This is a genomic window from Streptomyces sp. NPDC034670 (genome assembly GCF_055574875.1).
In genome coordinates this window covers 1-55,821 of record NZ_JBVITR010000004.1, presented here as the reverse complement: position 1 = coordinate 55,821, position 55,821 = coordinate 1, and the positions used below count along the sequence as shown (strand labels likewise).

The window sequence follows — 55,821 nt, the reverse complement described above, 5'->3', positions numbered from 1 at the left end:
TGGACCGGAACCCGCTGGGGGAGCCCCCCCCAACCTGTCTCCGCGACCCCCTTCGGGGGGGGGGGGGGGGGGGGGGGGGGGGGGGGGGTGCCCTCCCCCCCCCCCCCCCCGCCGGAGCGTCCCGGACGGGTCAGCCCAGCAGCTCCACCTCCGCCAGCGCGGCCTCACCGGTCAGCACCAGCCGGTAGTGGCGGTACGTCCCGGGTGCGCCGACGGAGAAGGCCCGGGTCTGCCGGTCCCAGCGGAAGGACTCGCCCGCCCGCTCGTCCAGGTCCTGCCACGCCGTCCCGTCGGCCGACCCCTGCAGCACCCAGCCCGTGGGCGCCTCGGCGCGGTCCGAGGACGTCAGCGTGTACTGCACCGCCTTCGTCTCCCCGGTGACGGGCAGTTCCACGGTGGACACCGTGGCGCCGGTCGCCGAGGTGTCGTCGAACAGGGCGCCCCCGCCCTCGGTCACGTCCCTGCGGGGCGCGGGCACCTCGTCGTCCCGGGTGATCGACACGGGCGCGGCGTCCTCGCCCGTGCCCCACGCCGACGGCCGCGGGCCCATGTCGAACTCCAGGACGCCGCCCTTCGCGATCAGCGCGTGGGGGAGCGCGGTGGAGTTCCAGCGCTTGCCGTTGACCTTCAGCCCCTGCACGTAGACGTTCCGCGCGCTGTTCTCCGGCGCCCTGACGACCAGGTCGCGGCCGTTCTCCAGGTGCACGGTCGCCTTCTTGAACAGCGGGGAGCCGATGGCGTACTCGCCGCTGCCCATCACCAGCGGGTAGAAGCCGAGCGCGGAGAACAGGTACCAGGCGGACTGCTCGCCGTTGTCCTCGTCGCCGTGGTAGCCCTGCCCGATCTCGCTGCCGGTGTACAGGCGGGACAGCACCTCGCGCACGTTCGCCTGCGTCTTCCAGGGCTGTCCGGCCGCGTCGTACATGTACAGAGCGTGGTGGGCGACCTGGTTGGAGTGCCCGTACATGCCCATCCGGACGTCCCGCGCCTCGGTCATCTCGTGGATGACGCCGCCGTAGGAGCCCTTGAACTCGGGGGAGGCCGTCTCGGGGGTGGACAGGTACGCGTCGAGCTTGTCCGCGAGCCCGCCCCGGCCGCCGTAGAGGTTGGCCAGGCCGCGGCTGTCCTGCGGGGCGGTGAAGGCGTAGCCCCACCCGTTGGTCTCGGTGTAGTCGTGGCCCCACACCCGCGGGTCGTACTTCGAGGACTCCACGCGCCAGTTCCCCCGGGCGTCCTTGCCCTGGAAGAACCCGGCCTTCGCGTCGAAGAGGTTGACGTAGTCCCGGGCGCGGTCCATGAAGTACGCGGACTCCTCCCGGTAGCGCTCCTCGCCGGTCCTCTCGTGGAGGGCCTCGCCCATCTTCGCGATGCCGTAGTCGTTGAGGTAGCCCTCCAGCGCCCACGACAGGCCCTCGTGGGTCTCGGTGGAGGTGTAGCCGAGGAACGGCGAGGTCGCCATGCCCTTGCGGCCCACGCCCGAGGACGGGGGCACCACGGTGGCGTTCTTCACCGCCGCGTCGTACGCCGCCTTGGCGTCGAAGCGGACCCCCTTGACGTACGCGTCCGCGAACGCGACGTCCGAGGAGGTGCCGGTCATCAGGTCGGCGTAGCCGGGGGAGGACCAGCGCGAGGTCCAGCCGCCGTCCTTGTAGTGCTGCACGAACCCGTCGACCAGCTCACCGGCCTTGGACGGGGTCAGGAGGGAGTACGCCGGCCAGGTGGTCCGGTAGGTGTCCCAGAAGCCGTTGTTGACGTACACCTTGCCGTCCACGATCTTCGCGCCGGCGTGCGTCGGGGTGTCGGCCCCCACCGGCTTCGAGAACGGGGAGGCGTACCTGTGCTTCCCGCCGACCTTCTCGAAGCCCGAGTTCGGGTACAGGTACAGCCGGTAGAGGTTGGAGTAGAGCGTGGTCAGCTGGTCCGGCGTGGCGCCCTCGACCTCGACCTTGCCGAGGATCCGGTCCCACTGGCGCCGGGCGTCGCGCTTGACCTGCTCGAACGAGGTGCGCCGGCCGATCTCCTGGCGCAGGTTGTCCTTCGCCTGGTCGACGCTGATCAGCGAGGTCGCCAGGCGCAGGGTGACCGTGCGGTCCCGGCCCGCGTCGAAGCGCAGGTGGCCCCTGGCGCCGCTGGAGCCGCCGCCGATGACCTCGGCGTCGAACTCGCCGTGGACGAACAGCCGGGTCGCGCCGACGGAGAGCGGCGACCTGACGTCCGAGTAGCCGGTGAAGGTGCCGTTCTCCTCGTCCAGGGTCAGGCCGGCCTGGTCGTTGACGTTGTCGAAGATCACGCTCGCGTCGTCGCCGGGGAAGGTGAAGCGCATCATCGCCGCGTGGTCGGTCGGTGCCATCTCGGCCTTCAGGCCGTTCTCGAACCGCACGCCGTAGTAGTACGGCCGGGCGGTCTCGTTCTCGTGCCGGAAGGCCAGCTCGCGCGCCTCACGTCCGGTGTCCGGGGTGCCGGCGGCGGCCGACGGCATCACCTGGAAGGTCTGCCGGTCGCCCATCCAGGGGCTCGGCTCGTGGCTCGCGCTGAACGCCTGGATCGTCGGCAGGTTGTCGTCGTTGTTGCCGCTCGCGTACTCGTACAGCCAGCTCAGCGACCCGGCGTTGGTCACCGGGGTCCAGAAGTTGAAGCCGTGCGGCACGGCGGTCGCGGGGAAGTTGTTGCCGCGGGAGAAGGCGCCGCTGGAATGGGTGCCCCGGGTCGTCACGGCGTAGTCGGAGAGGTGGGCCCTGGGCCGTTCGGGTGGGACCCGCTTCAGCGCCACGTCGTCCACCCAGCCCCGGAACTTCGCCGGGCCCTTGGGCGAGTCGTACGCCACCAGGATCCGGTCGACGGTCCTGCCGGCGGCCACCGAGCCGATCGCCGACCGCACGCTGTTCCACTGGTTGACGTACAGCACCTCGGCCGCGCCCTGGCCGCGCGGTGTCAGCGGGAAACCGTGCTGGTCCGTCGCCCCGAGGTCGCTCAGGTGGGTGCCGTCGGTGAAGGCCAGGTCGACGGAGACGTTCGTGGCGTCGTAGTCGAGGTCCCGGTCCGCCATCGAGGGGAAGATCTTGTACGACAGCTCCGTGTCGCGCTCGACCCTCACGTCGACGTCGAAGACCTTGTTGTACGAGTACGCCCGGCCCGGCGCGGTGTGCCGGCCCGCGTACCTGAGGGCCCGTCTGCCGGTGAAGCCGGCGTTCGCCTTCGCCGTCGGCGAGCCGCTCGGGCCGCGGTCGACGAGCGAGCGCATGTCCTCGGGGACGGGGCCGGCGATGCCGGTGGACAGCTGGACGTCGGCGAGCTGGAGGGCGTCGCGCGCCCCGTTGTTCCTGGTGAACTCCAGCCGCCAGTGCCGGAACTCGGCCGCCTCGGCGAGGTCGTACGTCTTCGTCTGGAACCGCTCGGCGAAGGACTCCCCGGAGCGGGTGTCCACCGTCCGCCAGTCCTCGCCGTCCGCCGAGCCCTTCAGCGTCCAGTCCACGGGGTCGCGCTCGGCGTGGTCGTTGGCCGAGGTGAGGGCGTACTCGACGATCCTCTCCGGCTCGTCCAGGGCGAACTCGATCCAGCCGGTCGGCGCGAAGGTCAGCCACTTGGTGCCGGGCTCGCCGTCGAAGAGGTTGTCCTTCACCTCCCGGCCGCCGGTGTTCTCCCCACTGGCCCGGACGTCGGTGACCCGTTCGGTGACGTTGCCCGGGATGCCGGAGGTGAAGCCGCCGTCGACCCCCGAGGCGCGCTTGTCGCCGCCCGGCGTGGTGTCGACGGTGTTCGACCAGTCCGGGGCGGGGTCCCCGGACTCGAACGACGAGGCGAACTCCCGGTCCGCCTTCGGCGGCGCCTGGGGCAGTGCCACCGCGGCTCCCGGTGAGCCCGCGGCCAAAGCGAAGGCGGTCGCCGCGACGACCGCCGTCCCCCATCTGTGCCGAACCCTGTGTGGCATGCGCGAGCACCCTCCCTGCGCTGGACAACGTTGTCAACCTCGATGCGCAAGCACCAGTAGTGGGCCAAGTGACCTCTGGTGTCAAGGGTGTTGAATGTGCCCTTCCCATCCGGTGGCGAGGTTTTCTCCGGGCGGGAAAGCGTCGGCCGTTCGCATTTCCGTGAGGTCTCAACTCGGAAAAGACCCACGGGGAACCTTGTGTTCGATCTTGCTCCATTGGCGGGAAGTGGACTATACCTGTCGGCACTTCGGGGCATTCATCACAGCACCCGATCATCAGCGACGCGCACGACGAAGAACGTCCCGCGCCCGCGGCGCTCCGGGCACCACCGGTGCACCCCGCACCGGCCGCACTTCCTGCACGACCCAGCTTGACCCGAACGCGGTGCCGGGAAGGATCCGGTTCACCGCCTGAGTCCTGGAGAAGGCGAGGACTTGAGCATGGGATCCACTTCCGCCCAGAACACCGGCACCGGCGACGGGAGCACCACCGGCGTCGGCCGCCGCGATCTGATCAAGCGGTACGCCGCGCTCGGCCTGATGTCCGCACCGGTGACGGGTTTCCTGTCCGCGTGTGCCAGCGGGGGCGGGGACGGCCAGGAGAAGGCCGAGGCGGGAAAGAAGACCGCGAAGAACCCCCTGGGCGTCAATGGCGGCGCGCGGATGGAATTCGTGCTGTTCGACGGCGGTTTCGGCAAGGAGTACGCCGAGGACGCGGTCAAGGTCTACGAGAAGGACTTCCCGGGGGCGAAGGTCGATTTCTCCGCCACCCAAAAGATCCAGTCCACCCTGCAGCCGCGGTTCAACCAGGGCACTCCGCCCGACCTCATCGACAACTCCGGTGCCGAGCAGATGGACATGGGCGTGCTGGCCGGCAAGAACCAGCTCGCCGACCTCACCCCGTTGCTGGACGCCCCCTCGTACGACGACCCGGGCAGGAAGGTCCGGGACACGCTGCGCCCCGGCATCGTGGAGATGGGCCGGTTCGACGGTGAGAAGGTGTGGGTCCTCTACTACGCCTACACGGTGTACGGCGTCTGGTACTCGCAGAAGGCCCTGGACGCGCTCGACGAGCGGTACCCCGAGACCTGGGACCAGATGCTCGCGGTCTGCGAGAAGGCCAGGAAGAAGGGCATGGCGGGCTGGACGTACGCGGGCAAGTACCCGTACTACCTGCCCTTCTCGCTCTACCCGATGATCGCCAAGGTCGGCGGCCGCGAGGTGCTCGACGCCATCGACAACCTCGAGCCCAACGCCTGGAGGCACCCGGCGGTCAAGGCGTGCTTCGAGGCCTACTACGAGCTCCACCGCAAGGGGTACGTCCTCAGGGGCACCCCGGGCCTGGACCACATCCAGTCCCAGAGCGCCTGGGCCCGGGGCAAGGCGCTGTTCCTCCCGAACGGCTCCTGGGTGGAGAACGAGTCCGCGAACGTCATCCCCGCCGACTTCGGCCTCGCCGTCTCCGCCCCCACCGGTCTCGACTCCTCCGACAGGATGCCCTTCGGCACCCTCTGGGCCTCCGGCGGCGAGCCCTTCATCGTCCCGGCCAGGGCGAGGAACGCGGCCGGCGGCATGGAGCAGCTGCGCATCCTGCTCAGCGAGGCGTCCTCGAGGAACTTCACCGGCAAGGTGAAGTCCCTGACGGCGTACGACGGCGGCACCGACGGCGTCGACCTCACGCCCGGACTGAAGTCCGGCGTCGCCGCGCTGGACAAGGCGGGTGACAACGTGGTGAACCCGCGCCTGCCGGACTGGTACGTGCAGCTGCAGAAGGAGAAGATCGGCGTGTCCGGACTCGGCGAGATGATGGCGGGCCGCATCACCCCGGCCGAGGCGATCAAGAAGATCCAGGGCTTCGCCGACGAGACCGCCAAGGACCCGTCGATCAAGCACTACAAGCACCGGTGAGGATCCGTCACCGGGGTCCCTCCGGCGCACCCGTGCCGGACGGACCCCGGCGGCACCCGCGCGCGGAACGGGGTCGGTAGCGATGCAGCACGGCAAGTACCGGTTCGTCGTGGGGTTCCTGACGGTCCCCCTGGGGCTGTACGGGCTCTTCGTCGTCTGGCCGTTCGTCCAGTCGATCTACTACTCGTTCACCGACTGGACCGGGCTGAGCCCCGACTTCTCGACGGTGGGGTTCGCCAACTACGAGCGGATGCTGGACGACGCCATCTTCTGGAAGTCGTTGCGGCACAGCCTGCTGTTCGCCCTGCTGCTGCCGGTGGTGACGATCGGCCTGGCCCTCTTCCTCGCCTTCATGATCAATGCGGGCGGCCGGCGGCGGCGCGGCGGTCCGGTGGTCTCCGGGGTCCGCGGCTCCGCCTTCTACAAGATCGTCTACTTCTTCCCGCAGGTGCTCTCGATCGCGATCGTCGCCCTGCTGTTCGCGTTCGCGTACAACCCGGACAGCGGTGCGATCAACTCGGTCCTGCGGGCGGTCGGGCTCGACGGCGTCCAGCCGCTCTGGCTGGGCGACCCGGACCTCGCCCTGTGGGCCGTCATGGCGGTGCTCGTCTGGTCCACGGTCGGCTTCTTCGTGGTCCTCTTCTCCGCGGGCATGGCGTCCATCCCGGTGGAGCTGTACGAGGCCGCGCTGCTGGACGGGGCCAACCGGGTCACCACCTTCTTCCGCCTCACCCTGCCGCTGCTGTGGGACACCGTGCAGTCGGGCTGGGTCTACATGGGCATCCTCGCCCTGGGCGCCGAGTCGTTCGCAGTCGTACAGATCATGACGACCGGTCCGGGCGGTCCCGACTACTCGACCACGGTCCTGGTCCTGTACGTGTACCAGAAGGCCTTCCGCGACGGCCAGGCCGCCTACGCCACCACCATCGGGGTCGCCCTGCTCGTCGTCACGCTGGCCTTCGCCGCCGCCGTGATGCGGCTGGGGCGGCGCGAGCGGCTGGAGTACTGAACGATGAAGACGACCGAGACGCCTCCCCCCGTCCCCGCCGAGCCGGGCGCCGCCCCCACCGGGACCGGCGTCCCGGCGGACGCGCCGCCCCGGGAGAGGAGAGAGGGCACCGTCCTCGACGCCTTCTCGCACGGGATCCTCGCCGTCTGGGCGGTCATGGTGGTCATGCCGCTGGTGTGGGCGGTGATGACGTCCTTCAAGGACGACGCCGCCATCTTCGGCTCGCCCTGGTCGCTGCCGGACAGGCTGCACTTCGACAACTGGTCGCGGGCCTGGACCCAGGCCCGCATGAGCGACTACTTCCTCAACACCGTCCTGGTGGTCGGCGGCTCCCTCGTCGGCACGCTGGTGCTGGGCTCGATGGCGGCCTACGTGCTCGCCCGCTTCGACTTCCCGGGAAACCGGTTCGTCTACTACCTGTTCATCGGCGGCATGAGCTTCCCGGTCATGCTCGCCCTGGTCCCGCTGTTCTACGTCGTCAACAACATGGGACTGCTGAACACCATCCACGGGCTGATCCTGGTCTACATCGCCTACTCGCTCCCGTTCACGGTGTTCTTCCTCACCGCGTTCTTCCGGAGCCTGCCCGGCTCGGTGGCGGAGGCCGCGTGCGTGGACGGGGCCTCGCACACCAGGACGTTCTTCCAGATCATGCTTCCGATGGCCAGGCCGGGCCTGATCAGCGTGGGCATCTTCAACTTCCTGGGGCAGTGGAACCAGTACATGCTGCCCACCGTGCTGAACACGGACGAGGACAAGCACGTCCTCACCCAGGGCCTGGTGCAGCTGGCCGTCAGCCAGGGCTACAAGGGGGACTGGTCCGGCCTCTTCGCGGGCCTGGTGATGGCCATGCTCCCGGTGCTCGCCGCGTACGTCGTCTTCCAGCGCCAGGTGGTGCAGGGCCTCACCGCGGGGGCGCTGAAGTAACCCTCCGAAGCCGCCCCCGCACGCGCCGCTCCCGCTCCCGGGAGCGGCGTTCGTGTATGTGTCCGCGCACCCGGATGTGCCCGGAAACGGTTCAACCTCTTGACGGGAGGCAACCCGAACAGCTCAGCTTAGAGTTCACTAGTTGGACATGAACGGGGTCTCGTCGAAGCGACCCCGCGCGCAGGAGGTCGTCGTGGAGACTCCGGGGTCGCAGTCATCACTGCACCGAGCCAACCTGGAGCGGGTCGTCCGGGCAGTACGTCTTGCGGGTTCCCTCACCCAGGCCGAGATCGCGAGGACGACGGGCCTGTCCGCGGCGACGGTCTCCAACATCGTCCGGGAACTGAAGGGCAGCGGGACGGTCGAGGTCACGCCCACGTCGGCGGGCGGACGCCGGGCGCGCAGCGTCTCGCTGAGCGGGGACGCCGGCATCGTCATCGGCATCGACTTCGGGCACACGCACCTGCGGGTCGCGGTCGGGAACCTCGCCCACCAGGTGCTGGCCGAGGAGTCCGAGCCCCTGGACGTGGACGCCTCCTCGACGCAGGGCTTCGACCGGGCGGAGCGGCTCGTCAACCGGCTGATCGAGGCCACCGGGGTGGACCGGTCCAAGGTCGCCGGGATCGGCCTCGGCGTGCCCGGGCCGATCGACGTGGAGTCCGGGAGCCTGGGCTCGACCGCGATCCTGCCGGGCTGGACCGGCGCCAAGCCCGCCGAGGAGCTGCGGGGGCGGCTCGGCGTGCCGGTGCACGTGGACAACGACGCCAACCTCGGCGCCCTCGGCGAGATGGTCTGGGGCAGCGGCCGGGGCGTGCGCGACCTGGCGTACATCAAGGTGGCCAGCGGCGTCGGCGCGGGCCTGGTGATCAGCGGGAAGATCTACCGCGGTCCCGGCGGCACCGCGGGGGAGATCGGGCACATCACGCTCGACGAGTCCGGCCCCGTCTGCCGCTGCGGCAACCGCGGCTGCCTGGAGACCTTCACGGCCGCGCGCTACGTGCTGCCGCTGCTCCAGCCCAGCCACGGCACCGATCTGACGATGGAGGACGTCGTGCGGCTGGCGCGGGACGGCGACCCGGGGTGCCGCCGGGTGATCGCCGACGTCGGCCGCCACATCGGCAGCGGGGTCGCCAACCTCTGCAACCTGCTGAACCCGAGCCGGGTGGTCCTGGGCGGCGACCTCGCGGAGGCCGGTGAGCTGGTGCTCGGGCCGATAAGGGAGTCGGTCGGCCGCTACGCGATCCCCAGCGCCGCGCGCCAACTGTCCGTCCTGCCCGGGGCGCTGGGCGGCCGTGCGGAGGTGCTCGGGGCGCTCGCCCTCGCACTGAGCGAGATGGGCGATTCGACCCTTCTGGACGGAACCGCCGTCGGGTCGCCGGCGATGGCCGCTCCTGCCTTCACTTAGAGAACGGATGGCACCGTTGCCATCTCGTTAAGGATTTACTTCTTGACGTCGCACAAGCGGCCGAGTTGACTTCCATCCACCTCGGCCGCAACGACGCGGCCTCGTCAGGGAGGTTTGAAGAAGTGAACAAGCGTATGCGTCGTGCCGCCGTCGCCGTCGCCGCGGGTGCGATGGCCGTCTCGCTGGCCGCCTGCGGCAGCGCCGCCGAGTCGGGCGACAAGAAGGAGTCCGGCGGTTCCGCCGCCGCCAAGGGCGACGACATCAAGGTCGGCCTGCTCCTGCCGGAGAACCAGAACGCGCGGTACGAGAAGTTCGACAAGCCCTTGATCGAGAAGAAGGTCAAGGAGCTCACGAACAACAAGGGCGAGGTCGTCTACGCCAACGCCAAGCAGGACGCCACCCTGCAGAACCAGCAGGTCGACACGATGATCACCAACAAGGTCGACGTGCTGATCCTGGACGCGGTGGACTCCAAGGCCATCGCGGGCTCGGTGAAGAAGGCCAAGGACGCCGGCATCCCGGTCGTGGCCTACGACCGCCTGGCCGAGGGCCCGATCGACGCCTACACCTCGTTCGACAACGAGACCGTCGGCAAGACCCAGGGCGAGGCCCTGCTCAAGGCGCTGGGCGACAAGGCCAAGGACGGCCAGATCGTCATGATGAACGGGTCCTCCACCGACCCGAACGCCGCCCAGTTCAAGAAGGGCGCCCACTCCGTCCTCGACGGCAAGGTGAAGATCGGCCGCGAGTACGACACCAAGGAGTGGAAGCCGGAGAACGCCAACGCCAACATGGAGGGCGCCATCTCCGCCCTCGGCAAGGACAAGATCGTCGGCGTCTACTCCGCCAACGACGGCATGGCGGGCGGCATCATCACCGCCCTGAAGGCCGCCGGCATCGACGACATCCCGGTCACCGGCCAGGACGCCGAACTCGCGGGCGTGCAGCGCATCGTGACCGGTGAGCAGTACATGAGCGTCTACAAGCCGTACCCGCAGGAGGCCGACGTGGCCGCGGAGATGGCCGTCGCGCTCGCCCAGGGCAAGTCGCTGGACTCCATCGCCAAGGACAAGGTCGACAGCCCGACCACCAAGGGCGTCCCCTCCGTTCTCGTCCCGGTCATCTCGCTGACCCAGGAGAACATCAACGACACCCTGATCAAGGACGGCATCTACACCGTCCAGGAGATCTGCACGGACAAGTACAAGGCCGCCTGCGAAAAGATCGGCCTGAAGTAAACAGCCCCGAAGTCCCGTGACACACACGGGAGTCCGTGACCCGGACTCCCCGCACGGGACCGGCTGCCACGCGCTCCGCCGGCGCCCCGCACACACCAGCCCCGCAAGCTACGCGGGGCGCCGGACGGAACACACCCCCCAAATTCTCTGCACAACCTTCCGCCGGGTCAGGCGGCGAAGGAGATGGTTCACGTGTCCGCTACGCCCGTGCTGGCGTTGCGCGGGGTCTCCAAGCGGTTCGGTGCCGTCCAGGCGCTCACCGACGTAGAGCTTGAGGTCCACGCCGGTGAAGTGGTCGCCCTGGTGGGCGACAACGGCGCCGGAAAGTCCACGCTGGTCAAGACGATCGCCGGCGTGCATCCCATCGATGAGGGCGTCATCGAGTGGGAGGGCAAGGCCGTACAGATCAACAAGCCGCACGACGCCCAGAACCTGGGCATCGCGACGGTCTACCAGGACCTCGCGCTGTGCGACAACATCGATGTCGTCGGCAACCTCTACCTGGGCCGGGAGCTGCGCAAGCGCGGCGTCCTGGACGAGGTGGAGATGGAGCGCCGCTCCCGCGAGCTCCTCGACACCCTCTCGATCCGCATCCCCAGCGTCCGGATCCCGATCGCCTCGCTCTCCGGCGGTCAGCGCCAGGTCGTGGCCATCGCCCGGTCCATGCTCGGCGAGCCCAAGCTGGTGATCCTCGACGAGCCCACCGCCGCCCTCGGCGTCGAGCAGACCGCGCAGGTCCTCGACCTGGTCGAGCGGCTGCGCGAGCGCGGCCACGCGGTCATCCTCATCAGCCACAACATGGCCGACGTGAAGGCCGTGGCGGACAAGGTCGCCGTGCTGCGCCTCGGGCGCAACAACGGCGTGTTCGAGGTCAAGTCGACCTCGCAGGAAGAGATCATCTCCGCCATCACGGGCGCCACGGACAACGCCGTGACCCGTCGTGCGGCGCGCACCAATGGGGAGGTCAAGAAGTGAGCGACGAAACGACCTCGGCGAACGACGGCGGCTCCACGACGACGAGCACCGTGGACACCAAGAAGGACCAGGCGACCGGGACGGTCAAGAACCCCGAGGCGGCCGCCTCGGCGGTCACCGCCGTCGACCCCCGGCTGCTCGTGCGCGAGCAGGGTCTCGCCGGCTACGTCAACGAGTTCAAGCGGAAGATGAAGGCGGGCGACCTCGGCTCCCTTCCCGTGGTGGTCGGCCTGCTGATCATCTGGGGCATCTTCACCAGCCTGAACTCCAACTTCCTCACCGCGGGCAACTTCTCCGACATGTCGGTCGCCATGGTCGGCACGGGCATGATCGCGGTCGGTATCGTCTTCGTCCTGCTGCTCGGCGAGATCGACCTGTCGGTCGGCTCGGTCAGCGGTGTCGCGGGCGCCACCTTCGCGGTGCTGAGCGTCACGCACGGCATGAACGAGGTGCTGGCCCTGGTGCTGGCCGTCCTCACCGGCACGGCGGCCGGAGCCATCCACGGCTTCGTCTTCGCCCGCATCGGTGTCCCGGCCTTCGCCGTGACGCTGGCCGGCCTGCTGTTCTGGCAGGGCTTCATGCTGCAGATCCTGGGCGACAACGGCACCATCAACCTCGACTCCGAGGGCCTGGTCGCCCAGCTGACCAGCTACTACTTCTCCGACGTGGCCGCCGCGTACGGCCTGGCGATCGTCGTGACCGCGGGGTACTTCCTCATCGCGTTCTCCGACAACCGCCGCCGCGAGGCCGCCGGGGTGCCGTCCAGGCCGCTCAACGAGATCATCGTGCGGACCGCGCTGCTGGCCGTCCTGGCGTTCGCCGTGGCGATCGTCTTCAACCAGTACAAGGGCCTGCCCCTGGCCGTGGTGATCTTCCTCGCGGTCCTGGTGCTCACGGACTTCGTGCTGCGCCGCACCGCCTACGGCCGCAAGGTCTTCGCGCTCGGCGGCAGCGTCGAGGCGTCCCGCCGCGCCGGCATCAACGTGGAGCTGGTCCGGATCTCGGTCTTCGCGATCGCCGGCACCTTCGCCGCGATCGGCGGCCTCTTCGTCGCCTCGAAGATCGCCTCCGCCAACCAGGGCGCGGGCACCGGTGAGTTCCTGATGAACGTCATCGCCGCGGCCGTGATCGGCGGTACGTCCCTCTTCGGCGGCCGCGGCCGCACCTGGGACGCGCTGCTCGGTGTGATGGTCATCGTCTCGATCCAGTACGGCCTCGCCCTGGAGGGCATCGCCTCCCCGGTGCAGTACATGATCACCGGTGGCGTGCTGCTGGCGACCGTCGTCATCGACGCGGTCACCCGCAAGACGCAGAAGACCGCGGGACGCGCGTAACCGCGCCCGTCCCCCGGAGGTCCCGGGGGCCGGGACCCCAAAAGGGGCGGGGGGGGGGGCCTTGTGGGGGGGGGGGGGCCCCCCGCGGGGCGCCCCGCAGCCCGTCGTCCGTCCCGGACTGCAGCAGCACGTCCCAGGACCGGTCGGCCAGCATGCTCAACCCGGTGGCCCGGCTGAGCGCGTGCTTGCCCCGGGCGCGCTGGGCCACCGCGAGCCGGTGCCGCGCCAGGGTCCGCCGGGTGTCCCCGAGGGTGTCGCCGAGCCGGGCGAGGGCCCGCTCGAGGACCTCCTCGGCGCGGCGGAGGTCGTCGGGGTCGGCCCGGACCGCGTGGCGCTGGAGGAGCACGGCTCCCTGCAGTTCGAGCGTCATCGCGCGGTCGGGTGCCGTGCGGCCCGCGACGGCGAGGGCGGTCTCCAGGTCGGCCAAGGCCCGGTCCAGCAGGGCGGTGTCCCCGGACGCCTCCCGCGCCCCGGCGAGGTGCGCCTGCAACAGCACCTGGGCCCGGTTCTGGGCGAGCGCCGCCCTGGCCGTCTCGCCCCCCGCGAGCGAGCCGAGGGCCTCGTCGAGCACGGCTGCGGCGCGGGTGAGCTCGGCGGTGTCCCCGGTGTGCGCGTACCGGGTGGTGAGCAACGTGGCCCGGTTGTTGAGGCAGCCGACCCGGTCCGCGGAGCCGGCGGGCAGCAGGGCCAGGGCCGCTTCGGTGTGCCGGAGCGCCGCGTCCAGGTCGGGCCCCTGTCCCAGGTGGACGAAGCGGGTGTGCAGCGCGGTCGCGAGGTTGGCGTGGTACTGACCGCGTACGAGTCCGCTGGGAGGCAGGTCGCCCAGCGCCTCGGACATCAGGCGGACGCCCGTGTCCAGATCCGCGAACGCGCCGTGGACCTCGAAGCGCAGCACCATGACGAGCCCGAGGTGCGCCCTGCGGACCGCCGTGTCACGGTGCCCGTCGGCGGCGGCCCCGACGGCCCGCCGGTGGCCGTCGACGGCCGCGTCCAGGTCCGCGGGGTCACCGGTCAGCCCGAAACGCTGTTCCAGGGCGGAGGCCAGGTTGCCGGTCCACAGGTCCCGGTGCGGGTCGCCCGGCGGGCCGAGGTCGGTGGCCCGGCGCAGGTGCTCCACCGCCTCCTCGAGGTCGTGCGCCCGGCCCTGTCGCTGGAACCGCAGCAGCAGGTTGTTGCCGAGGCTCCCGTTGAGCGTCGCGGCCTCCGGGTGATCGGGGGCGGCCGCGACGAGGGCGTGGCGCAGGATGCCGATCGCCCGGTCGAGGAGGTCCGGCTCCCCGTCGAGCCAGAAGGCCTCCGCGTACGCCACTCCGAGGTGGCGCAGCCTCATGGCCAGGTCCGGGTGGTCGTCCGGAGTGCGCTCCACCGCCTCCGCGAGGATTCTCACCCCCTCCCGCAGGTCCTCCGGGCGGCCGCGCTCCCCGAACCGCATCACCAGGACGTTGCCGAGGACGGTGGCCCACAGCGGGCCGGCCGGATGGTCCGGCCCGGTCAACCGGTGCGCCTCCGCGACGGCGTCGTACGCCCGGTCCAGGTCCGCCGGGTCGCCGTACCGCCCGAAACGCGTGCACAGCGCGTTGGCGTAGTTGCCGGTCACGGCGTGGCGTGCGGGGGCGTCGGCCGGTGTCCGTTCAGCGGCTTCCGCCAGGCGGCGCACCGCCTCCTCGAGGGTGTCCTCCTCACCGTCGTGCTCGTACGCGAACAGCAGGGCGTTGCCCAGGCCGCTGAGGTACCGGGCCTGTTCCGGGCCGGCCTCCGCCAGATCGGCCGCCCGGCGGTAGTGCCGCAACGCTTCCGCGAGGTCGCGCGCGTCCCGCACGTCCCGGGCCCCCGCCGAGCCCGGTTCCCCCGGGTCGGACGTGCGGAGGTACGCGATCAGGTCCGCCGTGCGGGACCCGGCGAGCAGCCCTTCGGGCCGTCGCTCGGCCGGTTCGCCGTCCCCCGGTCCGTGCGCGAACTCGAACCGTGCGAGCAGGACGTGTCCGGCCAGCTCGTGGAGGGGCTCCCGCCCGCTGTCCGCCACGGCCAGGGCGCCGCGCACCGCCGCCAGGGCGAGGTGCCCGTGCTTCGGCTCGGCGAACCGCTCGTACGCCTCGAGGGCGTCCCGCGCGAGGTCCTCCAGTCGGCGGCCGCGGTCCGGGTGGTCGTGCGGCGTCAGGTCCAGCGCCCGCAGGCGGGCGACCACCGCCGCCTCGGCGAGTCCCCTCTCCTGGTGCCGCCCGAACTGCGCCCCGTAGGCGTCGGCGAGTTCGTCCCACACCCGCTCGGGCGGGCCGCCGTGCCGGCGCGAGCGGACGGCGAACTCCCGGGCCACATCCGGAACCGTCCCCTCCCCCGGCGGCGCGTCCCCGTCCCCGCCCGCGGTCCCGCTGCCCGTCCCCATCGGGCAAGCGTCGCCTGCGTCCGCCGCGTGCGGCAAGTGGACGTTCGGATCCGGCCGTTGCGGTGCCGGGTCTGTTCGGAAACGGCTGGACCTGTCGCCGCGGTGGATCGGGCGGCCGGCTCCGGTGCGCGGGGGGCCGTGTGCCGTCGTCGGCCGCACACCGCGGCGGGCAGGCCCCGTAGGTACTGAGGTGCTCGCTCGCGCGGCTCCGACCTGCGGAGGTACTGACCGACCCGGCCGCCCGGCGTATCCGTCCCGGCCGCCCGGCGGTGCCCCTCGTCAGCCGTGACATCCCCACCCGTGGCCGGTCCGACGGCCGGCCGGACCGCCCGGTCACGGCGACTGCGGCCGCGGTGCCGAGCGACCCGGCTCCCGAGCCGGGTCGCTGTGCTCTCCGTGTCCCACCGGAAGGGCGGCAAGGATGCGGGGCGCGTACTCGGCGGCCCGGTCACCGGGGTGCGGCGGTCTTCCGGTCCACCGCACCCCAGTCGAAGCCGAGTTCGCCCTTCTCCTCCAGGATCCGCTCCCACCAGGCGCGGTGTTCCACGTACCAGTCGACCGTCTCGGCCAGGCCGGTGTCGAAGTCCCGTGTCGGCTGCCAGCCGAGCCGTGTCTCGATCTTCTCCGGGTCGATCAGGTACCGGCGGTCGTGGTTCGGCCGGTCGGGGATGTGCTCGATCCACTCCGCAGGGTCCAGGCCCAGTGCCGTGACGACCCGGGTGGCGATCTCCAGGTTGGTGATCTCGCAGCGGGCGGACACGTCGAAGACCGGCAGCAGGTGCGGTTCCGTGGCCGCCTCGGGCGGGACGGGCCCCAGGTCGGCGTGGAGCACCCGGTGGACGGCGGCGCAGTGGTCGGCCACGTGCAGCCAGTCGCGGCTCTGCAGGCCGTCGCCGTAGACCGGCACCTTCCGGCCCCGCAGGAGGTTCGTCACCGCCAGCGGGATCAGCTTCTCCGGCATCTGGTACGGGCCGTAGTTGTTGGCGCAGTGCGTCATCCGGATGTTCAGCTCCGGGTACGTCTGCATGTAGGCGCGCACGATCTGGTCCCCGGCCGCCTTGGCCGCGCTGTACGGCGTCTTCGCGTTCAGCGGGGACCGCTCGGTGAACCAGGTTTCCCCGGCGGGCAGTTCGCCGTACACCTCGATGGTCGACACATGGACGTGCGAGCGGACCGGGACGAGGCGGCTGCACTCGGCCATGACCTGCGCGCCGAGCGCGTTGGACCGCATGAACGCGGTCGGCTCGAGAATGGCGCGGTCGTTGTGCGACTCCGCCGCGAAGTTCACCACGAAGTCCGGCCGGTGGCGCCGGTAGATCTCCTCCATGGTGGCGAGGTCGGCGATGTCGGCCTTCTCGAACGTGATGCGGTCGGAGACGGGCTCCAGGTTGGCGTGGTTGCCGGCGAACCCGAGGTAGTCCACCGCGATCACCTCGGCATCCGCCGGCTCCCACTCCAGCAGGTGGTGCACGTAGTTCGCGCCGATGAAACCCGCGGCGCCGGTCACGAGATAGACAGGCATGGCTGCTCCGTAGGTCGGACGACGCCGGGACTAGGCGCCCGGGTGTGGGCCGTAACGCTCGGTCAGGTGGTCCGCCAGGGCGGTCGGCGTCGGATGCTCGTAGATGTCCGACACGCGCAGCCGCCGGTCGATGCGGACCATGCTTCTGATCGCCTTCATGGAGTCCCCGCCCCGGTCGAAGAAGTTGTCGTGGCCGTCGAGGTGGTCGAGGCCCAGGACGTCCTTCCACGCGCCGACCACCGCGCGGTACCAGCTGTCGGCCGGTTCGGACGTCCGCCGCGGCGCGGGCGCGGCGGGCACGCCCGGTGGTGTCGGCGAACTCAGCGCGCGCCGGTCCACCTTGCCGTTCTTGTTCAGCGGCAGCGACTCCACCATCTCGATCGAGGAGGGGACCATGTGCTTCGGCAGCCGTGCGTGCAGGACGTCGAACAGTGACGCGTAGTCCAGCGTCACGCCGCGCTGCGCGGTCACGTATCCGGCCAGCGTCACATGACCGTCCGCGGCCGTCCGGGCGACCACCGCCACCCGTTTGACCCCGGGGTGTGCGGCCAGCACGGCCTCGATCTCCCCCAGTTCCACCCTGATCCCGTTGACCTTCACCTGGAAATCCTTGCGCCCGAGGATCTCGATCACACCGTCGGGCCGAAATCTCGCCAGGTCGCCGGTGCGGTACAGGCGCTCCACGAGACGGTCGCCGAAGGACCAGCGGACGAATCGCTCGCTCGTCTCGTCAGGACGGTCGAGATAGCCGCGGGCCAGTCCGGTCCCCGCGAGGTGGAGCTCCCCGACGACACCGACCGGTACCGGCATCATCCGCTCGTCGAGGATGAACGTGCGCTGGTTGGCCAGGGGCCGGCCGTACGGGAGGTGCCCGCCGCTCCACTCCGCGTCGGCGTCCCACTCGTAGGCGGTCGAGTGGATGGATGCCTCCGTCGCACCGCCCAGGGCCACGAACCTGAGGCGGGGAGCGACCTTTCGGAAGCGTTTCGGCATCGTCGCCGGCACCCAGTCCCCGCCGGTCATGCACAGTCTCAGCGGCAGCGGACGGGGGGCGCCTCCGGTCTCGGCGAAGTCCAGGAACAGTTCGATCAGCGCGGGCGCCGTGTTCCAGACCGTGACGTGGTGCCGGACCACCAGGTCCCACCACGAAGCCGGGTGGTGTCCGGCCTCCGCGTCCGGGATGACGACCGTGCCACCGGCGAGGGTGATGCCGAGGAACTCGTACACCGACATGTCGAAACTCGGTGAGGACAGGGCGAGAACCGCGTCGCCGGGCCCCACACCGAAGCGCGTGTTGAGATCCGCGAGGTTGTTGAGCACCCCGCGGTGGCGCAGGGCGATCGGCTTGGGCGTTCCGGTGGAGCCCGACGTGTGGATCACGTAGCAGAGGTGGTCCGGGCGGACCTCGGTGACGGGATTCCCGGCGGGATCGTCGGACCGGCCCGCCGGATCGTCGACGAGCAGACGATGGCGCATCTGGACGGGAAGGGTCCGGTCGAGTCCCCGGCTGGTGATCAGGACGTCGCAGTCGGCGCCGCGGATCATCCTCTCCAGGCGGTCCTCGGGATAGGCCGGGTCCAACGGGACGTACGCCCCTCCGGCCTTCAGGACGCCGAGGAACGCGATCAGGAGATGGGGGGTCTTGTGGAGGTGGACACCCACTCGGTCGTCCGGTCCGACTCCGAGTGCGATCAGGCGGTGGGCCAGCTCGTTGGCCCGCCGGTTCACCTCGCCGAACGTCCACGACTCGGCTCCGTGGACGGCGGCCACCGCTCCGGGTGCCGCCGCGGCCCGTGCCTCGAACGCCTGGTGGAGGCAGATGTCCTCGGTGAGACGCGTCCCGGTGTCGTTCCACGCGTGGAGCATGGTCTCGGTTTCCGGGGCCGTCAGGATGTTCAGCCGGGTGACGGGGGTGTCCGGGGTGCGCGCCATGTGGTCCAGCAGGACCTGGTAATGGCCCGTGATCCGGTCGGCGTGGGCGTCGTCGAACCCGGCGGCGTCGAAGCTGAGCGTCACCCGTGACGACGCCGGGTCCGCGTAGAGGACCATCTCCCGCCCGTCCGGCGTGTCCGCGTCGCCGGGACGGTCGGTGAACGAGAGCGCGAAGGGGCTGTGTCCGGACTCCGGGCGCGGGGCGACGCTCAGACCTTTCACGAGGTCGACGGTGCTCGAATCGGCGGTCACGGTGACGCAAACGGCGTCCTGGCCGTCGAGCCGGTCGATGGGGATCCGGTCGAGGGCGGTGTACCGGTGGACGAGCGCGGCCATCGCCACGGTCAGAACCGACGCGCGGGGCAATTCCGCGCCGTCCGGGAGGACGGCGGCGTCGAGAGACCGTTCCAGCCGCTCGCCCGGCCGTCCCCGATTCGGTGTCGTGCGGAACCCCAGCCCCGAGGGTAAGGAGGAGAAGTCCGGCTGGGCCGTGGAATCGACGAACGTCATGCCCTCTGGCACCTTCCGATCGTTTCGGGCCGTCTACTCATCATCGAATCGCAGGGGAAAACGCGCGCAGAGAGCGTTCACCCGGTCCCGCACCGCGTCCCGGAGCGCGCCGTCCAAGGCGTAGTGCGTGGCGTCCGGGACCGTGACGGCGGACAGCACGTGATGCACGAGCTGTGCGCATTCGCGGATTTCGAAGGGACCCATTCCGCGCTGCGCGAGAGTGTTGGTCCCGAAGCGCAGGCCGCCGCCGACCGCGGGCGGCAGCGAATCTCCGGGAATCTTGTTCCTGTTGACCAGGATTCCGCATTCCTCGAGCGCGCGCTCGGCGACGATCCCGGTCAGCCCTGCTGCCCGGACGTCGACCAGGACCATGTGGTTGTCGGTGCCGCCGGTCAGGACGTCGTACCCCAGCCTCACGAGTTCGTCCGACAGCGCCTTCGCGTTGTCCACGACGCGTTTCATCGTGGCCCGGAAGCCGCCGGTGGACGCGATCGCCAGGGCCCGCGCCTTGGCCGCGATCGAGGACGGGTCCGGGGTGCCCTGGAAGCCGGGGAACACGGCGCGCTGCATCAGCCGCCACAGTTCGGTCCGCCATTCCGGCACGGTCCGGCGATGGTCCTCGCCGAGCAGGATCAGACCCCCTCTGGGGCCAGCGAGTTGCTTGTAGGTGCTGGTCGTCGTGATGTGGGCGTAGTCGATCGGACTGGGGTGCAGCCCCGCGGCGACCAGCCCGGCTATGTGGGAGATGTCGGCGAGGAGAAGGGCGCCCACTCGGTCCGCGATGGCGCGGAACTCGGCGAAATCGATCCACCGGGGATACGCGCTCGCCCCCGCGATGATGACGTCCGGTCGGTGTTCCAGCGCGCGGTCGAGGATCCTCGCGTAGTCGAGCCGCCCGTCGGGTGCGACGCCGTAGCGGGCCACGTCGTAATACCTTCCGCTGACCGACGCGCCGGCACCGTGCGTCAGATGCCCGCCGGAATCGAGCTCCAGGGCGAGGATCCTGCCGCCGCGCGGCAGCAGGGTCGCCAGGACGGCGAGGTTGGCGGAGGAGCAGGAGTGCGGCTGGACGTTCGCGTAGCGGGCGTCGAAGACGCGTTTGGCGCGTTCGACGGCCAGCGTCTCGATCTCGTCGAAGTGCACGGCGCCCGGATGGTAACGCGCCCCCGGGTACCCCTCGGCGGTGACGTTCGACAGGACCGTGCCGTTCGCGCAGAGGACGGACGGCGGGGCGATGCTGGCCGAGGCGACCATCGACAGACTTGCGGACTGGTATTTCGCCTCGGCGTCCAGGAGCGCCCCGAGATCGGGGTCGTTCCTGGTCAGCACCTCCCAGCCCACATCGGCTATGGACCTGGTCGTCGGATTGATCGTATGCCCGGATTCAAGCACAGGAGATTCCTTAGCTGCGGTCGTACGATGCGGAAATACGCCGGAGATTGCCTGGGATCACCGATGGACCTAGCCGAAGTTCTGCTTCAACCAGAGGTCGTCCACGTATTCGGTCGCCGCGTGGAAATCGATTTCCAATTGGCGCAGGAAGGAACTGATCACGTACACCGTGTCGGGTGCGAACTCCCGTGAGGCGGCCACCAGACCGGGAACGTCGAGGGGCTGGGTCTCGCTCACGACGAGCGCCTTCGCGGCCTCCGCGCTGCGGGCCACCGTGTACATGCCGGGGACGGCGGTGACGACCGGGACTCGCGGGTGATCGAGCGACGTCTCCTTCAGCAGCGCTTCCAGTCGCTGACGACCGGGCTCGCGGAAAGGCGAGTGATACGCCTGATGGGCCTGGGACCGCTCCACGACCTGGAAATCGGCGGGACCCTCGCCACGCGCGGCTTCGAGCGCGGAGCGCAGTCCGGAGACCATGATCATGCGGCCGGCGCCGCCGAGCACCGGACCGAAGTCGCAGGAGATGATCATCCGCTCGGGCTGATCGTAGTAGCGCCAGTCGACCGGCGCGGGCACGAACGCGAAGCCTATGGCTTCGTCCCGGTCCACGTCCGGGAGGTGTCTCTCCCGCAGGAAGCTCACGACCTGGTCGGTCGAGGCCGCTCCGGCGGAGTGCAGCGCGGCCAGCTCGCCCAAGGAGATGCCGCCGTACACGGCGGCCGGTCCGTGCTCGTGCTCGAGGATCCGCCCCACGCTGAGCATGGCGGCCATCTGCCGGAACCAGCGCAGCAGCACGGGATGGACGTGCGTCACCTCTCCGTCGATCAGGCGTTCCACCGGAAGGCCGACCGCTTCGGCGAACTCGTGGTAGATCGACTGCGCGACCGCCGAGTCGCGCAGCATCGGTTCATAGCGGCGGAAGTCCGCTGAGGCGTCGGCGGGTCCGAACAATATGAACGTGGTCATGGCAACTCCATCCTTCGCTCTTGCGGGAATTCAGTGCGCCGCTAGACCTTCGCCACCGATTTCTTCGAGGCTTCGATCGCGAGCGCCAGCAGTGCCAGCGCGCTCAGTCCGAGGGCGGCCGCGACGGCCGGCAGCACCCCGGCCCCGAGGCCGCCGAGGGCCAGGCCGCCGACGGCCCCGCCCAGGGAGACCCCGAGGTAGGTGCTCGATGTGTTGAGCGCCAGCGCCTGGGCCGCCACCGGCCCGGCGAGCACATGGAGACGGGCCTGGATGGCCGGGGAGTTCCAGAAGGCCATGCCACCCCAGATGGTGCCCACGACGACGAGGACGGAGAAGGGCACGGGGCGGACGAACCAGAACAGGACCAGCACCGCCATGAGTCCGACGAAGGTGCCGATCCCGGTGACGAGGGCACGGTCCGGGCCCCACCGGTCGGTCGCCCTTCCGCCTGCCCAGATGCACACGATGCCCGCGAACCCCGACAGGCTGAACGCCAGCGCGCGCTGATCCACACTGGCCTCGCTCACCGCGTCGAGGAAGGGGGCCATGTAGGTCAGCATCATCATGGACCCGGTCATGAGCGCGCAGTTCGCCAGCAGCCCGAGCGACACCGGCGCACTGGCGAGGGTCCGCAACTGCTCGCGCACACTGGGGACTTCGCCCGCCTTGTCGCCCTCCCGGGGCAGGGTTGCGAGCAGGAAGGCCAGTGCCGCCACGCCGCCCGCGGCCATGGTGACGAAGGTGGCCCGCCAGCCGTGGTGGCCGCCGATCCAGGTGCCGATCGGAACGCCGGCCGCGATCGATCCCGTGACCCCGAGCGCCACGACGGCGACGTACCGCCCGATGTGGCCCTGCGGGGCGCGCTCGGCGGCGAAGGCGAACACCGCCGGAGTGGAGGCCGCCGCCGCGAGGGCCGCCACGATCCGCAGGGCCATCAGCAGACCGAAGCTCGTGGTCGAGGCCGCCGCGAGGTTGGCCGCGACGAAGACCAGGAACGCGGTGGTGAACAGGCGCCGGCGGGACACCCGGGCCAGGGCGACTCCGGCGATCGGCGCGGCGACGGCGACGGTGAGGGAGAAGACGGTCACCAGCTGGCCGGCGTGCGCCTCACTGACCTCCAGATCACGGGCGACCTCCGGCAGGACGCCCGCAATCACGTAATCGTCCGTATAGAGGACAAAAGCCGCGGCGAGCAGCGCGAACAGCCACGCGGGCACAACTGACTCCTTGGGTACGTCGACAGTGCCTGACGGCCCGGATGCCGGGTCAGGCGCCGGTCGGTCCGGCCTCCGCGCCGGGACCGCCCGGCAGGATCGAGCGCAGGTGCGCCCGCAGCGTCGCGCGCAGCCGCTCGACGCCGAGCGACCCGTGCGGCGTCACCGCGTCCAGCACCAGACCGCCCAGCATCGCGATGAGCCGTTCGGCTTCCTCGGCCGGATCATGCACGTCGAGCACGTGCAGGGCGTCCGTGATGACCTGCCGCATATCGGCGGCCATCTGCTCGGTCACCGGCCGGAAGATCGCATTCACCCGGGCGGCGACGATGAATTCCATCAGCACGATCGACTCGACACGGCGTTCCTCGTCGATCGGAAGCAGCTCCTCCAGCCGTGCCTGCAGAGCGTCGACGGCGGATTCACCGGTGAGGCCGGCCAATGCGTCGGTCGGATACCGGGTGAGCCTTTTCCCCATGCGGTTGCCGACCTCGGTCACGGCCGCCACGAGGAGATGACGGTGATCGTCGAAGTAATGGCGCACCGAGCCGATGTTCAATCCGGATTCGGCGGCGACCTTCCGCAGCGACAAGCCGCTGAAGCCTTCGGCGACCAAGAGACGAAAAGCTGCCTCGATGACATCCTTGCGACGCTGTTCGAGGTCAATCCGAGCTGGCATCGCCAAATGGTATCACAGGTGTGACAAAACAGGGAGCCGACCGGACGGCACCGTACTCCACGGGAGTCGCCTCCCCCCGCCCCGGCCGTCTCACCGACGGCGCTCATCCGCGGCACCGGGCCACGCGCTTCTCGTCCCACACCGGCTCGGGGGACTCGTAGACGGTGCCGTCGGACCCGAAGACCAGGAACCGGTCGAAGTCACGGGCGAACCAACGGTCGTGAGTGACCGCGAGCACGGTCCCCTCGAAGCCGCGCAGCGCGTGCTGGAGCGCCTCGGCGGAGACGAGATCGAGGTTGTCGGTCGGCTCGTCGAGCAGAAGCAGTGTGGTGCCGCCGAGTTCGAGCAGCAGGATCTGGAAACGCGCCTGCTGCCCCCCCGACAGCGAGTCGAAGGTCTGCTCCGCCGCGCCCGCCAGTTCGTACCGGGCCAGCGCCCGCGAGGCCTCCTCACGCGGCATCCCCTCCCGCCGCTCGTCACCGCGGTGCAGGATGGACACCAAGGTGCGGCCGGCGAGGTCGGGCCGCCCGTGCACCTGCGCGAACCACCCCGGGCGCACCCGGGCGCCCAGGCGTGCCGTCCCCGTGTGCGACACGGGCTCGACCGGCAGGTCACCCACCGGCTCGTGTTCGGACTCGGGGGCGCTGCCGCCGGCGGCGAGCAGCCGCAGGAAGTGCGACTTGCCCGAGCCGTTCGAACCGAGCACGGCCACCCGGTCGTTGAACCACACCTCGAGGTCGAACGGCTTCATCAGGCCGGTGAGCTCCAGGCCCTCGCAGACCACGGCCCGCTTGCCGGTACGTCCGCCGCGCAGCCGCATCGACAGGTGCTGCTCGCGTGGTTGCGCGGGAGGCGGCCCGGCCTTCTCGAACCGTTCGAGCCGCGTCTGCGCGGCGCGGTAGCGCGAGGCCATGTCCGAGTTGTAGGAGGCCTTCTGCTTGTACATCTGGACGAGCGCCTTCAGCTTGGCGCGCTCCTCGTCCCAACGGCTGCGCATCTCGTCGAAGCGCTCGAAGCGCTCGGTCCGCGCCCGGTGGTAGGTGTCGAATCCACCCGGGTGCACCCAGGCGGTGTTGCCGGCGGCACCGAGTTCGATCGTGACGATGCTCTGCGCCGTGCGCGCGAGCAGCTCCCGGTCGTGACTGACGTACAGGACGGTCTTCGGCGTCTCGGTCAGGCGGCTCTCGAGCCACCGCTTGCCGGGAACGTCCAGGAAGTTGTCCGGCTCGTCGAGCAGGAGCACCTGGTCCGGGCCGCGCAGCAACGCCTCGAGCACCAGCCGCTTCTGCTCGCCGCCCGAGAGCGTGTCCACCGCGCGCCGCCGGGCCCGGTCGAAGGGCATGCCGAGGGCCTCCGTGCAGCACACGTCCCACAGCACTTCGGCGTCGTAACCTCCGGCGTCGCCCCAGTCGGCCAGCGCGTCCGCGTACGCCATCTGCGCCGCGGTGTCACCGCCGGCCTGCATGGCCGCTTCCGCGGCGTCCAGCTTCTCCGCGGCACGGCGCACGCGCGGGTCCGCCACCGATAAGAGCAGATCCCGCACCCGGTCCCCCTCGCGGGCGACGAACTGCCGCATGACGCCGAGGCTTCCGCCCCGGGTCACCGCTCCGCCGTGGGGGGCCAGGTCACCGGCGATCATCCGCAGCAAGGTGGTCTTGCCGGACCCGTTGGCGCCGATCAGCGCGGCCTTGGCCCCCTCACCGACCCGGAACGAGATCTCGTCCAGCAGCACCCGACCGTCCGGCAGGCCGTAGGTAACAGAGTTGACGTCGATATATCCCACACCGAGATGTTATCACAGCTGTGATACGACGAGGCCGGCCTTACGCGGGGCCGCGACTTCGTCCCTTCACGAACTCGGTGATGGTTTCCGTCACGTAATCGATCATTTCGACCCTGAGGCCGGGATAGACCCCCACCCAGAAGGTGTGCTCGGTGATGATGTCGGTGTTGGCCAGGTCGCCGACGATCCGGTAGTCCCGCCCCGTGTAGGCGGGGTGGCGGGTGAGGTTGCCGCCGAACAGCCGACGGGTTCCGATGTGCCGCTCGTGCAGGTGGGCCTCCAGCTCCTGCCTGGTGAACGGCGCGTCCGGCAGCACGGTCAGGACGAAACCGAACCAGCTCGGATCGCTGTCCGGGGTCGCCTCCGGCAGCAGCAGCCCGGGCAGCCCGTCCAGCGCCTTGCGCAGGTGGTTCCAGTTCCGGCGCCGGACCGCGCCGAATTCCGGCAGCTTGCCGAGCTGGCTGAGGCCCAGCGCCGCCTGGAGATCGGTGGCCTTCAGGTTGTAGCCGATCTCGGAGAAAATGTATTTGTGGTCGTATCCGTGCGGAAGCGTTCCCAACTGGTAATCGAACCGCTTGAAGCACGTGTTGTCCTGGCCGGGCTCGCACCAGCAGTCCCGGCCCCAGTCGCGCAGCTGCTCCACGAGCCGGGCCAGCTTGAGATCGTTGGTCAGCACGCAGCCGCCCTCGCCCGTGGTGATGTGGTGGGCGGGGTAGAAGCTGACCGTGGCGAAGTGGCCGAAGGTCCCGGTGAGCCGGCCCCGGTAGGTCGAACCGACGGCGTCGCAGTTGTCCTCGATCAGGAAGAGGTCGTGCTCCTCGGCGAGCGCGGCGATCTCGGCCACCTGGAAGGGATTGCCCAGGGTATGGGCCATCGCGATCGCCCGGGTACGGGGTGAGACGGCCGCGGCGACACGCTCGGGCGTCGTGTTGTACGTGCCCAGTTCGACATCGACGAACACGGGGATCAAACCGTTCTGCACGAGGGGGTTCACCGTGGTCGGGAACCCCGCGGCCACCGTGATGACCTCGTCCCCCGGTCGTAGCCGCCGCTCGCCGAGTTGCCGGGAGGAGAGCGCGGACACGGCCAGGAGGTTGGCGGACGATCCCGAGTTGGTCAGATGCGCCTTCCGCAACCCGAAGTAGTTCGCCAGGCCTCGCTCGAACTTCCTCGCGGCGACGCCCGCGGCGATGCGCATGTCCAGCGCGGCGGCCACCAGAGCGACCCGGTCGTCCTCGTCCAGCGCCGCCCCGGAAGGCCAGATGGGGGTGACACCGGGGACGAACTCCTCCGTGGCACGGTCCTGGTGGTATTTCCGGGTCAGCTCCAGGATCCGGTCTTTCTCGCTGTCGGCGGACACCTTGCCTCCTGATGGTTCGGCTGTGACTGTCTCGGACGTGCTCGTCAGTGGGACCCGCCCACGGCGGACTTCGGCGCGGCCGCCTTCACCAGCGTCTCCGCGTACTCCGCCTCCGGGTCCGACAGCAGGGTGACGGCGCCCCCCACGCCGAACGACGCGGAGTCCTTCTCGATCACGAGGGTCCGGATCACCACGCTGAGATCGGCGCGCCCGTCGAGCGAGACCCACCCGAGCACGCCGGAGTAGATGCCCCTCGGACTCCCCTCCAGCGCGGCCAGGATCTCCATGCTGCGCAGCTTCGGCGCACCGGTCATGGAACCGGGCGGGAACGCCGTACGGATGCAGTCCACCGCCCCGACATCCGGTCGGAGCCTCGACTCGATGGTGCTGATCATCTGATGCACCGCCGCGAAGGTGTGGACGCCGAACAGCTCGACGGGGCGGACGGAGCCGATCTCGGAGACGCGGCTGAGGTCGTTCCGCATCAGATCGACGATCATGAGGTTCTCGGCGATCTCCTTCTCGTCGGTCGCCAGTTCCCGCTTCAGGGCCGCGTCCTCGTCCTCGGTGGCGCCGCGCCGGCGCGTGCCCTTGATGGGGCTCACCCGTACGAACCGGTCGCCGGTGATGGTCATGAACCTTTCGGGCGAGGCGGACAGCACCGAGAACTCGGGCGTCCGCAGGAACGCGCCGTAGGGCACCGGGCTGCCGGCGCGCAGCCGGGCGTAGGTCTCGGCGGGGCTGAACTCACCGGCGACCGACGCCGTGTTGGTCAGGCACAGTTCGTAGGAGTCACCGCTGCTCAGATAGGACTGGCACTTCAGTATCTTCGCCAGATACGCCTCCTTGCCGTCCCGGAAGACGACCTCACCGGCGGGCCCGCGGGACGGGGTGCCGGTACGGCGGGGTGACGAAGTCCTCGCCCGCGCCACGATGCGGGACGCGTTCTCGAACCACGGCCGCGCCTCGTCGCGGTCCCCCAGTCCGGGGCCGGCGGCGAACAGCAGGTAGACCCTGTGCTCCCGGTGGTCGACGACCACGTAGCGGTCGGTGAGCAGGAACCGGGCATCGGGCAGCCGCGAGTGCCGGGACACGCTCATTCCGTGGGTGTCCGCTCTCAGCTCGTACCCGAAGTAGCCCACGAAACCGGGGCGGAACTCGAAGGGCAGCCGTTCCTCCCCGTCCACCCGGACGGGACGCTGCTGGTCCTTGAGGAAGGTGAAGATGTCGGCGTCGACGTGCCGTACCGTGCCGTCGGACCGCGTCACCGAGGTACGGCCGTCGGCCACGCGGTAGCTCACCGTCACCGTGCGGGCGCCCGGCAGCCCGCCGATGACGGAGAACCGTCCCTGGTCGGTGTCGGAACTGTCGAGCCAGAAGCTCTCCTCCGAGGAGCCGCAGAACGCGTCGAACAGCGCCTGGCCGTCCACCTCCGCGTCCACGCACATCCAGGCGCACCGGATGGTGCCGGTCCGGGCGTCGCGGTCCGGCGTCGTGCTCCTGCTGTCCCGCACGATCTCGGCGAAGTTGCGCAGCAGCACCCTTCCGTCGTCACTGAGGATCGACTCGGGATGGAACTGCACGCCCCACAGTGGCCGGTCCCGGTGCCGGATCGCCATGGCGACACCGTCCTCGTCCTCGGCGATGACCTCCAGTGGCGCCTCGATGCCCGACAGGGCCAGCGAGTGGTACCGGACGGCGGTGAACTCCCGGGCCATGCCGCGGAACAGGCGGTCACCGGTGTGACGGACCCGGGAGGTCCGGCCGTGCATGATCCTCGGCGCCGGCCGCACCTTCGCTCCGTGGACACTGCCGATGAGCTGGTGCCCGAGGCAGACACCGAGCAGCGGCATGTCCGCGGACATCACGATCTGGCGGGATATCCCCACGTCGGTGGGGGTGTCGGGGCTGCCGGGTCCGGGCGATATCACCACGCCGTCGAACGTCTCCAGGGGTAGCGACGACAGCGGGTCGTCGTTCTTGACGACCACGCACTCGACATCCGGGATCTCGCTCAGATACATCCAGATGTTGTAGGTGAAGGAATCGTGGTTGTCGACGAGAAGGATACGAATCACCGAACCGCTCCAGGTTTCGTGCCGTCGAGCGCGGAACTCAGCTCGTGCCTCATGATCTTTCCGCTCCCGGTGCGCGGAATTTCCGAGACCGGTATCCAGTTCTTCGGGACGCGGAAGGGTTCCATACGCCGGCGCAGTCGTGTCCGCAGCTCGGCGAAGAACGCGTCCTCGTTCCCGGTCGACGGGTCCGGCACCACGAGCGCCGACAGCGTGGAAACACCGTCGACCAGGGGGGCGAACACAGCGCAGTCCACGACGCCCGCGCAGCTCCTGAGGGCCGATTCGATCTCCACCGCCGACATGGTGATCCCCCCGACATGCAGGAAATCGTCCGTGCGGCCGACGACCACGAGCCCGCCGTTGTCGGCCCAGTAGCCGTAGTCCTTGGTCTCCAGCCAGCCGTCGACCAGCAGTTCCGCCGTCCCGTTCGCGGTGACCGCGACCCGCGGAATCGTCGGGCCGGACACCCACACCGCGCCGAGCTTGTGCTCCGTTCCGGCCGTCGGCAGCGGCAGGTCCGCGTCGCCGCGCAGTTCCACCTCGTAGCCGGGGCAGGGGAGCCCGGCGGTGCCCGGGGCCCGGCGCACCACTCCGTTCGCGCAGAAGGCGTTGCCCACTTCCGTGGAGCCGATCTGATTGAGCACCGGGACCTGCCAGAGGTCCTCCAGGCGCGCGGCGACGGCGTCGGGCAGGGGCTCGCCCGCTGAGACGATCGCCCGCAGCGCCGCCGGGCGCTCGACGGCGGCCCTCTCGATGTGACCGGCGAGCCTGGCCAGCGACGAGGGGACGGAGAACGCCAGGGTGGCACCGTGCCGGTGCAGGGCATCGACGAACGTCCCCTCGTTCCTGCGCTGTCTGCTCAGGACGACCGAGGCACCGCTGAACAGCGGATAGACGAACTGATTGTTGAACCCGTAGGTGAAATAGTATTGCGAGAGCGAAACGATGGTGTCGGTCGGTCTGATGTCCAGGCCGTTCGCACCGCCGACCGCTTCGAAGAAGAAGGGCAGATCGGCGCTCGTGTGGGCCACGGCCTTCGGGATCCCTGTCGTCCCCGAGCTGTACAGGTAGTAGCGCGAGGGCTCCGGCCCGCCCCCGCGGTCCCCGTGCCCGGCCGGCCGCCGGTGGGTACGGCTGTCGATGTGCAGTGCGCCGTCGCGATGGGAGATCACGAATGCGGTGGGCAGGATTCCCAGCATCCGCGACAGCACGTGCGCGTCCAGGTCCGGATTGACGACCAGCGGAACGGCTCCGAGGGAATGCAGGGCGAGGAAGGCCGGCATCCATTCCGCCCGGTCGCCCACCAGGAACCCGACGTGATCGCCCGCGCCGATCCCCTGCCCGGCGAAGCGGTCGGCGAGCCGCTGGGCGCGAGCGTGGACCTCCCCGTGCCGGAGGACCTCACCCGTCCCTTCGTCCACGACGGCGGCCCTGTCCGTCCAGCCGCCTTCCTCCGCCAGCCGCGCGGCCAGCGTGCATGTATTGCTGTTCATGATCTCCCCGGTTCCATGGGTGTGCCCTGACTACGGGCCGGATGAGCCCAGCGGAGCTGGCGCGGTCTCGTCCAGGGCGAGGGCCGCGCCTATGGAGTCGGTCAGGGTGAAGCGCCTCGTCCACCCCAGATGTGATCGCGTACGTGTGATGTCGGCGCACTGCCACCTCGGCCCGGTCCGCAGCCCCACGGCATTCCGCGTGAACCGGTGGGGGATCCCGGTCTGCCGCGTGAAGGCGTCGAAGAGCTGGCCGATGGTCGTCGCGGTCCCGGACGCCGCGTTGTAGACGGCTGCCGCGGGGCCCGGACGTCCGGCGGCCAGGCTCACCACGGCGGCCACGTCCCGCACGTCGATCAGGTCCCGCGCCGTGTCCGGGAACGGCACGTTCGCCACCACCTGGCCCGAGCCCGCCCGTGCCGCGGCCCGGTACAGCCCGACCGCGGTGGCCCAGACGCCTTGCGTGCCGTGTCCCGGGCCGATCACGTTGAAGGCGCGGATCAGCGTCAGCGGCCGGTCCATCCGGTAGGCGGCACGCACCAGGCAGGACGCTCCCACGGCCTTGGCCCTGCCGTACGGCGTCACGGGAGCGAGAACGCTCGATTCGCTCACCGGCACGCCCGGGGCGGTGTCGCCGTACTCGTGCGAGGAGCCGAGGTGCACGATCGATTCCGTCGTCCCCGACATCTCGCACGCCGCCGCGAGCCGGCACGGCCACACGGCGTTGTCCCGGTGCACCACCGAGAGGTCGGTGGACCAGGAGGCACCCGCGGCATTGACGATCACGGCGGGGCCGCAACGCCGCAGGAAGCGGGAGAGCGCGACGGGCGACCAGTCGTTCCCGGAGTAGTAGGAACGGCCGACGTCCCCGGCTCCTCCGGTCGCCCGCCCGTGCCGGTCCACCCCTATGCAGTGCCATCCGTCCGCGGCCAGCGCCGCGCTCACACGGCTTCCGACGAAACCCTTGGCGCCGAAGACGACTGCGGTCCTGACCAACCTGACACCCCGTCACTTCCTGGCCGGCGCGCGAGCCGTGTCGATCACGACCTCCGCGGCCACCTTCGCGCCGTCCGTCCCCACCTTGTCCACCAGTCCGGTCCAGACTTCGGCCGGCAGCGCCAGGCACCTCGGGATCAGCTTCTCGACCTGCCTGCGGATGGACACGCGCGTCCAGTCCTGCCGACGGTGGAAACCGTCCGCGATCGCCCAGTAGACGTAGTCGTTGCCGTCCGCCTCGGTCTTGGCCGCCCTCCGTCTGACCTCCGCCTCGTCGACGACGTCGGCGGGCCACTTCACGCCGGTGTTCGCCCCGGTCGCGATCGTGTGGATCTCCGCCTGCTGGTACCCGGAGACGTTCTGGGGCGGCAGTCGGATCAACGGGGTCCCGCAGGAACTCGCCTCGAGGAGGCTCATCAGCCCCGGCTGGCTGAGGCACAGGGCGCTCTCGGCGATGCGGGTGCGGTACTCGGCACGCGTCAGCGGACCGAAGCGGAACTCCGCGCCCCCGCGGTAGGGGGCGACGATGGCGTCCAGAGCGGCGCGCGGGGTGTTTCCGGCGATGAGGACGCTCTCGAATCCGGCGTCGATCAGCGCCTCGATCACTCCTGGAAGCACCAGGGAGGGGTAGGTCGTGGTGTCCCGCATCGTCAGCCCCAGCATCCCGCCGAGGGTGACGATCGCTCGCCGGTTGCCCTCGGCGTATCCGTGGGTGTGCCGCGTCGCGTCGAGCGGCTGCGGGGGAACCACCGCGCCGATCCAGCGCAGGTTGCGGATCTCCCGCATCCAGCCGAGGGTCTCCCGGGACAGCCCGGGGAGCCTCAGCGCGAGGTAGTGGCTCACCTCCAGCGGGGGTACGGCGAGGTCGGCGCCGTGCCACAGGAAGGGCATGAGGTCGACGAAGACCGTGCGCACGCCCGCCGCCTCGAAGGCGCGGGCGGCGAACCCCTCAAGGGTCACGAGCGCCACATCGAGGTGCTTCGCGGCGGCGGCGCGCGTCAGCGTGTCGTAGTCCGATCCGTCGAAGGCGCACCACTCGTCGACGACGTTCTCCATGAGGGACCGCCCGTACTCGCTCCCGAAGGCGACGATGTGGCAGTCCCCGGAGACCGTCCGCCTGATCTCGCTGATGATCGTCTCCAGCGCGGCGTGCGGTCCCCAGCCGAAGTTGACGCCCAGGACGCCGATCCGGACGGCGCGGGAGGTCGAGGCCGGCACGTTCACTGCGCCCCTTCCAACGAGCGGAACTTCAAGGCGTGTTCGAGTTCCGGGCTCTCCCAGAAGCGGTCCGAGCGCCCGTACTTCCGGCCGAGGTCCACCGCCGCGGAGCACGCCTTCTCGATGACGGACCGGCTGCCCGGGTCCCCCTCGACCACCTCCAGTTCGAGCAGACTGCCCATGCCCCGGATCATGGACGACAGAGCGGCGAAGGACGTGGTGACCAGAACCGTGGGCCGGCGGATCGAGGCCGCGTAGCCGAGTTCGAAGGCAACGCCCGCCGAGGGTTCGTCGCCGACGAGGGCGCACAGGCTGTCGGCCGCGTGCAGGGCGCGGAGGTCGTCCCGCATGCAGTCGTCGGGCGCCAGTCCCGCAGCGCCCCACTCCTCGTTCATGTGGGAGCTGAAGACCGACGCACCCAGCTCGGAGAGCCTTGTGTGGTAGTTGAGGATCTCCGCCTTCTTCTCCGGCAGGAACACGTCGTCACGTACGTAGTTCCCGAAGGGCGCCGCGAGGAAGACCTTCGGACCACGGGGGAGGGAATCGCTCATGCGCTGACCGCCTTCACTACGATGCTGCCGCCGAACCGGCCACGCGGTTGTCCCGTCACGTAGTCCCGGAAGCGGAGGCTCGCTATCTCGAACCCCGACTTCCGCAGCAAACGGGCCACTTCGGACGGACTGAACAGATGAACCGGGGTGTACAACACCTCGTCGCCATGGCGGTACGCCGCCGTGAATTCCCCGCCGCCGGGCAGCAGGAGGTCTCTCGCCACATTGCGGGCCGCGCTGAGCCGGCCGTACGCGACGGCGTTGTACCGGTTGTTGACATCGAACACGAACACGGCTCCCGGCTTCAGCAGGCTTCTGACCTGCTGCAGTCCGGGCACCAGTTGTGCCCGTGGGAGGTGGCCCAGGACATTCGCCAGGCAGGTCACCAGATCGAACTTCGCGGCCAGTGCGGCCGGCAGCCCGGGCGCCGCGAGGGGTATCGCCACCACCCGGGCGCTGGGGCAGTTGCTCCGGGCGAGGGCGGCCATCTCGGGACTCTCGTCGATGGCGGCGACCCGCTCGGGACGGACCTCGCGGACCACTCTCTGCAGACGCTCCCCGGTGCCCGTGCCGATGTCCAGCAGCGCGAGGCCCTTCCGGCCCGCCGCCGCTTCGGCTATGTCCTGCTCGACGGCGCGGAAATAACCCGCGTGTTGCTCCAGGTAGGTGGCGTAGCCGCGCGAGTACGCGCCGTAGAACCGCTTCGACGTCACGGGGATGGCCTGGCGTGCGGAACCTTTCGACATGCGTCTCCTAAGTCCGGATGTATCCGAGGCAGCTCTCGACGTCGAAGCGCCCCCAGTCAGCGGCGTGTTCCAGGCCGGCGGCGACGGTGTCCCTCGGCATCCCGTCCGTGGCCCGCACCACGTACGCGCACACTTCGCGCAGTTGCTCGACCGGGACGCCACTGGACCAGCCCAGGTAGTAGAAGGCGTCCGCGCCGTGTCCGAGCGCGCGGAAGTCCGCGTCCGCCGTCGACAGCACCAGGTCCTCGACCGCCTGTGGCACGCGCCACGGCTCGTCCAGGGTGGGGGTGCGCCCGGCGGGGACGGAGATCTCCTCCCACAGGGCGGCGGTGATCATGTCCCAGGGCACGAACTCCCGTGGCCGGTGGGCGCGCGCCAGGTCCGCGTAGACCGCCGTGTACTCCGACGCCAGCGAACGCGTGGACAGACGCTCGGACAGGGGGCGTGCGGTCGCGACGAGCCGTTCCCTGGTGTCCGGTTCGAACCACAGGGTCCGCAGCGCCTGCGCGATCAGCCCGCCGTCCGGCGCGTCCACGTACAGCGCGCCCGACTCGCCTCCGAGGTATTCGCTGATGCCTCCGGCGCGGGTGGCGATGACCGGGCACCCGGCGGCCTGGGCCTCGACGTTCACCAGGCCGCCGCCCTCCGACTTCGAGGCCACGACGGTGGCGAAGGCGCCCTTCAACAGGCAGGCCGCCTCCTCGATCGGCACCTCCCCGATGAAGTGGACGCGGGAGGCCAGGCCGAGCCGGTCGGCGTACTGTTCGAGGAAGGCCCGCTCGCTGCCGTCCCCGGCCACGACCAGCTGGAGGTCCGGGATCTCGTCCTTCAGGAGGCTGATCGCCTCGATCGTCCGGTCCACGCACTTGGCGGGCTCGAGGCGGCGCAGCGACAGGACGTAGGGCCCCCAGGCGCGTGCCTTCTCGTGGGGTTGTGCGGTGCTGAAGAGGTCGTGGTCGATCCCCACGTACAGGGTGGGGACCGGTGCCCGCTCCCCGACGAGCAGTTCGGTCTGCCGGGCGAGATCGTCCGACGCCGCGTTGAGCAGGTCCGCCCGCCGCATGGCCGGGAGGACGAAGTCCCGTCCGGTGAGCCAGACGAGCCGCGGGTCGGGATCGACCACATCGGGGATGTCGTAGCCGCCGACCGTCTGGATGACCGGCACGTGCCACAGGCAGGCCAGGAGTTCCGCGATCATCGGGAGCGGCCGGCGCAGGCCGACGACGTGGATGACGTCCGGCTTGCGGACGTTCCCGACGAACTCGCGCAGCTCCGTCGTCAGCGCTCGGAAGTCGGAGGGCAGCACCGTGTTGGGGACTCGGTGGATGCGCACCCCGTTGCGTGTCTCCTCCTTCGGTGTGGTGTCGGGCACGTGCCGGGTGAGCACGTCCACCCGGTGCCCGCGAGCGACCAGCTCCGCCCCGAGGTGGTCGATGGGATCCTGGGCACCACCGGTCACGGGGTAGTACACGCTGCACACGAACAAGATGTTCATTGGCTTCGGCTCCTGGTTCGACGGACCACCGGTGCGGGCTCAGCGGCCGGCCTTGTACCGCTTTCCTTTCAGGCCGTGGACCTCCTCCACCGGGAAGCGGTCGATGTTGACGGCCAGCTTCTTGTCCGCCGCCTCGATCAGGTCGAAGTCGCAGTAGCGCGCGAAGCGGATCAGGTAGTTGAGGATGTCCGCCGCCTCGAACGACAGCCTGGTCCGGAACTCCCGGTCGCCGCGCAGCAGCTCGACGACCTCCGGCTCGCCGAGCCACTGGAGTTCGGCCAGCAGTTCGCCGGCCTCTCCCCCGATCGCCATGGCGAGGCTGCGTGCCTCCTCCAGTTGGTCCCAGCCCCGCTCCCGGACGAAGTTCAGGAAGCGCTCGGTGTAGGCCTTCATGCGGTCGGAGTTGCGTCCCAGATGGGTGCTCTCGCCGACGAGCCAGCCCCACTGAGCGGCGACCTTCCCCGCCGCGTACGCTTCCGGGAGCAACCCCTCGAGCGTCCACATCTCACTCTGGAACGCCGTCACGACCGCCGGGTCCACGTGCTGGTGCGTGTAGAGCTTGTGGGTGCGGCCCTCCGCCCAGGACTGCGCGAACCTGAGGGTTTCCCGCAGGGCGTTCTGGGACACGGCGCTCAGCGGCATCAGCTTGACCGAGCCGCCCTTCTTCGGTCCGAACGCGATGACCGAACTGAGGACGTCGGACTCGTACCCGAGGTAGATCTCCTTGTACTTGGCCTCCACCCGGCGCGAGCCGCGCCGCTCGTGCCCCGCCACCAGGGCGCGGACGAAGTCCTCGTCGACGCCGTCGACGAAGACATGCATGCGGGAGGTCAGGAACCGTTCGAGTTCCTCGTACTTCGAGGGGGAGTACTCCTCGAACTTCAGCTGCTCCCGTACGGTCTCGGACTCGTCCTGGTCGACGTTGTAGTAGATCGCGTGCTCGACGACGCCGGGGCGGTACTGGCTGTTCGACTGCGACCCGCACGTCCAGCCGCGGTTCAGGTAGAACGTCTCGATCCAGGAACTGGGCTCGGCGACGGTGCCGTAGAGCTGCCGGACACCGCGGGCTTTCGCCACCTCGACGGACTTGGCGAGCAGTGCCGAGCCTGCGCCGTTGGAGCCGCGGAAGTCGGGGTTGACGATGAGCGGGCTGATCTTCATGGTGCCCTGGCGCTTCTCGGCGATGTTCATCACGCCGACCACCTCGCCGTCGGCCTCGGCGACGTAGACGTGCTGCGTCTTCGAGAAGTGGCCCACGGGGTCCTTGCCGCCCGCCAGGTGCGCGTCCAGGATCCGGTCGGCCTGGGCGACGTGGTCGCCGTCGTAGTTCCTCCTGAGGGAACCGTGCAGCAGCCCCTGGATCACCGTGCGGTCCGCTTCCGTGGCGTCCCTGATGAGGATGTCGCCGTGCACGGCGGACGACGCTTCGTCGATGTTCTGCTGAGTGGTCACTTTCTCTCCCTGGGGTGTGGGGGAATCAGGCGAGCAGTCGCCGGCGGGCCACCGCGGCGTCGACCAGGCGGTCGGGTGTGCCGACGTCGAACCACCCGGCGTCTTCGGGCACGGGCACGGTGGTGAGGCCGCCGTCATCGATGTACGACTCCAGCAAGGAGGTGATCTCGAGCTCGCCGCGGTGTGACGGCACGATCGACTCCAGCCTTTTCCAGATCGATCCGTCGAAGGAGTACAGACCCGTGCAGACCTGGCTTCTGTGCCGCACGTCGGCTTTCTCCCGGACGCGGACCACCGTCCCGTCCGCGGTGCTCTCGACGACTCCGAAGTCCCTGGGATCGGGGTGCTCGATCACCGCGACCGCGGCGCTGCAGCCCGTGGTGTCGGCCCTGTCGAGAATGTCCTTGGCCCAGGCCGAGTCATGGACGTACAGCGTGTCCCCGAGGGCGACGACGATGCGCTCGTACCCCCTGGGCTCCAGGTGCTCCCGGGCGCAGGCGATGGCACCCGCGATGCCGTTGGGCTCGTCCTGGACAACCGTACGGATCTCCAGGTCGGAGTATCCGAGCCAGGTGGGAATGCTCCGGTATGTCTCTTCGTCCGCCGCGTTGCAGACGAGGACCAGCGTGTCGACACGGCATTCCGCCATCACGTCCATGGAGAAGGCGATCGCCGGCCTGTCGTACACGGGAAGCAGGTGTTTGTTGACGACACGGGTCGCCGGAAAGAGCCGTGATCCGGTGCCTCCCACCAGCACAATTCCGGCGACTCGTTTTTTGACAGGGTTCGTCGTCCTCATTGCCTACCGCCTTCCGGCCCGCGTCGGGGCCGTGGTCGATCTACGGTCGAGAGGTGTGGGTCATGCGGGAAGGAGCGCGGTCGCCGGCTCCAGTGCGGCGACGCGGCGCAGAACGGTCGAGCGGTCGACCAGGCCGGCCGTGCCCGTGTCCCGGAGAAGCCTTGTTCCTGCGGCGAGACACGCGCGCGTCGCGTTGACCGGCCCGGAGGCCGCGACGACGGTCGGCTCGGATGCGCCCGGCCGTCTTTCGACGGCCCGGACCGGGGTGTCGACCGGCGGGGAGAAGGCGCGGAGCAGTTCCAGGCGCCAGTGGGGGTCCGCGACGACGACGCTGTTGGCATAGGCGTCGCCGATCGCCCACGATGCGGTGTAGGTGACGGCCCGTCCACCGGTCGATCCGCTGGCGACCGCCGTGCCGGCGTCGGTCTTCGAGTCCCCGGACAGCACGGCGCCGATGTGCAGCTCCTCGGCGACGGCACCGAGTCTCACCAGCGCGTCGACGCAGTAGGTCCCCAGATCCGCGGCCGCCCCTCCGTGGCCCGGACGCCGGCGGAAGTCCGTCGCCTCCCGTTCCGGGATGCGGAACACCGCGGAGACGGTCACCCGGTCCGTCCAGTCCTCGGCCCGCACCCGGGCGAGGAAGTCGGTCCAGGCGGGGTGGTGCGGATAGGAAAGACACTCGAAGACCGCGCGGTCGTGGGCACGGGCCGTGGAGTCCAGTTCGCGGACCTCCGCGGCGGTCAGACAGACCGGCTTCTCCACCAGCACGTGCTTCCCTGCGGCCAACGCCGCCCGGCAATCGTCGACATGGCGGCCGGTCGCGCTGGAGATGTAGACGATGTCGACGTTCTCATGGGCCAGCACCGCGTCACGGTCGGTGAGCGTGAGCCCCTCGGGCGGTACCGGGCGGTCCGTACGGCGTGGGTGGTCGGTGCCCACGAGTACGGGATCGTCGGTGCCGTTGAGTTCCCGGAGCAAGGGCGCGACCCGTCGGCTCAGGTACTCGGAGTTCCCCATGGCCGCGATCATGGCTTCAGGCTTCCTGTGGTGATGAGCCCTTTGACCATCGTCAGACAGGTGCGCAGCTCGACGCTGAGCCGGTCACCGCGCCGCCCGAGCGCTTCCAGCTCCCGCAGGGCGATCCACCGGTCGTCCGGCCCCTCCTCGACGGCGTCGGTCAGCAGTCCCAGCTGGTAGGTGACGAGGGCGCCGCGGAACCGGCCTCCTTCCTCGGCGTGCACTGCGGTGTGGACGGCACGGCAGCGGGACAGACCCGACGCCTCGGCGGTCATGGTCCGTCGCCGGGGCTCCGTCGCGTGGTCGGCTATGTCACCTCGCTGGAACCTCGCCTCGAGACTGGGCCCGCGGACGGATCCGATCCGGACTCGTTCCGCGACGAGCACCTCCAGGTCCTCGGGACCGGGGCGGATCAGCAGCGTGCACTGTCCCATGCCGACCGGCGCCAGCAGCGGCTGGTCCCAGGACGCGACCTCCCGGCCCTGTCCCTCGACGCGGCAGCCGACGATGGAGAAGAACCGGCGCTGCCGGTGATCGATGCTTTCCCCTGTTTGCCAGTGCGACAACCGGTTCAGGGGAACGACTTCCGGACTCGATCCGCCCGGTCCTGGCCCGTGTCCGTCCGGGGAGGGCCGTTCCCTCACCGGGCCGAGGCGGTCCGTCGAGGCGGTGGCCTCCAGCGGCCACATGGACAGGACGGACCGCAGGTCCATATTGATGAGGCGGCTTTCCAACGCTGCCTGCAGCAACACGGGAATCGGCGCCCAACGACTTTCCGGGACGGTCCGAGCCACATCGACGGCTTCCTGCGGGTCGAGCAGAACGATGCGATTGCGGTTGACCTTCCCGAGGAACCACGACTCCTGCTCACGTTGCACTGCGTCGGCGAGTGTCGGCACTTCCTCCGAAAGCGCGATCTCGGCGGCGGGCACCCGGTTTCCGCCGTGCGCGGCCTCGTAGTTGCTGCGGGTGGCCTGCACGGTGGGCGCGATTTCGATGCCGTCCGGGCTTCCGGGCTCGAACTTGAAGGTGACCAGGCCGTGGAACTCACCGTCGAACTGCGTGACGAAAAGACACAGCATTCCGACCTCGGACTGCTCGATGAGAGGTTGTTCGAGAGGGTGGTGGGGGTCCGACAGGTCTCGGACGCCGATGACGCGGAAGAAGCGGCCCGTCTCGTGCGCCAGGGCACCGTCCTCGGTCATGGACCAGCACCGCAGATCAGTCAGCGAAAGGGGGAGCACGCGTGCGGTGAGTGACCGGCGTCGGCGCAGGCACTCCGAGCGCAACTCCCGGACAGTGTCGATCACCTGCACACCGGAGGGATGAGTGGCAGGTGCGCCGTTCGTCGCGTACGCGTTCATGCCACGCATGCGCTTAATCGGCCGCAGACGTAGTCGACTTCGTCGAGGGTGAGCAGCGGATGGATGGGGAGACAGATGACGTCGCGGGCAAATTCCTCTGCCACGGGAGTGGGACGCGACGCACCCAGCGGGAATTCTCCCAGCGGCTTGAAATAGATCTCGGACTCGATTCCGGCCGCATCGAGTTCCTTCCGTACGCGTTCCCGGTCCTTGACGAGGACCGGGACGGCGAAGCCCCCGGAGAGATCCGAGTCGTGGGCCTCGCGGACGAGTTCCACCCGTGAGCCGGCCAGTCGTTCCCGGTAGCGCCGCAGGATGGACCTGCGCTTTTGCAGCTTGTCCTGGATGCCTTCCAGCTGGGCCAGGCCGACCGCCGCGGCGATGTCGCCCATGTTGTACTTGAAGCCCAGTTCGGGGATGTCGTAGGGGTTTCCCCAGGAGCGGGCGCTCATGTCGATCCCGAGTCTGCGGAGCCGTCTCGCCCGCTCCGCGGAGGCGGCATCGGGGAACGTGACGCATCCGCCTTCACCGATGGCGAGGGCCTTCGTCGCGTGGAAGGAATAGGCTTGAATGTGGGGTGACGCGCTCATCGGGCGCCCTTGCCAGAGGGAACCGATGGCGTGGGCGCAGTCCTCGATGACCGCCACTCCGTACTCGTGGGATATCTCGTTGAGGCCTGCTATGTCACAGGGTATTCCCGAGTAGTGGACGGCGATGACGGCGGTGACGTCCGGCTCGGTGTCCAGGATTTCCCGCACCGAAGCCAGATCGATGTTGCCCGTCGTGCGGTCGATGTCGGCGAGAACCACGCGGCATTGGTGCTGGAGTGCCACCGCTGCGGTCGAGACGAATGTGTTGGCGGGGACGATGACGGCGCTGCCCTTGGGCACGTCGGCCACGACGAGTGCGAGGTGCAGGGCGGCGGTCCCCGAATTGACGGCTACCGGATGCTTGCCGACTAAGTCAGATAACGCCAACTCCCCTTCGAACTGTCTCGTTATGGGTCCAAGCCCGATCCAGCCGGACTCCAGTACCCGCCGAAGACGTTCCAGCGAGGACGGATCCACCTGTGGTCGGTACATTCTGACTTCGATCTTCGGCGGGACAGACTGCATCCCCAGTTTCCCCCTTACCACTTACGCGGCGACGCTTCGGTCAAAAGCGCAGCACATGCGCACACCCATACGCCCGTTGGCGGAATCCGCCCAACGGCCGTCCCGGGTCGGCAACTTGATCACACTCTATATCACCTGTGATAAAACGTAAAGGTGTGGCAAGAATCGCTGGTCACCCGCTGCGCGGCCCGGATCCACGGGGCTCGTCGGCGCAAGCGCCGGCGGCGGCGCGTCATCCGATCGGGAGCGGCCGCCGCGCTGGACGGGCGCGCCGCGGCCGGTCGGGCGGACCCGCTTCCGACCGGGCCGTCGCGGAAGCGAAGGAAGGCCGTGCGAGTCCGGCGGCGGCCCGTCCCCTGCGGCCGTCGGCTACGGGGCCTCGCCGGGGATCGAGAGGTAGGTCTCGCGGAGGCGGTCCAGCACGGGGTGGTCGCTCGCGAACCCGGTCTCGTCGATCGCCGCCAAGGGGCGGACGCCGAAGGCGGTGTTGGTGGCGAACGCGGCCGGCATGCGTTTGGCCCGTTCCAGGGTGAGGGGGGCGACCCGGTGCTCGGCGTGCTCCTTCAGCAGTGCCATCGTGACGCCGGGCAGCACCTCGGCCCGTGGCCACACCACGGTGCCGTCCCGGTCGACGAAACCCACGTTCCAGGTACTGCCCTCGCCGACCCGTCCGTCCCGGTCGACGAACAGCGCGTCCCCGTATCCGGCGAGCTGCGCTGCGCGTCGGGCGTGCAGGGCACCGAACAGCCCGACGTGCTTGACCTGAGGCACGTCGCGTTCGTGGGTGACGGCCATCACGCGCAGTGGCGGTGGGGACATGGGGCCGGCCGCGCGCACGGAGAGCAGGACGTGCGGCTCGCCGGCCCGGGCCAGGTGACCCAGGTCCGCGCCCGGGTCGTAGACCGTGACGCGGACGATGCAGGGCAGAGCCTGTCCGTGCAGGCGCCGGCGGAGGAGGTCGCGGACGCGACCGGGGTCCAGGTCGGCGCTGAGGACGGCACCGCAGTCCCGGACGAGGCGGTCCATGTGCCGGGACAGGCCGCGGACGGTGCCGTCGGCCTCGACTCGCATGGTGGTGAAGTGGCCCAGGTTGGTCAGGGCCAGGGGAAGCAGGTCGTCAGCGGATACGGGCTCTCCGTCGAGTGTCACCATGCGGACCAGCGTGTCAGAAAGGCTGTCGCGGAGTCCGGGGCACAGCGGCGGGCGGACACGCGGGAGCCGGGCCCCCGGCCCTCGCTCACCGGGAGCTCCGGGCAGGCCGCGGGCGGACCGTCGCACGGCGCGGACCGGACGGACCGAGCGCCGCTCGGTGCTGACCACGCTCGCCGGCGGCACCGCCCCCTGCAGCGGGGCCACCGGGTCCATCGCCTACGCGCCGGACGTCGACGCGCCCCCGTCGACAGGACGCTGGTGGTCCTGCGTCAGCCGGGTACCGAGCCGCAGGCGGTGCTGGTGCGCGGGGCCTCCGGCACGGGCGGGTCGAGCCGGGAACAGGGCCCGCCGTGCGTCCCCTGACCGGCGCACCGGCGGGGTCACGTCACGGGCCGGCGCGCGGCCGCGGGCCGTCCGGTGGTGCGACGGCCGGTCCGGCCGTGGACCCGGGTGGTCGGGGTTTTCACCGGCCGGGCCGTCGGCCGGCTCCTGCTCACCCGTCTGCGGCCGGGAGGCACGGACGCGTGCGGTGTCAGGCAGGGGGCGTCGGCATGCGCACGGGCCGGGTCCGGGGGGACCTACGGGCCGCGGACGGCGGTTCGCGCGTGTCGTGGCGGTCGAGCAGCACGACGACGAGAAGGTGGGGCAGGGTCAGTGCGGCGAGGACGGCCACGCCTGCGGTGGCCAGGGCCTGGCGGTGCGGTTCGCCCAGGTGTGCCGCGGCGGCGACGGCGACCAGGACGGCTGCGGTGGGGAGAGCCCCCTGGCGGCAGAAGCGGAGCAGGGGCCGGCCGAAGTGGCCGGCGAGCAGCGCGGGGCGGTTGGCGGGATCGGCCAGGAGGAGACGGGCGACGTGCCGCAGGGAGTGCCAGGCGGCGAAGTAGACGGCGAATGCCACCCATGGCGTCACCAGCCAGAAGAGCGTGGCCAGCAGGAGCAGTTCGGCGGCGTCGCGGGGGCGCCGGTGACGCAGCAACAGGGTGCACGCGGCCACGGTCACGACGGTGATCAGGACGGTGGCGGCCGGGCGGAAGGGAGCAGCGAGCAGCCAGGTGGCCCCCGGTGCGAGGGTGTGCACGAGAGCCCTGACCTCGTCGGGGTGCCGGACCAGTGGCAGCACGGTGACGACCGTGCCGTACGCGACGGTGCACAGCGTCCCGGCCGGCGGTGGGACCGCCCCGGCGCGCAGCGTGTTGACGCACGTCTCGCCCCGGCCGAAGTGCACCACCGACAGGGCCAGGAACGCGCACAGAGCGGAAGCCGGCAGCCGGAGGGCCAGGGCGAAGGCGACCGCGGCGGCACAGACGTAGCCGAGCAGCAGAAGGGGACGGTGGTGCCGGCTCCCTCCGCGGACCTGGCACCAGGCGGGGACCAGGTGGTCGACGGCTCCGTGCGGGACTCCTGCCAGGAGGCCGAGGGCGAAGACGGTGAGCGCGTGGTCGTCCCACCATCCGGGGTGGAGGAACTGCACCGCCAGTACGCACAGAACGGCGGTGACGGAGATCCGGCCGACCCGGTCGAGGAGGCGGCCGGCCGCCCGCGCGCCCGGCGGCACGCGGGGCGCGGACGGGTCAGCGGACGCGGTGCCCGTTGCCATCGGAGACCTGTACGGGTGCCGGGTGGGCGCCGTGCCCGGTCAGGGCGGCGGCCACGGGCGGCCAGGCGTCCGCCTGCTTGACCGAGGAGATCCAGACCTCCTCGGGGTGGGTTTCGGTCCCGGAGCGCACGTCCTCCGCCGTGCGCATCTTGGCCACTTTGTGGATCATCGCGCCGAAGCCGACCTTGGCGACGATGTCGGCCGCGCAGAGACCGAGTTGCGTGACCATCGCCCAGGCGACCAGATGGGAGTCGGGGCCCACGGTCTGCTGGATCAGGTAGATCAGCGGGTAGGCGCCGAAGACGGAGAACAGCGTGATCGTCGCCCGCTTCAGCGTGGTGGACGTGCCGGAGGGCAGTTCCTTGACGCTGTCCAGGACGGCCTTGCCCAGGACGGCGTAGAGGACGAGGAAGAACACCGTGCTGACGGCGGCCCACACGGCCATCCACAGCACGCGCGTTCCGGCGTCGAAGACCTGCGCGCCGAGGAAGCCCGTGACGATCATCAGAAAGGCCGACGCGATGGCGAGGGCGCGCAGGGTGAACAACCGCTTGCCCGCGACCGCGCACACGGCCAGCAGTTCCACCGCGAGCAGCGGCACGGTGACGCTCCAGTCGGCGTACCGCAGCCCGCCGTCGAAGGAGGACGTCCCGACGGGCACGTAGAGCTCGTCGCGCAGTGTGTAGGAGGTCCGCCAGTTGACCAACAGGGCGAGGTAGGCCAGGAACGCGACCGCGTGCACCAGGGCACTGGCGATACTGGCGCCCCGGTAACGGGGGGAGACCTCGTTGCGGGTGGAGATCGCGTAGAGGAAGCCCGCGAGCATGGCGAAAGCGGCCACCGCCAGCGCGTACTGGATCATGTTGTACTCGCCGACCGTGTAGGTCAGCGTGCCGGTGAACTCGCCTCGCCCGGGAGGAGCGGCCATGGCGTCGGTGGGGGTCACGGAGAGGGCTCCTGACTCCGGTGGTGTCCGGCCGCACCGGTCGGTGCGGCTGTCCCTCGAAGCTAGGAGCGCCCCGTGGTCGCGGCGACTTCCGGGGGGGCATTCGAGGGACGTGACCCGCTCCGGCCGCCGGAAGGCCGGGCACGCCCCGCCGTACGGGCGGGGCCTCGGGAGGTGGCGGTGCCCCAGGGCCCGGCCGGCGGCGGTGCGCGTGCCGCCGCACTGCCCCTCGGGGGCCTGCCGGTCGGTCCCCTTCGTGGAGGGGGCCACCCGGATTCCTGACGGGTTCACGCACCGCCGGAACGGGACCGGCGCTGAGGTGACGACAAAGACGTGTGCGTCCATGGGAGGACCGCCGTCGCGCCACGCCCTGTGTATTGTCACCGCAAAGCACGCATATGCCTCAGGAGACGTGCAGAGGAGCAGCCGGTGCCGACTGGTGCTACGCACACGCGGCGGCGCGCGCTGCGCCTGCTCGCCCGCGAGGTGCGCGGTGGTCTGCACGGCAGGCAGGTCGCCCTGGTGGCGGCCGGCGTCTCCTTCTTCGGAATGATCTCCGTCGTTCCCCTGGCGCTCGTCCTGCTCCGGCTGTGCGCGTCCGCGCTCGGCATGGACGGCACCCGGCAGGCTGTGGCACGGATCGCGGACGCGCTTCCGCACGGGCACGGAGTGCAGGCGGGACTGCGGACCCTGGCCGAGGCGGTGGTCCGGTTGTCCTGGCCCGCTCTCGCCGTCGCGCTGGTGCCCGCCACCCTGTACGGAGAAGGGCTGCGCCGGGGCTTCCTGCAGGTGTCCCCGGTGGCGGCGGAGGACGACACGTTCACCGGCTGGCGGGGCAGGCTGGGACTGGTGCCCGCGCTGCTGGCGGCCCCGCTTCTGGTGGGCACCGCCCTGTACGCCGGCCCGGCGCTGGCCCGACTGGCCGAAGCCGGCGGCTGGCGCCCCGCCATGTCCGCCTTCCTGGCCTTCCACCTGCTGTGGGTCCTGCTCTCCACGGAGGTGCTCCTGGTCTTCCGGTTCGTCGGCGTCGGTGTCGCCGGTCCCCGGGCGACGGTCCTGGCCGCGTTCGTGACGGGGGCGTTCCTCTGCGGCTTCCTCTGCGGCTTCGTGGTGTTCCTGGCCATCCCGGTCGACTGGAGCGTGCCGTTCGGCGGGCTCGTCGTCCCCGGTGTCACCGTGGCACTGGGTCTGTGGCTGTACCTGCTGCACGCGGTCCTGCTCGTCGGCTACCGGCTGATGCACTGCCTGGACGGCCGCGCGGACTTCCTCCTCGCGCTGCCCCGCCCCTTCCGGAGGAGCCGGACCCCGGACGACGGCCCGCCCGGTGGGCCCGCCCCCCGGTCGTGGTCCGAGGCGGCCGGGGTCGCACGGGCGCGCCTCCCCGGCCGTGGGAGGGCGCTCACCGGCCCCGGGGCACGGGGCCGCGCCGACGCCCTGGCCCGGTGGGCCGAGCGCCACGGGGGGTACGACCCTTCCGGCAGCCTCCTGGTCTCGAGGTGGGTGACGCTGGTCCAGCGCTGCGCCCGCACGCGTCCGCTGCGCGCCGTGCCGCCCGATCTCCTGTCGCTGGCAGGACCCCTCGCGGTCGCCGCGGCCGTGGGGCCGGCGGCCGCGGGCGGCCCGTGGCCGTTGGCCGCCGGCGCGCTCGTCGTCCTGTCGGGTCTGTTCGACGGGCTGGACGGCGCGGTCGCCGCGGTCACCGACCGGGCCCGCCCCCTGGGCGCCGTGGTGGACGCCCTGGCCGACCGGGTGGCGGACCTCCTGCTCGTCGTGGTCCTGTACGTCCTGGGGGCGCCGGCCCCTTGGTGCCTGGTGGCCGCTTCCCTGACCCAGCTGCACGAGTACGTGCGGGCCCGGGCCCATGCGGCGGGAATGCGCGGAGTCGGGGCGCTGAGCGTCGCCGAACGGCCGCTGCGGGTGGTGCTGTGCGCGGTCGCGTGCCTGGGAAGCGGTCTGTCGCCCGAAGGCACGCCGGGGACGGGATGGGACTGGGCGGTGGTGTGCGTGGTGTGCTGGACGGTGGCCGGAGCCGTCGGCTTTCCGCAGTTGGTGGCCGGGGTGGCACGGGCGCTGAAGTAGGGGCCCCGCGGAGTCAGGCGTCGCCGATCTGCGCCGCGACGATTTCCGCCGACAGCGCCACCAGCGGAAGGCCGCCGCCGGGATGGGCGGATCCGCCGACGAGGAAGAGCCCGGGGACGGGGGAGCGATTGGCCGGCCGGAGAAAGGCGGCGCGGACGCCGTTGGACGAGGTGCCGTAGATGGCGCCGCCCGGGCTTCCGGTCGCGTGTTCCAGGTCGAAGGGGGTGCGGGCCTCGTACCACAGCAGGCGTCGGCGCACGTCCGTGCCGCGGTCGGCCATGACGTCCAGGATCCGCTCGGCGTAGGACTCCTTCAGCCCCGGGGCGGTCCAGTCGACGGTGCCGGGCGCCCCCCACGGCGAGTGCCGGGGAGCGTTGACCAGGACGAACCACGCCTCGTGCGCGTCACCGGGGCGCAGTGCGGCGTCGTCCGGAGCGCTGATGTACACCGTCGGGTCGGCGGCGGGACGGGCCGCGGTGCCGAAAACGGCGTCGAACTCCGCGTCGTAGTCCGCCGGGAACAGAACCCGGTGGTGCGGTGTCCGGCGGTCCCGTCCGCGCAGCGCGAGCAGGAGGACGAACCCGGCCAGCGAGGGCTGGGCACGGGTGAGGGCGGTCAGGGGCCGGTGCCCGCGCCGGTCCGCCGACAGGCGCCCGTAGAGGACCGCGGCGTCGACGCCGGAGACGACGACGTCCGCCGCCGCCGTGCCGCCGTCCGCCAGGCGGACGCCGGTGACGCCCCGGCCGGAGGTGTCCACCGCGGTGATCCCGCAGCCGTAGCGGAACCGCACCCCCAGGTCGACGCAGCGCTGCTCCACGGCCTCGGCCAGCAGGCGGAGGCCACCGGGCACGTACCAGGTGCCGTAGCGCTGCTCCACGTACGGGACCACCGCCATGACGCCGGGCGCGCGCCGGGGATCGGAGCCGCTGTAGGTGGCGTAGCGCTCCAGCCACGTGCGCAGCCGGGGATCGCGCAGGTACCGTCGGCCGGTGCCCCGCAGGGTGCGCCAGGGGGCGACAGCCACCAGGTCGCGGGGGCGGACCGAGCGGCGCAGCAGTTCCGCCGGACCGCCGAGCGGACGCCGCAGCACGCTCTCGCCCACCAGCCGCCACAGCTCGCCGGAGGCCGCGTGCAGCCGGGCCCACTGCGCTCCGGCCCCTTCGCCCAGGGCGTCGTCCAGCGCACCGGGCACCAGGCGCGGGTCACCGGGCATCGCCAGGCGGGTCCCGTCGGCGAACCGGTAGCTGCAGGCCGGCTCCACCGGCCTCAGCGGCACGCAGCGCTCCATGGGTGCGCCGGTGTCCGCGAACAGCCGGCGGTAGACCTCGGGCAGGGTCAGCAGCGACGGCCCGGTGTCGAAGACGAAACCGTCCCGGCGCACGGTGCCGAGCTTGCCTCCGCACGTGGCCGTTCGCTCGTACACGGTGACGTGGTGTCCCCGACGGGCGAGCCGGGCGGCGGCCGCCAGCCCGCCCATGCCGGCACCGATCACGGCGACGCGGGCCACCTCAGTGCCACCCCCGCAGCGGCCTGCCCTTCCACGTCAACGTGGAACGGCGGTGACCGAGCCAGGACCGCGCCGTCAGCACCACCAGCAAGCCCACGGACACCGGGTGGGCCAGCGCGTCCGGCCAGCACCGCCCACCCGTGCGCCGCGCGGTCAGCGCCCGCCCCGTCACGGCCGCGGCGTACCCGGCCGCCCCCCAGCGCGACCCCCGCAGCGCTGCCAGCGGGGGCACCACGTAGGCCCAGACGAGGAGGGCGCACACCGCCACCGTGCCGCCGCCGGACCCGAACGCCGTCCACAAGGACTTGCCGTACCCCTCACGCAGGTCGCGCCAGCCCTCGTACATCCGGCACCTCGCGAGGCGGCTGCCGTCCACGATCCCGCCCCGGCCGCCGACCCGTTTCAGCGCCCGGATGAGGGCCATGTCCTCGAGGACCTCGTCCGTGACCGCGGCGAAGCCGCCGCATCGGTCCAGGGCGGCGGCGTCCACGACGAGGAACTGGCCGTTGGCCGCGGACAGCGCCGGCCGCGGCGAGGTCTCCGCCCGCCGCAACGGCAGTGCGGTGAGCCATGACCACTGCAGCAGGGGCTGGACGAGCCGATTGGCGGGTCCCTCGGCGGCCTGGCGGGGGAAGGGGGAGACCAGGTCGAGTCCGGTCGAGCGCAACAGGGCCACCGACGACGCCACCGCATGCGGCGCGAGCACCACGTCCGCGTCCACGAAGACCAGCACGCTGCCCCGCGCGAGCGACGCGAGCTGGTGGCAGGCATGGGCCTTGCCCGGGGAACCGGGCTCCGGCGCCGTGCCGCGCACGACCCGGGCGTGCCGGTACGGTCCGCACAGGCGGCGAACCACGTCACCGGTGTCGTCGGTGGACTGGTCGTCGAGCACGATGACCTCCGCCCGGGGCACGCGTTCCTGCGCCAGCAGCGACCGCAGCGCGGGGCCGACCCGGCCGGCCTCGTTGCGCACCGGCATCAGAAGGGACACGTGCTCGGTCACCGGCGGCGGGTCCGCCGGCGGGGTCCGCAGGGCCCTGCCGTTCCAGGCGCTGTGCGCGGTACCGGCGGCCGCCAGCACCGATCCCGCCGCGACCACCGTCCGCACGGAACGCGACCCGCTCACCCCCGTCTCCCGGCGGAAGCCGCCATCCGCACGGCCAGCGGCACGGCGACCAGGCCCATCAGCGTCCCGCCCACCAGCGCCACCTGCGGGCGGCCGAAGAACACCAGACAGGCCGTCACCGAGGAGGCGTAGGTCCACAGGTACAGCACGAGGGCCGGACCGCCGGGCCCGCCGTTCCCGGCGGGCCGCCGCGCCGAGCGCCCGGAGGCGGCGTCCACGGCCGCGACCATGACCACGGACACGGCCACCCACCCGACGAAGTTGGTCAGCGGCACGCCCTCCACGCCGGGAAGCGCCGGATGGGGGTCCGACCAGATCCAGTGCCCGGCATCGACCATCTGCGGGTCGAGGAAGACGTCCCAGGACGCCAGCGCCCACCCACCGATCAGCGCCGTCCGCACCCGGGCCGGACGCGTCCCGGCGCGCCCCCGGCCCTCGGCCAGTACGCGCCCCGCCTCCAGCGCGGGCCAGGCCATCATGATCCAGGCGAGGGGCACCACCACCGGCACCCCCGCCACGCTCGGCCCCAGGGAGCCCGTGTAGTGATAGGCGCCGAACGGGAAGCCCGTGCGCACCCCCACGGCCTCCACCGCCAGGCCCCCCAGTCCCGCCACCACGAACAGCGCCAGCGGGCCCCGCACACCGTGCCGCAGCGCGGCGGCCGCGAGGGACGCCAGGCAGAAGACCACCACGCCGACGACGGTGAGCACGTCGCGCTGCGGGCCGGACACGAGCGGGTAAGGAACCTGGCACAGCACGGCCGCCGCAGCCAGCGACCAGACCGCCCGCCGGTCGCCCCCGAGTCCGCGGTGCAGCCCCGGCCGTTCCTGTACCTGAACCATGCCGTGAGCATAGGGAGACGACCCGGTCCCACCACCGAGGCGGCGGGACCGGCACCGGAAGCTTCACCGGTACGGACCTACGGACCGTACGACCCACGGACCATACGGCGGCGCGGTTCCCGACTCCGGCCGGCGACCGCAGGACCGGCCGGACCTCGCGTTTCCCGACTCCGGCCGGCCCGCGGCCGCGGTGGCTCCGGGGCGCCTCCCGCCGGCAGCGCGCCGAGGCCCCCACCGCCCGCCTCAGCCCGGTCCGCCGGCTCCGTGCGTCCGCCGGCGAGTGCGCCGCACCACGTGCGCCGGGATGGCCGCGTCACTCCTCGGCCGGTCCGGCGCCGGCCGGAAGCCGGGTGCGGCGCCCCGTGCGGCGCCCCGTGCGCCGCACCCGCCGGTCACCCCGCCGGAGGGCTCGCGCCCTTCCCGCCGAGGACGAGCCCGCCTCCGTGGCGGCGGACTGTGCCCGGCCGGAGGTCAGTCCGCGTACACGACGACCAGGCACAGGGCCGCGAACGGCACGGCGGACGCGCCGAGCAGCGCCAGCGCCGCCGGGACCGCCGCCGTCAGCCGCTCCCTGCCCCTGCGCCGGCCCGAGCGGAACACCGCGCGGGCCAGGACGAGCGGCAGCGCCACGAGGACGAGGAGGATCACCGGCATCGAGAACCGGCTGAACACGGTGGTGCCGGTGTCGGTGACCAGGCGCCAGGCGGTCGTGCCGAAGACCACCGACACACCGGCCAGCAGGCCGAACGAGAGGGCCGACGCCACGGCGACGGTCAGTCCCTCGGTCAGCCGCTCGGCACGCCCGCGCTCCCGGCGCACTTCCGTCATCCCGCTGCTCCCCCGCTCGCTCCCCCAGGTACCGCGGCCCGGCGCCGCCCGCCTCCGGTCGAGCCGCTCGGCCCGTGGCCGGCGGGACGGCGGGGCCAGGGCGCCGGGGCCGCGGACACGATGGTCCCATGGTCCGTGGACCCGCCGGTGTGACTGAGCGCTTCAGTCGGCGAGTTCGCCGACTGAAGCGCTCAGCGCGGAGCGTGTCCGTCACCGTCTCGGTCCTGCTGCGGCGTACAGCACGGTGCCGGTCGCCAGCAGGGCCCACGCGGTCGCGGCGGAGGCCGTCGTGGCGGGGGAAACGATCATCCAGTTGCTCACCTCTCCCGCGATGCCGGGCGGAGCCGGGACGAGGAGGGTGAACGCGAGCCAGCCGATCGGCAGGGTCCATGCGAACTGGGCCCCGCAGAGCACCGCCCCGAGCGCGGCCAGGCCGACCAAGCCGGCGCTGTCGCGGACGACGAGCGCGGTCGGGGCGAGCTCGGCTCCGGCTGCCTGGACCGCCAGCAGAGCCGCCCCGGCGACCGCGCCGGCCAGCAGCACGTGCGCCGCCCGCCGGGGCATCCACCGGATCGCGGCCGTCCGATCCAGCGCGGCGTCCTGCCCACCGAGCCCGACGGAAGCGGCCGCCACGTTCGCGGTGAGGATCAGGACCGCGGTCCCCAGGCTCATCGGGCCGGCGCCGTCCTGGTTGAAGGTCCACGCCGCCAGCGCGACGAGCGCGACCGCTGCGGCCGAGGTGGGCACCTGTCGTGAACGGGCGTACAGGATCAGCCACCTCATGGCGACGCCTCCCCCGCCAGCACCGAAAGCCCGTCGTGGGCCGTGCAGGAGAGAGCGGCGGCGTGCACCTCGGCGATCCGCGAGCGCTGCTCGGCCGGTGACAACGCCATCAGCCGTTGCCAGGCGACGTCGGCGTCCGCCCATTCACGCTGCCAGTACGCGTAGGGGTCCGGCTTCTGCAGCGGTTTGAGCCGGTGATCGCCCAGTGCCCAGCTCGCGGCGATGCTCTGTACGGGAATGTCGAGCTGCCCCCCGCCCTCCCAAGGGGTGCGCGGTGCGCAGTTCGGTGCCAGGCCCTGGGCGACCAGGAGGCGGGTCAGTTCCGCCCCTGTCGCATGGGCGATCAGCGGGTCGTCGAAGTCGACCAGCACCGCGTCGCCGGAGAGTCGGCGTTCGTCGCCGAGCGCGCGCAGCCCGGTGTCCTCCCGCACCGAGTTCGGCGCCTCGTCGCCCAGGGCGTCGTGCAGCACGCGCAGCGCGTCCTTGCCGCGCGGCGCGAGTTCGGGCAGGTGTGAGCGGTTCGCCTGCGTCACGCACACCGGTCCGTCGCAGACCAGGGTGGCGGCGGCCTCGTCGATGACGTAGGTGTCGCGCGGAGTGGCCGGGAGGATCAGCAGGGCCAGGGCTGCGCCGGCCAGGGCGGGGGCCACCGCGAGCAGTCGGGCCCGGAGGGTCGCGGCCGACAGCAGTGCGAAACCGGTGGCAAGCAGGCCGAGCAGCCAGAGTGTCTGGCCGAGGTGGACGGAGCCGGACAGGGTCAGCAGCATCTCCCGCGGCTCCGCAGTCGCCGGGAGCAGCAGGGCGAGCCGGTTCGGCGCGGCGCTCGACGGCAGTGCCTCCTCATTGTTCTGCTGCAGGGAGAGGGCCGTCAGCAAGAGGAACACCGTCAGGGCCGGCGGGGTGAGTGCAGAGGGCACGGCCCGCGCGACCCCCATGCCGAACACGGCCCCCGCGACGAGGGACAGCGCCGCCACCAGCGAGATCGGCAGCCAGCCGAGACTCGTGTAGGCGGTGGCGCCGAGGGCCACCTGGACTCCGCCCACGAGGACCAGGAGGCCGAAGCCGGACGCCAGTACGAGTGCCGTCGCGCCGGCCGGCAGCGCCGTACGGCGCCAGGCCGGCAACGGCGTGGTCGTCAGCAGTTCGGCCATCCGCGAGCGGGAGTCGCGCAGCCCGTACACCGCGCCCAGGCCCACCACGAGCGGCCACCAGAAGCTCAGCAGGTACCGGGTCCACAGGGCCATGGAGGTCCACTGGGCCGTCCATGCCGCGTCACCCCGCCACCAGAGCCCGTCGATCAGCAGGAGGACCGCCAGGCTGCCCGCCAGGACGACGATGCCGGGCCACGGGGCGATGGAGCGCTTCAGCTCGGTGCGCAGGACTCGCGCGTTCACCAGGTGCCTCCCGGCTGCTCGGAGTCCTGGAGCAGTGCTGAGTAGCCGCGCTCCAGGGGGCTGCCGCCCGGGTGTTCGGGGCCGCCCGCCGCGGCCAGGTCGTCCGGCGTGCCCTGGAAGACGAGGCGGCCGTCGGCGAAGAGCACCACGTCGGAGCAGGCGGCCGCGACGTCCTCGACCAGGTGGGTGGAGACGACCACACACGTGTCACGGCCCAGTTCCTGCAACAGCTCGCGGAAGCGCAACCGCTGCGCCGGGTCCAGGCCGACTGTCGGCTCGTCCAGCAGCAGCACCGCGGGATCGTTGACGATGGCCTGAGCGATGCCGGCCCGCCTCACCATGCCGCCGGACAGGGTCTTCATCCGCTGGTCGGCGCGGTCCGCCAGGCCCACCCGTTCCACGGCCCGCTGGACGGCTGCGGGGACGGCCGCCTTCGGAACCTCCTTCAACCAGGCCATGTACTCAACGAACTCACGCACCGTGAAGCGCTTGTAGTAGCTGAAATCCTGCGGCAGGTAGCCGATCCGGCGGCGCAGGGCCCGGTGGTCAGCCATCGGGCCCACGCGGGTGCCGAGCATCTCCAGTTCGCCCTCGGTGGGGCGCAGCACGGTGGCCAGCGTCCGGATCAGGGTGGTCTTTCCTGCTCCGTTGGGTCCCAGGAGGCCGTGGGCGCCGATGCCCAGGCAGAGGTCGAGTCCGTCAACGGCCATCTTCTTGCGTCCGACGCGTACCCTCAGGCCGCTGGCCCGGATCTCCCAGGCATAGGTTTTCGGCGCGGTGTCGGCCGCGTTGGTGGTGGGCATCGTACGGGGGTCCCTTTCGAAGGTCGACGATGGTTTCACAGCGTTGAGTACGCGTTTCTGCGGGCGATCACGGCGCCCATGCCGAGCGCGAGGAGCAGCCCCCACACGGGCAGTCGGTCGGGCTGGAAAACAACTCGCAGGGCGAGGGGGGCGTGGCCGGTGACCCACGTGGGCGCCACGACGACGACGCCCCACGCGACCGCCAGCCCGGTGGCGGCGCGCGTCACGCCGACCACGCTGCCCAGCGCCAGGGCGGTGGAGGTGAAGGCCAGGGAGGGCAGCAGCCACTGCGCGGCCGTCATGGTTCCGGTCAGCCAGCCCCCCACCAGGAGCCCGGGCAGGACCACCACGAGAACCGCCGTGGTGCGCCTGAGGAGCAGGGGCAGGCCGGCTCGGGCGGTCGCGACCGTCATTTCGTACGCCGGGTCCAGGCCGCGCGACCACGATGCGGCGACACCACACAGCGGCAGCACGGGTGCGATCGCCAGCACGGGAGAGACGTCGCCGAAGAACGCAGGCGGCGCGAGCGAGTCCAGCAGCAGCGCCATCAGGGCGACCACGACGGTCATGGCCAGCCACGGGGCCATGGCCGGCGTCAGCCAGGCCGACAGCCACCTCGGGCGGCGTCGCCGCGAGGGTGTCCTGACGGCCGCGTCCAGCTGCGGTTCCAGACCGGCCCGGACGGTGTCGAGGAGCGTGGCGATGCCGGGCACCTCGGTGGCCACGGAGGCCGCCAGACGACTCCGGCACACCGCGCACGTCTCCAGATGGGCCTCCAACGCCCACACCGTGTCCACGGCCATCTCCGTATCACCACGTGCGTAGTCGTCGAGCAGCCGCATCGACACGTGTGCCTCGCTCATCCCAGCGCCTCCCGCATCGCGATCCGGGCCCGGCGGGCGCGGGTCTTGACCGTGCCTTCGGGCAGTCTGAGCAGGACGGCGGTCTCCCGCACGGAGAACCCGTCCAGCACCATGGCCTGCAGGACCTCGCGAAGTTCCGGCGCCAGCTGCCGAAGGGCGTCACCGACGTCCCCGTCGACGGTCCCGGCCAGTGCCTCGTCCTCCGCGGCGGGCGCCACCGCCCGCTCGGCGGCGGCAACGGGCGGCTCGGCATGGTGGGCACGGCGCCGGAACGCGTCGACGAGGCGGCGCGCCGCGATCGTCCACAACCATCCGACGGCCGTCCCGCCGACCGCACTCCCGGCGAACGCGCCGGCCGCGCGCCACACCGCCAGATAGGTCTCCTGCATGACCTCGGCGACGATCTGCTCGTCCGCGCAGCGGCGGCGCAAACGCACAGCCAGCCACGGCGACGTGCGCCGGTACAACTCGTCGAACGCCCCGCGGTCACCTCTGGCCACCAGCCGGACGAGGCGCTCCTCGTCCAGCTCATCCAGTGTTCTCACGCGTGATCTCACACCAGCCAGACGCCCGACGATGCGCACAGGTTCTACGCCTTGCGTGATCCGCGTCACAGTGTCGCGCGCGGGGGTTCCGATCCCCGTGAAAGCCGATCGCCGGTTGCGATCCGGCTCGTGGCGAACCCTGGCGCCTCGCGGTGCTTCGTCCTTCTCGGTGCAGCCTCGACCGAGTACGCCGACTGGCTCGCGGTCGCAACCGATGCCGGAGGTCCAGCCCGTCGGCTGGAGCACTCACTCGCCGACCGAAGGGCTCAGTCACGGCCGGCGTCCCCCCTGCCTTCGTGCGGCGCGCTACAGGTCGAACTCCAGGTGCTCGATGTCGGTGAAGCGGATCTCCTCCAGCTGGCCGGCGCGGCGGCCGCCGTCCTGGAAGTACACCTCGCGCAGCGCGTCGGCGGCGATCTGCTGGAGCTGCTGGTCGGTGGCGCCGGCTTGCTGGGCGTCGAAGAGGCGGGCGGCGTGCTGCGGGGGCAGGGCGACGGTCAGGTGCCGGATGCGGGACTCGTCCGTCGACCCGATCGGCGCGGTGTAGCCGAGGCGGGCGCGGGTGTC

43 protein-coding genes are annotated in these 55,821 nt (G+C 71.1%); 8 read left to right on the top strand and 35 right to left on the bottom strand.

Annotation, left to right across the window (positions count from 1 at the left end):
- Positions 1-130: 130 nt before the first annotated feature.
- Positions 131-3,928 (bottom strand): GH92 family glycosyl hydrolase, encoded by a 3,798-nt coding sequence (locus tag ACZ56B_RS04120; RefSeq protein WP_468786019.1) that lies wholly within the window; start codon positions 3,926-3,928, stop codon positions 131-133.
- A 441-nt stretch (positions 3,929-4,369) separates the two neighbouring features.
- On the opposite strand from ACZ56B_RS04120, the gene ngcE reads away from it, so the two are divergent.
- From ngcE to ACZ56B_RS04085, 7 genes are all read left to right on the top strand, one after another.
- A complete protein-coding gene (ngcE, locus tag ACZ56B_RS04115) occupies positions 4,370-5,836 on the top strand; it encodes an N-acetylglucosamine/diacetylchitobiose ABC transporter substrate-binding protein (RefSeq protein ID WP_468786017.1) in 1,467 nt (488 codons plus the stop codon).
- An 82-nt stretch (positions 5,837-5,918) separates the two neighbouring features.
- Complete coding sequence (locus tag ACZ56B_RS04110; RefSeq protein ID WP_468786015.1) at positions 5,919-6,845, top strand: carbohydrate ABC transporter permease; 927 nt, start codon at positions 5,919-5,921, stop codon at positions 6,843-6,845.
- Between the two features lie 3 nt (positions 6,846-6,848).
- Positions 6,849-7,772, top strand: coding sequence for a carbohydrate ABC transporter permease (locus tag ACZ56B_RS04105; RefSeq protein WP_468786013.1), 924 nt, complete (start codon positions 6,849-6,851; stop codon positions 7,770-7,772).
- Between the two features lie 193 nt (positions 7,773-7,965).
- Positions 7,966-9,177, top strand: a complete 1,212-nt coding sequence (locus tag ACZ56B_RS04100) for an ROK family transcriptional regulator (protein WP_468786342.1) — start codon at positions 7,966-7,968, stop codon at positions 9,175-9,177.
- A gap of 134 nt (positions 9,178-9,311) precedes the next feature.
- Positions 9,312-10,415, top strand: coding sequence for an ABC transporter substrate-binding protein (locus ACZ56B_RS04095; RefSeq protein ID WP_468786340.1), 1,104 nt, complete (start codon positions 9,312-9,314; stop codon positions 10,413-10,415).
- A 183-nt stretch (positions 10,416-10,598) separates the two neighbouring features.
- Entirely contained in the window at positions 10,599-11,390 is a 792-nt protein-coding gene (locus tag ACZ56B_RS04090; protein ID WP_468786011.1) for an ATP-binding cassette domain-containing protein, read from the top strand.
- Between the two features lie 50 nt (positions 11,391-11,440).
- Positions 11,441-12,724: a sugar ABC transporter permease gene (locus ACZ56B_RS04085; protein WP_468786338.1), complete on the top strand. Its 1,284-nt coding sequence runs from the start codon at positions 11,441-11,443 to the stop codon at positions 12,722-12,724.
- On the opposite strand, the gene ACZ56B_RS04080 is transcribed toward ACZ56B_RS04085, so the two are convergent.
- The 24 genes from ACZ56B_RS04080 to ACZ56B_RS03965 form a co-directional block, all read right to left on the bottom strand.
- Positions 12,687-15,107, bottom strand: a complete 2,421-nt coding sequence (locus tag ACZ56B_RS04080; protein WP_468786009.1) for a hypothetical protein — start codon at positions 15,105-15,107, stop codon at positions 12,687-12,689. The genes ACZ56B_RS04085 and ACZ56B_RS04080 overlap by 38 nt on opposite strands.
- A 448-nt stretch (positions 15,108-15,555) precedes the next feature.
- Positions 15,556-16,629, bottom strand: a complete 1,074-nt coding sequence (locus tag ACZ56B_RS04075) for a dTDP-glucose 4,6-dehydratase (protein ID WP_468786007.1) — start codon at positions 16,627-16,629, stop codon at positions 15,556-15,558.
- A 30-nt stretch (positions 16,630-16,659) separates the two neighbouring features.
- On the bottom strand, positions 16,660-19,071 hold the full coding sequence (locus tag ACZ56B_RS04070) for a non-ribosomal peptide synthetase (RefSeq protein ID WP_468786005.1): 2,412 nt from the start codon (positions 19,069-19,071) through the stop codon (positions 16,660-16,662).
- A gap of 33 nt (positions 19,072-19,104) precedes the next feature.
- A complete protein-coding gene (locus tag ACZ56B_RS04065) occupies positions 19,105-20,463 on the bottom strand; it encodes a serine hydroxymethyltransferase (protein WP_468786003.1) in 1,359 nt (452 codons plus the stop codon).
- 69 nt (positions 20,464-20,532) lie between these two features.
- Positions 20,533-21,432, bottom strand: coding sequence for a hypothetical protein (locus tag ACZ56B_RS04060; protein ID WP_468786001.1), 900 nt, complete (start codon positions 21,430-21,432; stop codon positions 20,533-20,535).
- Positions 21,433-21,473: 41 nt separating this feature from the next.
- Complete coding sequence (locus tag ACZ56B_RS04055; protein WP_468785999.1) at positions 21,474-22,649, bottom strand: MFS transporter; 1,176 nt, start codon at positions 22,647-22,649, stop codon at positions 21,474-21,476.
- Positions 22,650-22,698: 49 nt separating this feature from the next.
- On the bottom strand, positions 22,699-23,325 hold the full coding sequence (locus ACZ56B_RS04050) for a TetR/AcrR family transcriptional regulator (RefSeq protein WP_468785997.1): 627 nt from the start codon (positions 23,323-23,325) through the stop codon (positions 22,699-22,701).
- A 103-nt stretch (positions 23,326-23,428) separates the two neighbouring features.
- On the bottom strand, positions 23,429-25,108 hold the full coding sequence (locus ACZ56B_RS04045; protein ID WP_468785995.1) for an ABC-F family ATP-binding cassette domain-containing protein: 1,680 nt from the start codon (positions 25,106-25,108) through the stop codon (positions 23,429-23,431).
- Positions 25,109-25,148: 40 nt separating this feature from the next.
- Entirely contained in the window at positions 25,149-26,468 is a 1,320-nt protein-coding gene (gene rfbH / locus ACZ56B_RS04040; RefSeq protein ID WP_468785993.1) for a lipopolysaccharide biosynthesis protein RfbH, read from the bottom strand.
- Positions 26,469-26,512: 44 nt separating this feature from the next.
- A complete protein-coding gene (gene pabB / locus ACZ56B_RS04035; protein WP_468785991.1) occupies positions 26,513-28,546 on the bottom strand; it encodes an aminodeoxychorismate synthase component I in 2,034 nt (677 codons plus the stop codon).
- On the bottom strand, positions 28,543-30,039 hold the full coding sequence (locus ACZ56B_RS04030; RefSeq protein WP_468785989.1) for a class I adenylate-forming enzyme family protein: 1,497 nt from the start codon (positions 30,037-30,039) through the stop codon (positions 28,543-28,545). Before ACZ56B_RS04030 ends, pabB begins: the two co-directional genes overlap by 4 nt.
- A gap of 30 nt (positions 30,040-30,069) precedes the next feature.
- Positions 30,070-31,032 (bottom strand): NAD-dependent epimerase/dehydratase family protein, encoded by a 963-nt coding sequence (locus ACZ56B_RS04025; RefSeq protein WP_468785987.1) that lies wholly within the window; start codon positions 31,030-31,032, stop codon positions 30,070-30,072.
- A gap of 12 nt (positions 31,033-31,044) precedes the next feature.
- Positions 31,045-32,250: a hypothetical protein gene (locus ACZ56B_RS04020; protein WP_468785985.1), complete on the bottom strand. Its 1,206-nt coding sequence runs from the start codon at positions 32,248-32,250 to the stop codon at positions 31,045-31,047.
- Positions 32,251-32,252: 2 nt separating this feature from the next.
- The gene (locus ACZ56B_RS04015; protein WP_468785983.1) at positions 32,253-32,801 is read right to left on the bottom strand and encodes a nucleoside 2-deoxyribosyltransferase; all 549 of its coding nucleotides are present in this window, start codon (positions 32,799-32,801) and stop codon (positions 32,253-32,255) included.
- Positions 32,798-33,547, bottom strand: a complete 750-nt coding sequence (locus ACZ56B_RS04010; protein ID WP_468785981.1) for a class I SAM-dependent methyltransferase — start codon at positions 33,545-33,547, stop codon at positions 32,798-32,800. Before ACZ56B_RS04010 ends, ACZ56B_RS04015 begins: the two co-directional genes overlap by 4 nt.
- A gap of 7 nt (positions 33,548-33,554) precedes the next feature.
- Positions 33,555-35,042 carry a glycosyltransferase family 4 protein gene (locus ACZ56B_RS04005; RefSeq protein WP_468785979.1) on the bottom strand — a complete coding sequence of 496 codons (1,488 nt, stop codon included), beginning with the start codon at positions 35,040-35,042 and terminating at the stop codon, positions 33,555-33,557.
- A 39-nt stretch (positions 35,043-35,081) separates the two neighbouring features.
- Entirely contained in the window at positions 35,082-36,494 is a 1,413-nt protein-coding gene (locus ACZ56B_RS04000; protein WP_468785977.1) for a GNAT family N-acetyltransferase, read from the bottom strand.
- A gap of 25 nt (positions 36,495-36,519) precedes the next feature.
- Positions 36,520-37,293: a sugar phosphate nucleotidyltransferase gene (locus tag ACZ56B_RS03995; protein WP_468785975.1), complete on the bottom strand. Its 774-nt coding sequence runs from the start codon at positions 37,291-37,293 to the stop codon at positions 36,520-36,522.
- Positions 37,294-37,353: 60 nt separating this feature from the next.
- Positions 37,354-38,310, bottom strand: a complete 957-nt coding sequence (locus tag ACZ56B_RS03990; RefSeq protein WP_468785973.1) for a Gfo/Idh/MocA family protein — start codon at positions 38,308-38,310, stop codon at positions 37,354-37,356.
- Positions 38,311-38,318: 8 nt separating this feature from the next.
- A complete protein-coding gene (locus ACZ56B_RS03985) occupies positions 38,319-39,674 on the bottom strand; it encodes an NDP-hexose 2,3-dehydratase family protein (protein ID WP_468785971.1) in 1,356 nt (451 codons plus the stop codon).
- Complete coding sequence (locus ACZ56B_RS03980; RefSeq protein WP_468785969.1) at positions 39,671-40,789, bottom strand: DegT/DnrJ/EryC1/StrS family aminotransferase; 1,119 nt, start codon at positions 40,787-40,789, stop codon at positions 39,671-39,673. The genes ACZ56B_RS03985 and ACZ56B_RS03980 overlap by 4 nt, the downstream gene beginning before the upstream one ends.
- Before the next feature lie 369 nt (positions 40,790-41,158).
- Entirely contained in the window at positions 41,159-41,941 is a 783-nt protein-coding gene (locus ACZ56B_RS03975; RefSeq protein WP_468785967.1) for an aminotransferase class IV, read from the bottom strand.
- A gap of 532 nt (positions 41,942-42,473) precedes the next feature.
- Positions 42,474-43,538 carry a Brp/Blh family beta-carotene 15,15'-dioxygenase gene (locus ACZ56B_RS03970; protein ID WP_468785965.1) on the bottom strand — a complete coding sequence of 355 codons (1,065 nt, stop codon included), beginning with the start codon at positions 43,536-43,538 and terminating at the stop codon, positions 42,474-42,476.
- On the bottom strand, positions 43,513-44,484 hold the full coding sequence (locus ACZ56B_RS03965; protein ID WP_468785963.1) for a bacteriorhodopsin: 972 nt from the start codon (positions 44,482-44,484) through the stop codon (positions 43,513-43,515). Before ACZ56B_RS03965 ends, ACZ56B_RS03970 begins: the two co-directional genes overlap by 26 nt.
- A 429-nt stretch (positions 44,485-44,913) precedes the next feature.
- Between ACZ56B_RS03965 and ACZ56B_RS03960 the strand changes: the two genes are divergently transcribed.
- Positions 44,914-46,563: a YhjD/YihY/BrkB family envelope integrity protein gene (locus tag ACZ56B_RS03960; protein ID WP_468785961.1), complete on the top strand. Its 1,650-nt coding sequence runs from the start codon at positions 44,914-44,916 to the stop codon at positions 46,561-46,563.
- A gap of 13 nt (positions 46,564-46,576) precedes the next feature.
- Here ACZ56B_RS03960 and ACZ56B_RS03955 read toward each other — a convergent pair whose 3' ends face one another.
- The 10 genes from ACZ56B_RS03955 to tpg form a co-directional block, all read right to left on the bottom strand.
- On the bottom strand, positions 46,577-48,070 hold the full coding sequence (locus ACZ56B_RS03955; RefSeq protein ID WP_468785959.1) for a phytoene desaturase family protein: 1,494 nt from the start codon (positions 48,068-48,070) through the stop codon (positions 46,577-46,579).
- Position 48,071: 1 nt separating this feature from the next.
- Positions 48,072-49,196, bottom strand: a complete 1,125-nt coding sequence (locus tag ACZ56B_RS03950) for a glycosyltransferase family 2 protein (RefSeq protein ID WP_468785957.1) — start codon at positions 49,194-49,196, stop codon at positions 48,072-48,074.
- Positions 49,193-50,038: a carotenoid biosynthesis protein gene (locus ACZ56B_RS03945; protein ID WP_468785955.1), complete on the bottom strand. Its 846-nt coding sequence runs from the start codon at positions 50,036-50,038 to the stop codon at positions 49,193-49,195. Before ACZ56B_RS03945 ends, ACZ56B_RS03950 begins: the two co-directional genes overlap by 4 nt.
- 471 nt (positions 50,039-50,509) lie before the next feature.
- Positions 50,510-50,866: a hypothetical protein gene (locus tag ACZ56B_RS03940; protein ID WP_468785952.1), complete on the bottom strand. Its 357-nt coding sequence runs from the start codon at positions 50,864-50,866 to the stop codon at positions 50,510-50,512.
- Between the two features lie 210 nt (positions 50,867-51,076).
- On the bottom strand, positions 51,077-51,649 hold the full coding sequence (locus ACZ56B_RS03935; protein ID WP_468785950.1) for a hypothetical protein: 573 nt from the start codon (positions 51,647-51,649) through the stop codon (positions 51,077-51,079).
- Entirely contained in the window at positions 51,646-53,043 is a 1,398-nt protein-coding gene (locus ACZ56B_RS03930; RefSeq protein ID WP_468785948.1) for a hypothetical protein, read from the bottom strand. The genes ACZ56B_RS03935 and ACZ56B_RS03930 overlap by 4 nt, the downstream gene beginning before the upstream one ends.
- Positions 53,040-53,846, bottom strand: coding sequence for an ABC transporter ATP-binding protein (locus tag ACZ56B_RS03925; RefSeq protein WP_468785946.1), 807 nt, complete (start codon positions 53,844-53,846; stop codon positions 53,040-53,042). The genes ACZ56B_RS03930 and ACZ56B_RS03925 overlap by 4 nt, the downstream gene beginning before the upstream one ends.
- 35 nt (positions 53,847-53,881) lie before the next feature.
- Entirely contained in the window at positions 53,882-54,709 is an 828-nt protein-coding gene (locus tag ACZ56B_RS03920) for a zf-HC2 domain-containing protein (RefSeq protein WP_468785944.1), read from the bottom strand.
- The gene (locus tag ACZ56B_RS03915; RefSeq protein WP_468785942.1) at positions 54,706-55,254 is read right to left on the bottom strand and encodes an RNA polymerase sigma factor; all 549 of its coding nucleotides are present in this window, start codon (positions 55,252-55,254) and stop codon (positions 54,706-54,708) included. The genes ACZ56B_RS03920 and ACZ56B_RS03915 overlap by 4 nt, the downstream gene beginning before the upstream one ends.
- A 306-nt stretch (positions 55,255-55,560) precedes the next feature.
- A partial coding sequence (tpg, locus tag ACZ56B_RS03910; RefSeq protein WP_468785940.1) for a telomere-protecting terminal protein Tpg occupies positions 55,561-55,821 on the bottom strand: 261 nt, incomplete at its 5' end.

Coding starts and splice junctions, on each gene's coding strand:
- ACZ56B_RS04120 (WP_468786019.1), bottom strand. CDS start 3,928: ATGCCACACAGGGTTCGGCACAGATGGGGGACGGCGGTCGTCGCGGCG.
- ngcE (WP_468786017.1), top strand. CDS start 4,370: ATGGGATCCACTTCCGCCCAGAACACCGGCACCGGCGACGGGAGCACC.
- ACZ56B_RS04110 (WP_468786015.1), top strand. CDS start 5,919: ATGCAGCACGGCAAGTACCGGTTCGTCGTGGGGTTCCTGACGGTCCCC.
- ACZ56B_RS04105 (WP_468786013.1), top strand. CDS start 6,849: ATGAAGACGACCGAGACGCCTCCCCCCGTCCCCGCCGAGCCGGGCGCC.
- ACZ56B_RS04095 (WP_468786340.1), top strand. CDS start 9,312: ATGCGTCGTGCCGCCGTCGCCGTCGCCGCGGGTGCGATGGCCGTCTCG.
- ACZ56B_RS04090 (WP_468786011.1), top strand. CDS start 10,599: ATGGTTCACGTGTCCGCTACGCCCGTGCTGGCGTTGCGCGGGGTCTCC.
- ACZ56B_RS04080 (WP_468786009.1), bottom strand. CDS start 15,107: ATGGGGACGGGCAGCGGGACCGCGGGCGGGGACGGGGACGCGCCGCCG.
- ACZ56B_RS04075 (WP_468786007.1), bottom strand. CDS start 16,629: ATGCCTGTCTATCTCGTGACCGGCGCCGCGGGTTTCATCGGCGCGAAC.
- ACZ56B_RS04070 (WP_468786005.1), bottom strand. CDS start 19,071: ATGACGTTCGTCGATTCCACGGCCCAGCCGGACTTCTCCTCCTTACCC.
- ACZ56B_RS04060 (WP_468786001.1), bottom strand. CDS start 21,432: ATGACCACGTTCATATTGTTCGGACCCGCCGACGCCTCAGCGGACTTC.
- ACZ56B_RS04050 (WP_468785997.1), bottom strand. CDS start 23,325: ATGCCAGCTCGGATTGACCTCGAACAGCGTCGCAAGGATGTCATCGAG.
- ACZ56B_RS04030 (WP_468785989.1), bottom strand. CDS start 30,039: ATGAACAGCAATACATGCACGCTGGCCGCGCGGCTGGCGGAGGAAGGC.
- ACZ56B_RS04015 (WP_468785983.1), bottom strand. CDS start 32,801: ATGAGCGATTCCCTCCCCCGTGGTCCGAAGGTCTTCCTCGCGGCGCCC.
- ACZ56B_RS04010 (WP_468785981.1), bottom strand. CDS start 33,547: ATGTCGAAAGGTTCCGCACGCCAGGCCATCCCCGTGACGTCGAAGCGG.
- ACZ56B_RS04005 (WP_468785979.1), bottom strand. CDS start 35,042: ATGAACATCTTGTTCGTGTGCAGCGTGTACTACCCCGTGACCGGTGGT.
- ACZ56B_RS03995 (WP_468785975.1), bottom strand. CDS start 37,293: ATGAGGACGACGAACCCTGTCAAAAAACGAGTCGCCGGAATTGTGCTG.
- ACZ56B_RS03990 (WP_468785973.1), bottom strand. CDS start 38,310: ATGGGGAACTCCGAGTACCTGAGCCGACGGGTCGCGCCCTTGCTCCGG.
- ACZ56B_RS03985 (WP_468785971.1), bottom strand. CDS start 39,674: ATGAACGCGTACGCGACGAACGGCGCACCTGCCACTCATCCCTCCGGT.
- ACZ56B_RS03980 (WP_468785969.1), bottom strand. CDS start 40,789: ATGCAGTCTGTCCCGCCGAAGATCGAAGTCAGAATGTACCGACCACAG.
- ACZ56B_RS03975 (WP_468785967.1), bottom strand. CDS start 41,941: ATGGTGACACTCGACGGAGAGCCCGTATCCGCTGACGACCTGCTTCCC.
- ACZ56B_RS03970 (WP_468785965.1), bottom strand. CDS start 43,538: ATGGCAACGGGCACCGCGTCCGCTGACCCGTCCGCGCCCCGCGTGCCG.
- ACZ56B_RS03945 (WP_468785955.1), bottom strand. CDS start 50,038: ATGGTTCAGGTACAGGAACGGCCGGGGCTGCACCGCGGACTCGGGGGC.
- ACZ56B_RS03940 (WP_468785952.1), bottom strand. CDS start 50,866: ATGACGGAAGTGCGCCGGGAGCGCGGGCGTGCCGAGCGGCTGACCGAG.
- ACZ56B_RS03935 (WP_468785950.1), bottom strand. CDS start 51,649: ATGAGGTGGCTGATCCTGTACGCCCGTTCACGACAGGTGCCCACCTCG.
- ACZ56B_RS03925 (WP_468785946.1), bottom strand. CDS start 53,846: ATGCCCACCACCAACGCGGCCGACACCGCGCCGAAAACCTATGCCTGG.
- ACZ56B_RS03920 (WP_468785944.1), bottom strand. CDS start 54,709: ATGAGCGAGGCACACGTGTCGATGCGGCTGCTCGACGACTACGCACGT.